The following is a 57,671-nucleotide window of genomic DNA, read 5'->3' as shown; positions in this document are numbered from 1 at the left end:
TTCTTTTCACGCAATAAAACATCTAGATTAACCAGTAAGTTTAAATCGACCCGTTGTAAATTCATAAAGCTCTCTAATAATCTATATTTGTTTAATCCAATGAATAAGAATTAAGTGATTCGATAAAAGGTTTGACCAAGGGATTACTAGCAACCAGATAAATTTGATTGACATCCATTAAAGGTGTAAAGTCAAATCATAATTTATAATTTACGTCTTATTTAAGTGTCTATTTCTATGCCCTAAATGACCTTCTATCCGTTATTACCATTGTACTATAATTTAAATAAATACCCAAGATAACCGTCATAAACTAGATAAATTCTAGTAATGTAGTTATAGTGTTTACCAAGTTCTAAGGGCATAGTGATTTAATACTATTATTTAAATAATCTATATTTTCGTTAAACTTCGATATAAAGATTTACTTTAGAAACAAACATTTACAAGTTTTACAATTATATTCCGAGATTTGCTGATAATTTATTAGTATCAATCTCGTATTTGAAAGTGAGTTAAATAAAACGGTCTTATTTACTAGTTAAAATATAGCTTGTAGTAAGCAGTATTTATTTCACCTAATCCATCCCCAATCAGGAGACAATTGATGTCAACTTATAAATCAGCTATTGACCATATCCGTGAAATCAAAGCAAAGCATGGCAACTGGCAGAACATCAGCGAATCTGATGCTGCACGTATGATGGTTCAAAACCGTTTCAAAACTGGTCTTGATATCGCTAAATACACTGCTGCTATCATGCGTAAAGATATGGAAGAGTATGATGCAGACACCTCTAAGTACACTCAGTCTCTAGGTGCATGGCATGGTTTTGTTGCTCAACAAACAATGTATGCTAAGAAAAAATACTTTGGTACTACTTCAAAAACTTACATCTACCTTTCAGGTTGGATGGTAGCGGCACTACGCTCTGAGCTAGGTCCTTTACCTGACCAATCAATGCACGAAAAAACAACTGTACCTGCTCTTATCGAAGAAATCTACACTTTCTTACGTCAAGCAGATGCTAAAGTATTAAATGACTACTTCCGCGAGCTTAACGCTGCTAAAGAAGCGGGTCAAGATACTTCAGAAATCGAAGCTAAAATCGAAAACTTTGATTCACATGTTGTGCCAATCATCGCTGACATTGACGCAGGTTTCGGTAACGAAGAAGCAACTTACTTGCTAACTAAAGCAATGATCGAGGCTGGTGCTTGTGCTATCCAAATCGAAAACCAAGTATCTGATGCAAAACAGTGTGGTCACCAAGCGGGTAAAGTAACGGTTCCTCATGAAGACTTCATCTCTAAGCTTAACGCTATCCGTTATGCATTCTTAGAGCTAGGCGTTGACGATGGTGTTATCGTTGCACGTACTGACTCTGAAGGCGCATCATTAACTCAGAAGATCCCAGTATCTGAAGAGCCAGGCGATCTTGCTTCTCAGTACATCGACTTCATTGACGTTGAAGAAATCGACATCGCTGATGCAAAAGAGAACGATGTATTATTGAAACGTGACGGTAAATTAGTTCGCCCAGTTCGTCTAGCAAACGGTCTATATCAGTTCCGTGAAGGTACTAACATTGACCGTGTTGTACTTGACTGTGTTACAGCTCTTCAAAACGGTGCAGACTTACTATGGATTGAAACACCAACGCCAGACGTTGAACATATCAAAATGATGGTTGACCGTATTAAAGAGCAAGAGCCTAAAGCAAAGCTTGTATACAACAACAGCCCATCGTTCAACTGGACGCTTAACTTCCGTAAGCAAGTTATCGCTAAATGGGAAGAAGAAGGCAAAGACATCTCAGCATACGATAAGAACAACTTGATGAGTGCTGATTATGACGGTACTGAACTTGATGCTGCTGCTGACCAAGCTGCGAAGGACTTCCAGAAAGATGCGTCTCGTGAAGCCGGTGTATTCCATCACTTAATCACGCTACCTACTTACCACACAACTGCTCTTAGCGTTCATGAACTTGCTAAAGGCTACTTCGGTGAAGACGGTATGCTTGCTTATGCAGCTGGCGTACAACGTAAAGAGATCCGTGAAGGTATCGCTTGCGTTAAGCACCAAGCAATGGCTGGTTCAGACTTAGGTGATGATCACAAAGAGATTTTCTCTGGTGATAATGCACTTAAAGCTGGCGGCGAGAAAAACACAATGAACCAGTTCTAAGAACTCTTTATAAAAGACTCTTAGTTCTTCATTGAACAAAAAGTCGCTCTAACTTCGGTTAGAGCGACTTTTTTATGTTTAATATTATTAACTTTTAATGACTCTATATTCTAAAGTTAGAGAAGTCTAAAATGTTTATAAGACATCGAGTGTAAGTACGACAAGTGAAGGTTTAGCAAGGTTAACGTCGCAATCGTTTAGTAGTTGGCTGACTATAAATAAGCTTAGCCCTCTATTGAAGATTTATAAGACTATAAGAGAAAACTTAGGACAAATGGTCAGTTCTAAAGATTAAAGCTATTGTGAGGTATGATTATCAGAACCCTTATCATCCTTGTAAAACTTAATCATAGCCCTTCTAAACACGTGGTAGAGACCATAAGCAACTAATAATATCAGCCATAGCCACCACAGCATTATAATACCCAGCACCACCGATTTGATAATCTCCCACCCTGCCACAAACGACTGTTTAGCTTGTTGTGCAAAGGTCGGCTGATCAGCCTGAATGAGACTTTCAAGATTAGGGGTAATCTGTTTATAGACGCTGTTAGGCTGCGAGAAATTTAACTCCAAAACACTATATTTGACTTTATCAGCAATTGCCATGCGCTCAAGCTGTGCATATTGTTCACGCTGACGTGCAGAATAAGTGGCCGAAATAGCATCTACATTACCCGCCTGCTCTTTCTCATTATCGCTATTGAGTCGCTCTTTATTGAGCTCACTTGCCATCTCACCATTTAGCTCTGCCGATAGCTTCTCGCGATACAAGTCTAGCGTGACATCTTGAGCACTAAATTGCTGCTGATTTAAAAACTTCACCTGTTTTTGTACTTGACGTAAAAAGTCGCTGACCTTCGAGCTTGGCACACGCACAATCATATTAGCATGGCGCGCATAGGTAATCAGTGTAATATCTTTATCACCTTGCACAAAAGTCTGTCTGTCTATTTGATTATTGGCAATGCTACTTTGAGCAACGTATCCGCCTTGTTGCATAGTCAAGGTTTCAATGGTATTCCTAGTTTTGACCACATCATCGACTTCAAAATCTGCAGAGGCTGAAATCATCAGCTGCTTGCCAGCAATTCGGATATCTGCCGCTTCACTGCCTAATTGTGCCTCAGTATCACTCCCTAAATTTTCTACCGATAGATTCTCTTCGTTTAATTGAGCAGCATCTAAAGAATCCCCACTAGAGCCTGCTTCCTGAGTGACTTCATAACTATCCTCTGATGCGTAATCCTCTTTTTCTGCTTGACTACACCCACTCAACAGGACAATGCTGGCAAGAACAACCGAGGTTAGTGCTGCTTTAGTTGCCTGCTTATAAAGAGACGGTGCAAAATACAGATTATTATGTTGATTACTATCAATAAGAGCATCTGAAGCTAAAGATTTATTATGAGTCATGGCAAAAATTTACAACCTATAAAGAGCAAAGAAGAGAGATTAATTATGATTTTCACACAATCAGCCTTTAATGATGTTTAAGCCTATCTTAATATAGTATCAGCTTAGCGTATTGTCATTCCATTGGTAAGGCATTTTTTCATATTTATTTTAATTATTCATTGAAATTAACTTAATAACAGTGCACTGTCATCAATATGTCATGTTAATTCGCTTGTTATTGTTAATCACTTATCCTAGGATATTGACTAATTGTATAGACCATTCATTTTACGGTCTATTTTAGTGTTTATAACGACAATAATCCCTTACGCCCCACTCTTTATTGAAGACTCAAGGATACGCCATGCAAGAGATAGAACTGAAATTTTTAGTGCCTGACTACAAAGTTGATGCCCTAATGCGTCAGGCAAAAATTAAATCATCGATTACCTCACAGCTAGCCGCTCATTACTTCGATACGCCAACCAATGCTCTTGCCAATTCAGGTATGGCATTACGTATCCGTAAAGAAGGCGATATTTGGGTGCAAACTTTAAAGTCGAATGGCGATGGTATGGCCTCTCGTGGCGAGCAAAATAACAAATTAGACGATGATCAAATTGCGACCGCCTTAGAGCAAGACAACCTATATCCTGATTTATCACTCTATGAGGATACGAAGACAGCCAAAGCCATTAATAAGCTGACGGCTAATAAAGAAGATGAAGAAGGTAATGCCTTAACCCGCCAATATGTGACCGATATTGAGCGCACCACCCGTCTTATCAAAAAAGACAGTAACGTCATTGAGGTAGCGTACGATGAAGGTAAAGTGGTTCATGGTGAAGATAGCCAAATCACTCAACCGATTCATGAAATTGAGTTTGAATTAGTAGAGGGCGAGGTCAGCTATCTATTTGAAATCGCTAAGACTTGGTGTAAACGCTATCAGCTTTGCATATCGACCGTGACTAAAGCAGAGCGCGGCGGCTTATTACTAGAAGACAAAGAGTTTGCCGATGCCACCAAAGCAGACCTAAAACAATTATCTGTCAATGACAAGATGAGCCAGCCTCAATTTATCCGTGCTGTGGTACATAACTGCATGATTCAAATTCTACCTAATGCCAGCGCCATCGCTGCCGGTAGTCAAGATGGAACTCATGTGCATCAGTTACGTGTTGGCATTCGCCGCTTACGTACCGCATTGAAGTTCTTCGGCGATTTCTCATCAGAGATTAACCCAGAATGGATGCCTATCTTAAAGCAAACTTTTAGCTTATTAGGTGAGTTCCGAGATAGAGAACTGCTACAAACGAAGACTCAACCTATGCTCGAAGCGGTTGGAGCTCCCTTTGTGGATTGGTCAAGCGAACGTGAAAATTTAGCGGTGATGCCAATTGATGCCGTACGCGCCAATGATTTCCAGCTAACTTTGTTAGAGCTTATTGAATATACGATGAGCCGTGCAAAAGACGACAAAGTTAGCAATAAAACCTCTGCTAAAGAAGCCACTACGGTTATCTTGAAAAAACTATATAAGAAGATTAGTAAAGCTAGCAATCACTTTGCTGAATTAACCATTGATGAGCAGCATGATGTACGTAAACGTTTAAAGAGCTTACGTTATGTGTCTGAGTTTGTGCGCCCTATGTATAAAAAGAAGCAGACCAAAGCTTTCTTAAAATACTTAGAGCCTGCCCAAGAAGTGTTGGGTGAATACAATGATAATATCGTTGGGCATATCTTCTATGCAGAAAAAGCGCTAAAAGACCCTAATGCTTGGTTTGCGGTTGGCTACTTTACCGCACAAGAGGCACATGCCAGTCAGGAATGTGCAGAATGCCTGAAAGAAGTCAGCGCTGCGCCTGTATTTTGGTAGTCAGTAAGCTCTAATCTAAAAAGCCACTTATTGTCCTTGTAACAGAAGTTATTTAAACAAAAAATGATAAGTGGCCTGTAGACTATTCGGCAATAATATGAACAGACGTGCCCTCTGCTACCTGTTCATATAACCAGATGATATCGCTGTTACGCATACGCACGCAGCCATGAGAGTACGGCGTACCCATTGGTTCTGTATCTGGCGTACCATGGATGTAAATATAGCGCCGATAAGTATCACAGCACCCCTGCTCGTTTGAACCCAGATTAATGCCCGGCTCGCACCCTTTTAGCCAAAGTATACGACTTAATATCCAATCTCTGTCTGGGTTATCCTCTGCAAGCTTTTGACTATAGACCTCCCCTGTTGGCATTCGCCCAACAAATACACTGCCCTCAACCTCATTACCACCTATTTTATCTGCGATAATATGATGACCTAATGGTGTGCACCCTGTACCCTCCAAGCTACCAATGCCATTTTTGGCAGTAGACACACTAAAAGTGCAAATAAGATTGTCCTGATTAAGACTAGATAACTCTAACCTAGAGCCGGTTAGCTCACGACTGGCTACTTGCTTATCCACTGCTTGTGATTGACAATTTAGTAACATAGATTGGGCTGAATCAATGACATAAAGAGATAACGTCTGATCAGCAATATTGACCACAATAAACTTATTCACTCGACTATCTAAAGATTGAGAGGATTGTTGCAACATGGACATAAATGAATCACCTTAGTTAACTATGGAATATATAAATCCTACTTATTACCAATAATATAGATGCATTAGGGTTGTATATAGAGTTAATCGCCCTTATGATATCTTCAAATCCTGCAAACTAGTAGACTTTATGACAGCTCTTTTACCAACTCGCGTGTCAATTTATGACTTTCTTTTTGAGGATACTCAGCCTATCGATGCTGTGGTAGCGGACTTTGGTAATATCTCCCTGCCACAAGCTAGAATCCTAATTGAAAATGGCATTCAAGCCATAACCAGTGCGCTCCTTGCTTATAATCAAGTAGAGGGACCTAATGCCGTAATCAAAAAATTACTGTGCCGCAGCCAGATAAAAGAGTTGCGCAAACATAATGCGTTCAACTCAAAAACCATGAAGACGGCCATGCAGCACGGCCAAAGCATGTCTGAAACCTTATTTGTCACCACTGACATTCAAAAAGCTGTGTGTCAGCGTCTCGCTCAGTTGGCAAGCTTGCCGACCAATAAGGTTCGTCCTTTGCTTGGTGCACTGACCTTATTGTGCTTACGTGAATTGGCTATTTTAGTTGATTTTGCTCATTTAGATGCCAATGAGATAGACCAGTGGCTGCATCAGCAATCTCAGTTTTTAAGACTATCACGTGACCCTCAAAGCCGTGTTAATGACAATGAGTCCTGTAATAGTAGTATATACAAGGCACCTGACTTTGATATGCGGTGGCACGACTTAACACGCTGCAAGTTACCTGCAGTGAAAGTCCCTAGCGAGTCTGTACAAATGCCGCACTATGCCAAAGTTATCGGACGTGTGCCTAATAGTGATATGATTGAGCCTAGCATGGTGGACAGCGATCAGCTAATTGTCGATAAGGCCAATAATAGTGACGTTCTTACTTTTTGTTCTATTGACGATGTGACCTTGCCTTATCAGCGCTGGTTACTACAGTTAGCCAAGATTTCAGATATTTATCTAAGCCGCAACCGTCTAAAAATTGCGCCTGAACCTGTTCAGCCGCCATCAAGACCATTGGTAAGCTTTGGGTTTATGGACAATAATCCTGAGACAAAAATAGCGCCTAAGTCTAAGACAAGTTCGACAACTATGAAACCAACAACCCAGCCTTTCTGGAAAAACCCAGTGCTTATCTTATTGGTTGTGGTCATCGGTACGCTGTCGTTAATGGCTGTGGGTAAATACCATTATAAGAAAGCCCATAGTATTGAATCTCCTACACAATCGACCCAGATGGTAGCGACTTCTAATGCGACAGAGGCTAATGTGCATTAGGATAATTCTAACTACCCTTACTGTCAGGTAGTCTAGATGAATTAGACTATGATTTAGTATGGATTAGCCAATTAACATAGATTAAACAACTCAATATAAAAAAGCGGGTGTAATGGACAAAATTCAGGCTAAAAACGAGCGGTTAGTCTCTAATGGACAAAATTCAGGCTAACCTGCAGAGTATGTCATTAAAAAGTTGTTAATAAACTTAAGCTTACGTTGTTTATTGAGCCCATTATGACTGCTTAATTGGCGTTTTAACTCGCTAAACAAACCTTCTAGAGAATTAGTTGTATTTGGAATGTTTAAGTCATCTAATTTTCTAGAAGTGAATAACCAATCACTATTTACTCGCAAGCTTCTATAAGCACTTCTAAGACGCTTATGGGTGTACCAAGTCTTACCAGTATCTATATTGGTACTACGCTCATTTAAGTAGTCCTCATGAGTCAAATACCAACTATCTAGAGCTTGAATGAACGTTGTCTTATCATAATCCTTTATATTTAAAGCTAGCTGTCTAAGTGCAATACTTGCGATATTTTGAGGCCTACGAGTTAAGTATCGAGTGATGATCTGTAGTTGATGAAACTGGCACATTTGTATCGGTATATCTTTAAACAAAGCATTAAGACCTCGTCTTCCATCGCAAGTAATGCTAGTGATATCAATGCCTTGTGATTTTATATGCTCTATTCCCAGTTTATACAGAGCGTTGGTCTCATAGTGAATAATACGGTGGTGTAATACCGCTTTGCTTGTATAGTCGAGAAATACCATTAAGCCAAATGTTCTACCAAAGTAGGTCGTGTCCATCACTATGTTGGCACGAGTAGGTAGCTTATTAAGTGACTTTATCTCAATTGTATCTAGTCGCCTTTGTATGGTCTTTATGCTACAGCCATACTTATGAGCAAGTTGTTTATAAGTCTGTTTACCTTGAGTATATTCTTGCCACAAAGTTGTATTATTGAGCCGCCTGCCACCTAAAAACTGCCGATTACAAACAAGGCATTTGTACTGCTGTTTCCCTGATTTATAACCATTCTTTTTCGTGTGTTTTTCACCACAAAAAGGGCAGTTTTTTGATTCATGGCTTTCAATCCTTGCAAATACTTATAGTATATAGCTTTAAAGGGGGTCTCAGCCTGAATTTTGTCCATTACACCAAAAAGCGCAAATCCTAGGATTTGCGCTTTTTTATACTTAAAGAGTTATATAGGCCGCACTTATAACTGATCGATGGCTATTTGAGTTAAGACTCGACCACGTGCTGTACGTAGCACGTAACCTTGTTGAATAAGATAGGGTTCAATCACATCCTCTAATGTCCCTCTATCCTCTGCCATAGCAGCAGCAATAGCCTCAACGCCTGCAGGTCCACCATCAAAACGGGCATGTAGCATCTCAAGATAACGACGGTCTAAATGATCAAGTCCTCGTCTATCGACTGCCAGCATATCTAGCGCACTGTCGGCAATATCACCAGTGACCTCACCATTTGACTTCACCTCAGCATAATCGCGCACTCGGCGAAGTAAACGGTTGGCAATACGCGGCGTACCACGTGAGCGTCTGGCAACCTCTACCGCGCCCTCGGGCGTCATAACCACATTCATCAATCGCGCTGAACGGGTAACAATGGTTGTCAAATCCTCAATATTATAAAACTCTAAGCGCTGAACGATACCAAAGCGGTCCCTCAAAGGAGAGGTTAATAGACCTGCTCGAGTAGTTGCAGCTACCAAAGTGAAGTTGGGCAAGTCAAGCTTAATAGAACGTGCTGCCGGACCTTCACCAATCATAATATCAAGCTGGAAATCTTCCATTGCTGGATAAAGTATCTCTTCAATCACTGGGCTTAGGCGATGTATCTCGTCAATAAAGAGCACATCCCCTTCTTCAAGATTAGTCAGCATGGCTGCCAAATCCCCAGCTCGCTCAAGTACAGGCCCCGAGGTTGAGCGAAGGTTACCACCCATCTCGCGTGCAATAATATTTGCGAGTGTGGTTTTACCCAAACCTGGTGGCCCAAAGATTAACGTATGGTCTAACGACTCATTACGTCGGCGTGCCGCTTCGATAAAAACTTCCATCTGTTCACGCACCACAGGCTGACCAATATACTCAGCCAAGGTGGATGGACGGATATTAGAATCTACCGTATCATCGACACGCTCTAACGGGTTGATCAGTCTATTTTCCATAATCTATATCAGTTAATCTCTGCTGAGCGTCATCAAAATAAAAGCCATATACAAATAAAATTTACGCTTAAGACCATTCTAATATCTCACAAAATGTGCGTCATCAGATTGATCTATAGCGTAAATCTTATCATTTAAGAGTATTGAAAGAGTCTTTAATTACTAAATTAACCTATCGAAAAATAAGTTCAGTTAACAGTTAAGCCAATAACCTCTCTAAACTAAGCAGCTGCATGGAAGTATTTTTTAAGAACTTCTAGACAACGTGTAATCTTCGCAGGTTGCTGCTCACGGTCTAATGTCACTGCATAAAGAATAAAGTGTGGTAATGAATATTCTGGAATAACTTCCACTAATTCACCTGCTTCTAATTCTTTTTGTACATCGAGCGACATCACACGAACCAAGCCATGACCTTCTTTAGCTAATCTAGTTGCTAAGAATACGTTGTTGGTCTGGATACGCGATGAAATCTTAACACGGTTTTTCTTACCGGTTTCAACATGAGAGAACTCTAGAGAATTAGGGTCCTTCATCAAATCGATACCGATTAACTGATGCTTCGCTAAGTCTCTAGGTTTGGTGATTTTTTCATACTGTCTTAGATAATGTGGAGACGCCACTAGCATCTGCTTCACTTCAGCAAGCGGATAAGTCGCTACTGAACTGTCTTTGATATTTGGGCTCATACGGATAGCAATATCCGCGCGCTCATCAATCATATCGATGTAATGGTTGTCTGCTAAGAAATAGATGCTTAAATCATCATGAGCTGCCATCCACGTCGATAGAGCTGGAAGAATATGATTAACACCTAGCTCAGGCGTAGTTGCAATACGCAAACTACCCGCAAGCTCGTCACGTAATTGGTTTACTTTAATACGGCCTTGGTCTGCTGCAGTTACAACATCTTTTGCCGCTTCGTAAAAGCTTGCCCCAGCTTCTGTTAAGCTTAACTTACGAGTCGATCTGTGCAATAGCACAACACCTAAATCTTTTTCAAGCGATCGAATCTGTTGACTCACCGCACTTGTAGTAATACCTAGTTGTCTGGCTGCGCCACTGAAAGAACCATGGCCCACAACACTGGCAAAGACTGCCATTCCTCTTAAATTGTCTAACATTATTCAACTACCTGACTGTTTATATAAGGTGCGTAGTATACCTTATTTAAACTGACAATTGTTGAGAAAGTGCAAACTTTTGTGCACTTTTGTTGTACTCTGAGTGTAAATATTAATCACACATATCTAAACAATACCACATTCTTATGTCAAGATTTCCTAAACTAAAAAAATATTGTTGTGTGGATACATCTATTTTGTATCTAATAGCTTAAGATTGGTAATCTGACCCTTAAATTGTTGCACTAATTTTTGCATTACTGGACTTTGTAAAATCAGCTTTTCTGCCGTAGTTTTGGCTTTTATTTCACGAGATTTTTGCCGATTCTGTGGTAATAAGTCAGAACTTTCGGTATTGAGTGACTTATCAATGGCAATAGATACCTCAGCATCGAACTGCTCAGCCAGATAACTGGCCAAATGTCTAAAGATACCTTGCATGTTTTTGGTGTCGAAAGCGACTTTAAATTCGCTGCGTCCATTAATCTCACCGGTCATCAACCCTTGTCGGGCCATAGCAAGCTGGTCCTGCCCAAGCCACCCTGACGCACGTGCCGTCTGCAACCAGTAATCCCATTTATCTGGTGTCCACTCCCCTGTCATCTCAACAGGCTGACATTTTAATAAGACTCTAGGATCATTGACTTCCAGATGAAGCGCTTGTTGACTGTCTTCTTCAGCCGCTACTTCTGCAATCGATGCAGTCTTCGTCTCTGGCTGTAAATCAAATGTGTCAGATGCACCTTGCTCATGCTCGGCAATAACAGAGGCTTCTTCAATTGAGGATTGCAGCCTAGAATCATTATCCGTCTGCTGCGGTGACTGTGGCGAATCTTCTGTCGTTTGCGCAGTAGCAGATTCTGGTGGCATTACCTGTGCTGGTGGCTGCAATAATTCAGACTCAGGCATCGGTACTGATTCAGCTAAAGCCTGTGTTTGCTGATTATTATGATTAACAACAGCTTCAGAACCTTGATTTTGATGTGATGCCTCTAAATTACTCGATAGCTCAAGATTTTGCTCAGGGGTTGGTTCATTTTCAAATGCTTTATTATCATTAATATCCATCGTGTCTATATTTTGTGGATTTATGCTATCAGCATCTAGATTCTCATTATTAATAGAAGGCTCAACTGCTGTATTTGAATCGGAATTATCGAGTGCTTCTGCATCTTGAGGTGCACTATCATATGTAGCCGATGCATAATGAACCTGAGTAGGCTGTTGAGCTACCTGGCTTTGTGCTACAGGTACTTCATTCGTCGCTAATGGTCTGAACGCTAGTAATCTTAACAGGCACATTTCTAAAGCTTGCAGCGGTGTGTTTGCCAGTTTAATCTGCTCACGGCCTTGTATCACAATCTGATAATACAGCTGCAATACATCTGGCGTAATAATACGCGCAAGCTCCCCTATTTGCTGCGCCTGTTTGTCATTTACATTTAGTGATACATTTGGTAGCAGCTGCTGCATGGCAATTTGATGCAGTAGTTCAGCCAGACCATCAAACATACTGCCAGCATCTACCAATTGCGAACGCATTTGTTCAATATGTGCAGAGACCGACTCGGTATTGCCTTGATAAATATCCAACAATAAACTAATTAAATCAGCACTATCGATAAGACCCAGCATATCATTAACGGTCTCATCGGTTAATCCACCTTGGCCAAAAGCAATCGCTTGATCGGTCAACGACAAAGCATCACGCACTGATCCTTTAGCTGCATTGGCTAGTTGCCATAATGCCGGCTGCGTATAGTCCACACCTTCTTGGGTTAACAAATTCGCCAAATGCTCTGTGATGGCTTGCTGCGGCAAGGGGCGTAATACAAACTGTAAGCAGCGACTAATAATAGTAATCGGCAGCTTTTGAGGATCGGTCGTGGCTAATAAGAATTTAACGTGTTCTGGTGGCTCTTCTAACGTCTTTAGTAAGGCGTTAAAGCTGTGCGTCGATAACATGTGCACTTCATCAATTAGATAGACTTTGTATCGACCCTGCGTCGGCGCATAAGGCACATTATCAATCAGCTCTCGCGTGTCCTCTACTTTGGTTCGAGAAGCCGCATCAATTTCAATTAAATCAATAAAGCGGCCTTGATCAATGGCCACACAGCTATTACATACCCCGCACGGTGTGCTGGTAATCCCAGTTTCGCAGTTTAAGCACTTAGATAAAATACGCGCAATTGTGGTTTTACCGACACCACGGGTTCCGGTAAATAAATAAGCATGGTGCAATCGGTTATGGTCGATAGCATTAATGAGCGCCTTAGACACATGCGTTTGTCCAACTAGCTCATGAAAGTTTTTGGGGCGGTACTTTCGTGCTAAAACTTGATACTGCTGAGACATAATGGACAACCAAACCTATATAATTAACATGCAAATTTTAAATACGCGCAATTGCTTTGCGCTAATAATGACCGGCTATTAAGCGTTACCGGCCAGTGTTTGCGCCTGTTGATAATAGTGTCTTTCTACATCTGACATCTCTGAACCTGACTGATGGAAAATATCCATCTGTACCGTCACATTACCCTTGCCATCATGTTGCGACATATCAAAGCCTAAAATAAAGTACTCTGACATAGCAGGTTCTTGTAACTGTGCATTGATGTCCATTAACATACTGCTGTAGTTTTGCTCAATGGCACTACGTGAATACTCTGCATCAGCATCAAGCCCGTACACAACGATCACATAGTGAATACCAAAGTCGTTATAAGAATGCTGATGACTTAAATAACCCTGACGACACTCTTCATTTGAGCGTTTCTCATAAGCCACCATCTCCTCCATAATACTCATGCGCGTATACATGGATTCATTGACCAATAGCTTAACTTGATTAACAGGAATGGTATCTTCCGCTTGATGACGACGCTTGGTTGCGCCATTTAAAAGCTTCTGGAACATAGACGCATAACGCTGTAAATCTTGTACTATCTTGGCTTTGCTTGCTAACGCTGCCTCACCTTGTGACTCAGGGTGAGTCAGATTTATCAAACGACTTTCTACTTTGGCTAATAAGCCAATCTCCACGAGCTGCTCTTGAACCGCTACTGCCCGTGCAAAGAACTCAGGACTACCCAAGAACTCATTTGCCAGTTCAAGCTCGCTATTGAAATCTTGGTAATCTACCAACTTAGGCAAGTGATAATCGAAGAAACTGAGGGTATCGCTTGGGGTTTGCATCAGATTAACAATCTGATAGAAGCTATTTAAGCTAAATAGCTGTAACACCTTGCTTTGATCATCCAAATCAAGCACACAATCTTCTTGGAAGAATACGCTACCATATTCGTGCTCAATCTGAAAACTTTGATCACCGGTGTGTACATGTAGTGAGGTCAGACCTAAATAATGCACTTTATCTAATTCATCATCGGCTTCTACATCTAACAGCGCTAAGCGGTCGCGAATTTGTTGGAAACGCTTGGTAATATGAGTCGCTGCTTTTTGCTTAAGCTTAGCAAGCTCTTTTTTAGGTAGCTCTTTGCTATCCACAAATAAGTCTTCTTGTTGCACCAAGACATACAAACGTTGAGCTCCAATATTAAAGGCATAATCAAACAGACCGGCACCAACAAAGTCATCTTGCATCTGCATATAGACTGAGAAAAAGGTGCGGTGAAACATACCCGTCCAATCAAATTCCACTGACTTTTTTGGTGCCACTTTAGGCTGAGGTTTCGCCTCAGGCTTTGGCTTACTACCGCCTTCAGACAGTGGGCTAATCAATGGTCGTGTACTTGAGGGTTTGGCACTAGAGGCTGCTGTGCTATCAGAGTTGTTTGTGCTTTTTTGGGTCTTCACTGTGACCGTCTCTTGAGTATCTGCTGCTTGTACCTGGACTTGGTCATTTGCTTCAGCAGGCGCATCTGTTTCTGAGGCAGCATAATGCTTAGTGCCTTTATTTAGAGAAACACTTTTTATCTTTTGGGCAGAGTAATTTGCCATAACATCCCTTTACTTAATTATGAACATGAGATAGATAGTTAACGATTATTACTATACCGTTTTTTTGGTAGCGTTGCACTGATGTCAATGCGTTTATTGCATTCTTTAATTAAGCCTGTTATCAAAATAATGCGAATTGACTTAACCAATCAACGATTGGTAACTTTTATCTGAACTAAAAAATATAGGACTGCATACGAGAAGCAGTCCTATACTGTTAATTAACCAAAACCACCATTAGAATTTTAATAATAAATCATTAAAACTCAAAGCAGATTATGCAAGTATTACTGGTTTTTCATACGCATATGCGGGAATAAAATCACATCGCGAATGCTGGCAGCATCAGTAAACAGCATTACTAAACGGTCGATACCAATACCCTCACCCGCTGTTGGCGGTAGGCCATACGATAAGGCTTCGATATAGTCTGCATCAAAATGCATTGCTTCATCATCACCAGCGTCTTTTTCAGCCACTTGGTTCTGGAAACGCTCTGCTTGGTCCGCTGGGTCATTAAGCTCACTAAAACCGTTAGCAATTTCACGGCCACCGATGAATAGTTCAAAGCGATCAGTAATTTCTGGATTCTCATCGTTACGGCGAGCCAGTGGTGAGGTTTCCGCTGGGTACTCGGTAATAAAGGTTGGCTGACGCAGTTTATGCTCAGCGGTTTCTTCGAAGATAATGGTTTGCAGTTTACCGATACCAAAGCCTTCTTTAACCTGCTGCTTTAAGACATTTTGCGCATAATTAGCTAAGTAGTCTCTGTCGTCTACTTTGCTCATATCAAAGTCATCAGCATATTTTGCAATCGCATCTTTCATGCTTAAACGCTCAAACGGTGCTTTCAAGCTGATACTCTCACCTTGATAGGTCAGCTCAGTGCTGCCTAGAATCTCATTTGCTAACTCATTGAATAGACGCTCGGTCAAATCCATCAAGTCCTTATAATCAGCATAGGCTTGATAGAACTCAATCATGGTAAATTCAGGGTTGTGACGGGTTGAAACGCCTTCGTTACGGAAGCTGCGGTTAATTTCAAACACACGCTCAAAGCCGCCTACTACCAAGCGTTTTAGATAAAGCTCTGGGGCAATACGTAAATAAAGCGGCATATCTAATGCGTTATGGTGCGTGATAAACGGACGTGCCACTGCACCACCTGGAATTGGATGCATCATTGGCGTCTCTACTTCCATAAAGCGCTCGTTTAGCATGAATTTACGGATACCACTAACCACTTGACTGCGAATCATAAAGGTATCGCGGCTTGATTCATTGGTCATTAAATCTAGATGGCGATTACGATAACGCGCTTCGGTATCTGCTAGGCCATGGAATTTGTTTGGCATTGGGCGCAGTGATTTGGTCAGTAAAGTAATTTCTTCGATATGAACGTACAAATCACCTTTACCTGAGCGGCCAATGAAACCTGAAACACCGACGATGTCACCTAAATCCAGTGACTTAATCAGTGCTTTTGTATCGTCCGTTAACTCTTTACGGGCAACATATAACTGAATACGGCCCGTCATATCTTGGATAACCATAAATGAGCCACGGTTCAACATTACACGGCCCGCAACATTGACTTGAGTTTTATCACCGTTGGCTGCTTTTTCTTCAATCTCTTGCTTACTAATGCCTTCAAATTGCTTCTGTAAATCATCTGCATAATCGGTACGTTTAAACTTATTAGGATAAGCTACCTTGCCAGAAGCTGTGATTTCATCAAGCTTAGACTGACGCTGAGCGATAAGTTCATTGGCATCTTGGTTGTGATCTTGCTCATTATTTGCAGATTGCTTAGACATTATGTATTCCAAATTTATCTAAAGAGTGAGTTTCAGTCATTCAAAAATGACAGGTTATTATTTATAAAGTCATTTAAAAAGGGTATCAAGCTATGGGGGTTAAATAGTAGAAACTATTAACTGTCACCGCCGCCCACACTCGCCATTAAGTCAGCTTGGTGCTCACGGGTTAGCGCATCTAATAGCTCATCTAAATCACCTTCCATAATTGCATCTAACTTATATAAGGTTAAGTTAATACGATGATCAGTCATGCGCCCTTGCGGGAAGTTATAAGTACGAATACGCTCACTGCGGTCACCACTACCTACCAAGTCACGACGTAATGCATCCGCAGTGTCTACTTGCTCTTGCACCTTGGCTTGCTGGATACGTGCAATTAGCATTTGCATCGCTTTGGCACGGTTTTTGTGTTGGCTTCGCTCTTGCTGACATTCAGCGACTACGCCCGTTGGGATGTGGGTCAAACGTACTGCAGAGTCGGTGGTGTTAACATGCTGACCACCGGCGCCACTTGAGCGGAAAGTATCCATACGGATATCAGCTGGGTTTAAATCAACGGTATCATCAATTTTAACTTCTGGCATGACAGCAACCGTACAGGCTGAGGTATGCACGCGGCCTTGGCTTTCGGTATCTGGTACACGCTGTACACGGTGTGCGCCTGACTCAAACTTTAAGCGGCCGTAAACATCATTACCAGAGACACGGCTAATGATTTCTTTATAACCGCCATGCTCGCCCTCGTTAGCTGACAAGACTTCAATCGTCCAACCTTGCGCTGATGCATAACGCTCATACATACGGAATAAATCGCCTGAGAAAATCGCCGCTTCATCACCGCCAGTACCGGCACGAATCTCTAAGAAGGCAGGTACTTTGTCATTCGGATCTTTTGGCAACATCATGACGTTCAGATCTTCTTCCATCGCTTCGATGTCTGTTGTCGCTGTGTCAATCTCGTCCTGCATCATGGCCTTCATATCAGGATCCGATGCCTCTTTTAGCATCTCTTCAGCATCTTTTTTATCTTTTTCTGCCTGACTGTAGCGCTGCCACAAGGCTGTGATTTCAGATAAATCGCTGTGCTCCATTGAGAGCTCACGGAATTTGTTATTGTCACTGATAACATCAGGGTCAGATAATAAGGCAGTCACTTCTTCGAAGCGATCTACCATTTGATCAAGGCGTTCTCTTAACGAGTCTTTCATAAGTCATCTTTTATTTAGTGATGTGTTGTTTGGGGATACGTCATTCACGTATTGGGGTTAACTTTATCAACCCAATTGTATTCATATTGCCCTTTAATGAGGGCGATAGCACTATTCTACAAGCGTCAATCACACCGTCTAATTGAGCACTGGCCAATAATAAGCAGCCATAGACACTTAAACTATCAAAGCTTAACGATGTGCTAGCCAGCATTAGCGTCTGTTATTTAATACAATAATAATGTGTGTGAAAACAAAGTCGGTAATTATACCAAATTTTGCATAAAATACCGACATTCCTGTTAACTGGCACTAAATTATATGCAAACGGTTATCTAAATCTCTATTTTCTATCATAGCGACAAAACCCTCAGATAACCGCCTTTATCAATATCGGCTACTATACTTTTCGAAGCAGCACAGAACCAATCGAATAACCGGCACCAAACGAGCACATCACACCTAAATCGCCTGATTGTAATTGGTCTTTATAACGGTGGAAAACAATCACCGGGCTTGCTGAACTGGTATTGCCAAATTCATCGATAACCGTTGGTGTGATTGAAGAGTCGGCCTGCTTGCCAACCACACTACGCAAAATAAGGTTGATCATATTAATGTTAGCTTGATGCAGCCACATCATTTTGACCTCATCTGAGCCAAGATTGTTTTCTTCTAGATGCTCACTGATAATCTCAGAGACTTTTGGGCATACTTCACGGAATACCTTGCGTCCATTTTGCAAAAACAGCTTATCGGTAACCGGTTCTTCTAGGTCATAATACAGCTCTGCTTCTGCTGCTAAATATTCGCTCTTATCTAAAAATCCATATTCGTTTTTGATATTGATTGAAAATTGAGTAAATAGTTTACTGTCAATAATCTCATAGCCTTTAGGTGTCTCAGAGGCTTCAATAATAGATGCTGTCGCTACATCACCAAAGATAAAGTGGCTATCACGATTGCGCCAGTTAAGATGCGCGGTGGTAATCTCTACATTGACTACCGCAATTTTGCTACCAAGGCCTGCTTTGATAGAGCCGATCGCTTGGGAGATACCAAAGGTTGCCGCACTACAGGCCACATTCATGTCATAGGCAAAGCCGCCGACCATACCAATAGCGTCTTGAATCTCAATTGATAACGCAGGATACGCACGTGGCAAGTTAGAACACGCCACAATCACCCCATCCAAATCTGCACCGCTTAATCCGGCTTCATCAAGTGCTTGTTGCAGGGCATCAACACCCATCTCAGCCATCACAGATAGCTCTTCGCCCAAAACGCGGGCAGGTATCACGGGTGCCATGATTTCTGGGTCTAAAATACCTTTTTTGTCCATTACATAGCGTGATTTAATGCCAGAAACCTTTTCGATAAACTCGCTCGATGATTTCTCTAAGGCACTACGCTCACCACTGGCAATCTCATCAGCATACTTACTATTATAATTATCTACGTACTGGTTAAACGACTCAACAAGCTCATCATTACTGATGCTGTATGGCGGAATATATAATCCTGTCCCTGTAATATAAGTTTTCATACTGCTTCCTATTTTCTTAGCGCGTTAATGTTTAGCGTATTGAATAGACATGGCGGATATCTCAGCATAATCGATTAGGAACACCCTAAACTCAGTACATAAATATGCTACATTGCCTATTTGTTTGTCTATGAACTCAAGCATAATATTATGCCTGTTTTGCAGCTGTATTCCTAATCCTGTGTGTTTTAAATTCTTAATGACGCCTTACGCATTTTACCAAAGGACATCCTCTTACTACCTATGACCGATTCTAACACGCCTCAAAACAGCCTAATTGACCCCAAGATATTGGCGAATCAAAGTCTTAAGCAGTTAACCTTACCTTCGGTATTTAAGGTGCTTATTTTGGGTGCTGAGAGTACAGGTAAGACTACTTTATGCAAAGATTTGGCCGCGCATTTTGATACCACTTGGGCAGGTGAATATATGCGCCCCTATTTGCAGCAAAAATGGGATGACACTCAGACTTCTTGTGAATGGCAGGACTTAATGCCGATAGCATATGGCCAAGTGGCTCATGAAAACACTCAAACCGAGCGCGCCAATCGCTACCTGTTTTGCGACACGTCATTGTTTGAAATCATGGTGTATTCGTATTGGTATTACAATACCTGTCCTGAGCCGCTTGAGACAGCGGCGCTTACCCATCATTATGATTTAATTTTGCTCACTGAGGTTGATGTGCCCTGGGAGCCTGATGATTTGCGCGATGCACCGCACCAGCGTCATGAAATTAGCCAAACGTTTGCTGATACACTCATCAAATACAATAAACCGTTTAGGCGTATCGGTGGTAATCGTCAGCAGCGGGTACAACAAGTGGCTCAGTGGCTTCACGAGCTCAACCCTTAAAACCACTACGAGCCTTTGAAGACATTGTTAATCGTTCTATAAAACATAAACCAGTTCTCATATCGATTACTGGCTTATCTCTTTACGGACTATAAAACTAAACTATGATATTTAACGAGTCATAGCTATCCACATCAATTTGCTCTAAAACATAATCGATGTCTTTATCGCCGCGACCTGACAGATTCACTAAAATGCTCTGGTCCGGAGTCATAGTCTTAGCCGCTTTCATTGCATAAGCCACTGCATGTGACGACTCTAGTGCAGGAATAATCCCTTCTAGGCGAGACAGCGCCATAAATGCATCCAAACATTCCTTGTCGGTAACCGCTTCATAAGTCGCTAGATTTGCATCTTTTAAGAATGAATGCTGCGGACCAACGCCAGGATAATCTAGTCCTGATGCAATCGAATGCACGGGAGCCGGCTCGCCATTTTCATCAAGTAGTACGTAGCATTTGAAGCCTTGTATTTCGCCTTTAACCCCTTTACTCATCGTAGCCGCATGATTTGGGGTATCTAGTCCCTCACCGGCTGGCTCGACACCTACTTTCTCGACCCCGTCATCACCCATAAAGCCGCTAAACATGCCCATCGCATTTGAGCCACCACCCACACAAGCCACCACTTTGTTAGGTAAATAACCAGTAGCACTTAAAAACTGCTCGCGCGCTTCGTGACCAATCACCGATTGAAAGTAGCTGACCATTTCAGGATAGGGCGCCGGACCCACAACAGAACCAATCGCAAACATACTGTTTTCGATATCCGCTAAATAGGCTTCAAAGGCACTATCGACTGCTTCTTTTAGCGTGCCGGCTCCACGTGATACCGGTACCAATTTTGCGCCTAAGATTTTCATACGGCTGACATTGGGATGCTCTTTTTTGATATCGACCACCCCCATATGAATTTCACACTCTACGCCCATTAGCGCTGCGGCGGTTGCCAATGCAACGCCATGTTGACCCGCTCCCGTTTCAGCGATGACTTTGGTTTTGCCCAGTTTTTTGGCCAGTAATACTTCACCTAAGCAGTGATTAATTTTATGGGCGCCGGTATGATTTAAATCTTCACGCTTTAGATAAATCTGCGCGCCGCCGCAATGCTGTGACAAACGCTTGGCGTGATAGACAGGGCTTGGACGTCCAACATACGTCTCGCGTAAACGCTTCATTTCGGTAATAAAGTCATCGTTTTTAATGATTTCGCGAAAGCCCACCTCTAACTCATCGAGGGCTTTGGCTAATTCTGGATGACCTATTTTGCCGCCGAACTCACCATATAAGCCCTGCTCGTTTGGCATGGTTGATTGATGCAGACCGTAGCCTGACCCTGCTATTTCACCTTGATGTCTTGCTGTCGTCATAATTCCACCCTTTTATTCACTTGGCCTTAGGTCAATTTTTGTGAGCGCGCTGCTCATCTGGATGCTACTTTAACTATACGTTGTTTTAAAAATAAGTTGTTTTTATGTTCTAGTACAGTGATACATATCTTAGAATAAGTCATTTGGTAGGTCAAGCGTTTTAATTTTCCAACGCATCGATTAACCTTAATTACTTTAGCTACCTTTATTAATTTAGCTAATGGGTACATTTACTGAACTAATATAAATTTGATACTCTAAAAGGGTATCGCTACGCATAAAACGTCTGCCCTATTAATACAACAAAACAACATTTAGCCACATTAGCTTCGCCATACTATTGACTTAAGTTTTTTAAACTGAAGGCTAATTCGGTAAATTATTTACCTAAAATATGACTTAAAATCCATATCGAATCGTTCAATAAAATAAGAACACCTTAAATAAAAAAGGATATTAACTATTATGCCAAACTCTATAAAAAGCTATGTTGATGACTATCAAATCAATGAGCTATCTGATGTGACTAACCTATTTGATTTTGAAGTGTTGGCAAAAAAGCACATGTCAGATAATGCCTTTGCTTATGTCTCAACAGGCGCAGGCGAAGAGTTAACTTTCCATGGCAATCATAATGCGTTTGAGCGTATCAAGCTTAACCCAAAGGTCTTAAATGATGCGCATGAACTGGATACCAGTGTGACCTTATTTGGGGACAAAATGGATTACCCTATTATGGTCGACCCTTTTGCCTTTCAAAAACTAATGCATTCAGAAGGTGAGATTGCAACGGTAAGAGGCGCTGGCAAAGCCAATACAGCCTGTGCGATTAGCTCCTTTACCACCACATCGCTTGAAGAGATTCAAAAAGCAGCTACCACGCCTATTTGGTTTCAGTTGTATATTCAAGACGACTTAGACTTTGCCAAAAAGGTGCTTAAACAGGCCGAAGACAATGGCTGCCGTGCAGTTTGTATTACCCTAGACTCGGTCGCTGATGCCGTACGTAATAATGAGAAAAAGGCAGGTGGGTTCTCGTTACCAAAAGATTTAACTACTCCATATAAGATTGGCAGACCTGTGCCAGTGACTTGGAAAGTAGTAGCCGATATGATTGAATTTACTAAACTACCAGTTTTAATCAAAGGCGTGGTCAGTGCTGAGGATGCGCAGCGTGCAATAGATATCGGTGCAAAAGGCATTATCGTCTCTAACCATGGCGGCCGTAAGTTAGATGGTGCACCGCCTACGATTGAAGCTCTACCACGTGTGGTCAAACAAGTTGATGGTCGTATACCTGTGCTTATAGACGGCGGAATCAGACGCGGTACCGATGTGTTAAAAGCCATTGCTCTAGGCGCTGATGCGGTACTACTTGGTAAACCAATCGCTCAGGCATTGGGCGCCGCCGGTGCTGAAGGTGTCACCAAAGCCTTAAACATACTTCAAACAGAGTTTGAATCTGCTATGAAACTGACCGGTCGCGATACCCTTGCCAGCATCGATCCTTCTGTTCTTTGGAAAGAGCCAACAGACAGTGACTTTCATACACTGTAGGTTTTTATACAAAATAGCCTTGTTTATATAAAACCCCTAATATGAACGGAACCCCCTACGTTATGTCAAACTTGCGGAGCTCAGTTCATAATAGGGGCTTTTTTATGTGTTATCGAAAATCAACTACTTAATCGGTATTTCAGCATTCATGTGAAATATAGCGATTGGGCGACTTTTGCCAATGACAAATCGCCGCTTCCACCTGCTGATACCCCACATCCAGATAATCTGCTAATCCAATAGCATGATTGTCTAACTGGGTATTATTTAACATGCCGAACAATAATTTAGCACCCCGTTTTGGACCACTGGCTTCAGCGATATAACAGCTATCAGGTTCAACATCTGCCAATCCCAATTTGCCAAGTAAACATAGATACTCAAAGGTTGATAATCGTCCGAAGCGATAGATATTTTGGCGGATGATTGAATACATGGTTTGAAAGTAAGCTTGCCTATCCATATCATTTTTACTTGGCTTAAATAAAGCCCTATGCCCGCCTTGCTCATTTATAAAATCAATATAGCTACTAAATACCGCTGGTAACTGAGCTAACGACTCGTAAGCCCTATGATGACCAAATTTTGGTTTTGGGTGGTGAGTGGCTAGTGCCTCCGAAACGGCTTGCAAGCACTCACCTACTAATGAAACCTGCTCAGTTATAAATTGCCATATCAGCTTTGATGCAGTTAGCCCGATACCCCCATAAAGTAAGCGCATAAACGCCCAATCGGTTTCTGCACTGTCATTGGTATAAATTAGTAAGAAACTTAGCCAACATGCCTCGTCATAGTCGCTATCTTTTAACAAGATAATCGCTTTAATAGGGTCAAAGTCGATTGATTGTGGGTCGCAACAGGTTTGCGGCAGTTGCTGATTAAATAAAGCCTCAATCTGCTGCTCTTGTTTAATGCTGTCTAATAACTGTAAGGCCAGTATTTCATAACTAATAGCTGGTAGCGTGTCCGCTAAATGGTGCGTACGCAAATACTGGCGGATATCATCAGCAAGCGTGATCGATTGTTCCGTTATTTGTGAGTGCATAGGCTAACCTTTTATCGGAATAACAATAAATAAAAATATTTTTTACAATATTATCCACCAATTTTATTATAGGCGTGAATGATATATTTTGTACCTCCATGCATACAATATTTTGTGAAACCTTATAGGCAACATAGTACTTCTTTCAGTACTTTATATACCCTTAATAATGATTAAATAGCTGAACATCTTACTTACGCGCATTCACCTTCGCCCACATCCGCTCAAGACGCTTCTGTGATACAGCTTGACGGGTCTTCATCGGCTGCGCAAACAGCTGAATACGAAACTCTTCAACCAGCCAACGATACTCACTGATGCTTTCATCATCTGCTCGACCACCGAGACGCTCCATGTGCACATCTAACTCATACACTGCATCCAAATCACCTTCTAGGTTATGTTCAAGGCGCTCAATGCGAATCTCTAATGCCTCTAAATAACGCGGATATTGCTGCCAATGCTCATAATCCATGCGGTACACAAAGTCAGACAAATGTAAGTCATCAAGCTGATCTTCTATATCATCAATCGACTCGCCAAAGATTTCACGGTCCAGCATTAATAAACTACGGCGAATACGCTGCCAACGTGCATACACATCTCGTAGCAGTTTAAGCACCGTTTGCCCTTCTAATAAAAACTGTGCCAATACCGCTTTAGATGTCTTCTCAAAGTCTGTTTCATCCAGTGGTAATTGCGCGGCAAGCTTTTGTGCAACCTCATCAGCATTATCTGGTAGCAGCTCGTCATGATCTTTAAATCGTGGCGCGTGTGCTTCCATTGCGGCATCTAACGTGGCATCGATAACAATGGTTTTTAACTTCTCCATATCGCCTAAAGGTGCGAAGGCAAGCTTGAAGGTTTTATCAATCTGACTGGTCAGCTGTTTTTGTTTTGCGCCTAATTGCAATCTGATGAGCGTTAATACCCCTTTGCGATGCGCTTTTAGTGCAGCAGTCACATCGGTAAACTGATGCGTGGTCACCGCTTCACCGGCTTCGTCCGCGACCAGGGCAGAAAACTCTTTCATCACCACGCCAGCGCTGTGACGATTTTTGCTGAATTTAAAATGCTCAGGAAAATCAGTATGCACGCCTTGACTGTCCGCACTAGAGCTGACTGATTGGCTAGTCTCACTAGCATGACGCTGTTGTAAGGCCTTTAAATCACGTCCCTTTTCAATGACTCGTTTTTTGTCATCAACCACGCAAATTTGTGGCTGCAAATAGCGGTCAATAGAAGACGGATTAAAATCATTTGGCGTCACCCCAAGCACACCGCGACGTTGCAGCGCTTGGCATAACTGATTGAGCAGACCCACTTGATGGTTTTTTTCTAACTCATCATAAAGACTCTCAGCCGTATCTGGAATCGGTACAATTTTGCGGCGAATGTCTTTTGGCAAAGACTTTAACAATTGCAGTACCAACTCATAGCGCCAACCAGGCACCCCCCACAGTAGCTCAACAGCATCAAGCTGAGGGAGTGCGGCTAGTGGCACACGAATGGTGACCCCGTCATCTTCAGACGCCGGATCAAAGACATATTTTAAAGGCAGTTTTAAGTCGCCTAGTTGCCAAATTTCAGGAAATTCACCCGTAGTTGGCGCTGTTTCTTTGAGCACATCTTCATCGGTAAAGAACAAGAATCTAGGATCTTCTTTTTCGATCTCAGCACGCCAATCTTCAAACGCTTTGCGACTGGCAATATGCTCAGGCACTTTACGCTCATAAAACTGATATAAATCTTCTTCATCAACCAGCAAATCACGGCGGCGCAGCTTGTCTTCGATACGCTCAACATCCGCGATTTTATCCAAGTTATGCTGCAAAAATGGCGCTTGACGACCTAGATTACCGGTTACTAAACCATCACGGATGAAGATTTCACGGGATTCTTCTAGGTTAATCTGCTCATAGTTAGTCAGCTGCTTGGCGACCACAATCAGACCAAACAAACTGATTTGCGCGTAGGCCCTTACTCGGCCAGTCTTTTTCGACCAATGCGGCTCGAAGTAATGATATTTAAGCAAATTGCCTGCCGCAGAGATAATCCACTCGGGCTCAATTTTAGCCACAGTACGCATAAACACTTGCGAGGTTTCGACAATCTCAAATGCCATCACCCAAGGTGGCACTTGCTTAAATACAGTACTTGCTGGGAAAATTTTGGCTTTTTGTTGTTGCGCCGCTAGATACTCACCTCGCTGATCGGTTTTGTGTGCAATGACAGACAGCAAGCCAGTTAATAACGCTCGATGTAAATTAGCGTATTTTACCGCACGCACTTCTTCATCAATCTCATCATTTTCGCCAGAGACTAGATTGTCGGCAATATTTTTGGCAACTTTAATATTTTGCTTAAGCGCAGGCGTATTTTTCGAGCCTTTTTTACCAGCTTTAGTATTAGAGTGTTTGGCATTCGCCTGTTCGATTGCTTGTGGTTTGTTTTGCTTTTGAGTGCCAGAATCACTGAGCAGTTTTAAATCCACGACCATCTGTTCAAGCTGACGATAGGTCTTCTCCCACTCACGCAGACGCGGAAAGCTCAAATAATGCTTTTTGGCGAATGCTTTACGTTGACTGTTGGTTAGCTTGTTTCTACCGCCCTCGTACAGTGCTTTCCATAGGCTTAAATAGAACAGAAAGTCAGAGTCTTCTTGACGGAATATGGCATGTTTTTGATCGGCTTGAGCACGTTTTTCAGCAGGACGCTCACGCGGATCTTGCACCGCAAGCGCTGCCACAATAATCAGCATCTCAAGCATACAATCAAAGTCACTACCGGCCACCAACATACGCGCCAGTCTTGGGTCAATTGGCATACGTGCCATATTTTGACCAACACGAGTCAGCTTCACATCATTAAGCGTTTGCTTGGCAATTGGCTTTTTGCTGTCTGGCTGTTTTGACGCAAGCGCACCCAATTCATCAAGCAGCTTACGGCCATCTTTGACTAGACGGCTATCAGGTGGCTCAATAAAATCAAAATTCTCAACCGTACCCAAACGCAGGCTTGCCATTTGCAAAATAACTGAGGCTAAATTGGTACGTAGGATTTCAGGTTCGGTATATTCTGGGCGACTGGCAAAGTCTTCTTCCGAATACAGACGAATACAAACACCGGGGGCTACACGGCCACAGCGACCTTTACGCTGATTGGCAGCCGCTTGTGAGATGGCTTCAATCGGTAAACGCTGCACGCGTGAGCGATATGAATATCGTGAAATACGGGCAAAGCCCAAATCAATCACATAGCGGATACCCGGTACCGTTAATGCGGTTTCTGCCACGTTGGTGGCAATCACGATACGACGGCCTCGACCAGATGGCTTAAAGATGCGCTGCTGCTCAGCATAAGACTGCCTTGCAAATAGTGGCAGCACCTCAGTATGACGCGGCCCGTGTGCAATCAGCACTTCTTGCATTTCCCGGATTTCAGCTTCAGTTGCGGCAAATATCAGAATATCGGCATGTTCAGGATGCCCTTTTGCTACAGCATCATCGAAGCACTCTTCTACTGCAGCGACCACAGCGCGTGGCAAGTTATCCTCAAAATCATCATAACTGTCGTCGTCTGAGCTACTCACCGGTGTATCGGTTAACGGACGATAACGCACTTCTACTGGATAACCACGGCCTTCCACATCAATAACCGGTGCTGGCACCATTTTCTTTTTGGCTTTGTCGTATTGGGCAAAGTATTCACTAAAACGACCCGTATCTAGCGTCGCTGAAGTAATAATCACTTTTAAATCTGGACGCTTAGGCAATAGCTGCTTTAAATAGCCCATAATAAAGTCGATATTCAGGCTACGCTCATGCGCCTCATCAATAATAATCGTATCGTAACGGGTTAAGAATCGGTCATGACCAAGCTCGGCAAGCAAGATACCATCGGTCATTAGTTTCACCACGGACTTTGCGGTACCTTGCTCGTTAAAACGAATCTTAAAGCTGACGGTATCACCAAGCTGCTCTTCAAGCTCTTCAGCAATACGGTTTGCCACACTACGCGCTGCGAGTCGTCTTGGCTGCGTATGTCCAATTTGACCAGTAATACCCCGTCCTGCCATCATCGCAAGCTTAGGTAGCTGCGTGGTTTTACCCGAACCGGTCTCACCTGCGACGATAACCACTTGATGGTCAATAATGGCCTGAACGATATCTTCAGCTCGTTTACTAACCGGCAAATCATGATTAAGTCGTGCCGGCATATTAGATGGAATACTATCCATACGCTCTTTGACCACTTGCTGCGAGCGCTGCTTTACTTTATCGAATTTGGCTTTCTTTTCTGCCAATACTTTTTCAGGGGTGTTTTTATTAGGTCGCTTCAGCTCTCTTTCTAAACGACTTAGAAAGTGGCGGTCTTTGGCAAGTACAGGTAGCTCATGCTGTCGGTCGTCTTGTTGCTTATTGGGTTGCATACTAGACGCAGAAGTTTCAGATGTCATAACAGCGTTATCATTGGTATGGTTTGAGGGTTTTGTATTTGAATGAGGATTACTTGAAGATAGGCTTGATGAATTATTTTCTGGCATTGGCTTAGGCTATTTATTATAAAGGAGGTTTTGTTTATTGATGAGGGTGATAAGGCGATAAATCAAGGATTATGAAGGATATAGTCATCGAGCCGACGTAGAAGTTATACCTTTCTCTATAAAATAACCTATCCATTTAAGACTCGGTCAAGCTCACTAACCCTACTACTTGTAGAGTTTGCACTCGCTTTCCTTGATAGGTTAATTTCTAGATTTGGTATAACCTATCATCGATAAACTCGATCAAGCTCACTAAACCTACTGCTAGCAACATTTAATTTATTGCGTTAGGACTTGCCTTCCAAGTTTGGATAATTTCTATATTTGGAATCAAATGTATGGCGACTGGATATCATGCAAGAGTGCGTCATCAAGGCATATCGTTCACTTTACGTCTGTTATGTATACAGGATTTTGTCGCTGTAGGTCATATAATATAAGTCTTGTAGCAAATGCTTAGCCCCGATTGTAGCGGATATACTGCTTAGCGAGACGAGTTGCAGTGGCTTGATTTGACGCGGCGCACGAAGTAAGCGACTCGTCAACTCTTAGCCAATGCCTCACATCGATAAGTAGATAGTAGCGAAAGCGGGAATGGCTCCATAAACCCTAACTACTTTTAATAATCTACTTTTATGTATTAAATATTAAATCCCTAAACTCTTTAGCTTCTTAATATTTAAATAACCGACATAGTCTTTATCTTCACTGACTTGCCGGCCATGACTCTCATCGCTATCAATCGGTGAAATAACAATTTTGCCTGAAGTCTTACTATAAGAAAGCAGACCGTTGGCATCCTATATCTCATTAACATCTACCTGCATTTTGTCATCGATATGCGAGGCGCCATTGATGATAGTGTCTGGGTCATTTACATTAAACATTTTATAAAAAAAGCGACTCATCAGGTCGCTTTCATTTGAAATAAACTTATTGCTTTAAGTTAGCTTCGATTTGAAATCAAAACAGCTTTGACACGGCTCCTATTGTTCCTTGAGACTAGTGTTATACATTAAAACTAGAGTTTAAGACGCTTGTCTTGCTCTATTCGAGTCATTACTTCTGGTAATGTATCACCTGCAGCCTGTAGTAATGATTTTGTTGCCGTGCTAACCAATCCTGATACCGCAGAATGAGCTGCATTAGCGAAACCTAGCTTTTCAGCTAAGGTTGGTTTTTGACGTGACATCAGCGCATAGACTTGATGCTTATCCATTTGCTTTAACAAATACGCGTCAGAGGTGGTTAACTCATCAACCAAGCTTAAATGCAACGCATCTTCACCATACCAATGATCACCATTGGCAACTTTCTCTAAATCAAGCTGCGGGCGATAGGTGGTCACAAAATGCTTAAATAACTTATGCGTTTGCTCAAGCTCTTCGCGATATTTGGCACGGTCTTCATCATCATTTTCACCAAACATGGTTACCGTACGCTTATACTCGCCAGCCGTGAACATCTCGTAATCGATGTCATGCTTTTTAAGCCATTTATTAAAGTTCGGCATTTGTGAAACAACACCGATAGAGCCGATAACCGCAAACGGTGCAGCCAAGATTTTATCTGCGACACATGCCATCATGTAACCACCGCTGGCCGCAATTTTATCGACCACAATGGTCAAGGTTAATCCTGCGTCTTTTAGGCGCACCAACTGGGCAGCTGCTAGACCATAGCTGTGTACCATACCGCCGCCAGACTCCAAACGTACAACGACCTCATCACCCTCTCGAGCTGTACTAATGATGGTGCTAATCTCTTCACGTAAATGCTTAACAGCAGACGCTTTAATATCGCCATCGAAATCTAATACGAAAATGCGTTTTTGTTTAGATTTATTTTTGACTTTATCTTTTAAAGCTTGCTTAGCCTTTTTCGCTAAGGTCTTTCTAAATTGTTTGACCGCATTTTTGTCTTCTAACACTTCCATTAATTTGCTGCGGCGCTCATTTTGAGTCTTATTTAGATGTACAACTTTTAGTTCTACAGGGTTTTTGGCAGGGTGAAACAACATAAATAGTCCTTAGGGTCAATAAAACAATCAAAAAATCGTGTTGTGTTAATACGGCAATCATTGAAATAGGGTATTATTAATATGCGTTTGCATTTGTATAATTTCAAGGGTGCTTGGTTGTATCAATGCCTAAGATTAGGCATAATGTGCGTTTGATAAAAATTCTTTGAGAGAACTTTTTTAATTTTATAATTATTTTTTTAATAACCGATAGGTAGTGGACAGTTTATGATGCGTACCGAGTATTGTGGGGCAGTAACCGAAGCGTTGCTAGAACAAACCATCACTGTAACAGGATGGGTTCACCGTCGCCGTGACCATGGTGGTGTAATCTTTTTAGACATGCGTGACCGTGAAGGTATCTTACAGGTTGTCATCGATCCAGATACCCCAGAGGCATTTGCCACCGCTGATGCAGCACGTCCTGAATATGTATTAAAAATCACTGGCCGTGTGCGTAAACGTTATGAAGGCACTGAAAACCTAAATATGACCAGTGGTCAGGTTGAGCTTTTAGGTAAAGAAATCGAAGTCTTGGCTAAATCTGAAACGCCTCCGTTCCCATTGAACGATGAAAATACGACGGTAAACGAAGATTTACGCTTAAAGTATCGCTATTTAGATATGCGTCGTCCGCAAATGCAAGAGCGCATGATGTTCCGTGCTAAAGCGACCTCTACTATCCGTCGTTATTTAGACGATCACGGCTTCTTAGACGTAGAAACGCCTATCCTTACTCGTGCAACACCTGAAGGCGCACGTGATTATCTTGTACCATCACGTACGCGTCCTGGTAACTTCTTTGCATTACCTCAGTCGCCACAGCTATTTAAACAGCTATTAATGGTGTCTGGTTTTGATCGTTATTATCAAATCGCTAAATGTTTCCGTGATGAAGATTTACGTGCCGATCGTCAGCCAGAATTTACTCAGGTGGATATCGAAACGTCTTTCTTAGACGAAGAAGACATCATGGACATTAACGAAGGTCTAATCCAAGACTTATTCAAGAAAATGCTTGATGTTGATTTAGGTAAATTCCCACGCATGACTTACGCAGAAGCGATGCGTGACTATGCGTCAGATAAGCCTGACTTACGTATTCCATTAAAATTAGTCGACGTGGCTGATTTAATGCAGTCCGTTGAATTCAAAGTATTCGCTGGTCCTGCAAATGACCCTAAAGGCCGTGTTGCTGCGTTACGTGTACCAAACGGTGGTTCATTAACTCGTAAGCAGATCGATGAATACACCAAGTTTGTGGGCATTTATGGCGCGCGTGGTCTGGCTTATATCAAAGTAAATGATACCAGTAACATCAATAATGGCGTAGACAAAGACTCTGGTCTACAGTCACCAATCATCAAAAACATGAGCGATGACGTACTGGTTAGCCTAATTGAGCGTACTGGTGCAGAAAATGGCGACATCATCTTCTTCGGCGCAGATAAAGCCAAGGTTGTAAATGATGCGATGGGTGCACTACGTGTGAAAGTAGGTCTAGACATGAACATGGAGACCTGTGAATGGGCACCTCTATGGGTTGTTGACTTTCCAATGTTCGAAGAAACAGACGATGGTAAGTGGACCTCAATGCACCACCCATTCACTAAGCCAAAAGGCTCAGTTGACGAGCTGAAAAATAGCCCTGAAACTGCCCTGTCAGTTGCTTATGACATGGTATTAAACGGTACTGAAATTGGCGGCGGTAGCTTACGTATTAACACCGTTGAGATGCAGCGTGCCGTATTTGACGCACTAGGTATCTCTGAAGAAGAAGCCAATGAGAAATTCAGCTTCTTACTAGATGCGCTTAAATTTGGTGCGCCTCCTCACGGCGGCTTAGCATTCGGTTTAGACCGTCTAATCATGTTAATGGTAGGCGCAAGCTCTATCCGTGACGTGATTGCGTTCCCGAAAACCAAGACTGCTGAGGACCCATTAACTCAGGCGCCTGCTGAGGTGGACAATCGCCAACTACGCGAGCTTGGCATTCGTATTCGTGAAAAGGCGCAACCTGAAAATAAAGAATAAAGACCGTTAACCCCTTTTCTCTTTATTCTCACTCTTAGCCTACTTAACATACAAGACAGCGGCCACCTAATTATTAAAGCTTGATAATCGGGTGGCCTCTTTCTTGTTACGAGTTGATTATTATGAATCCATTAAATGTTGTGAAGTTTGTGCCATTGTCTGCTATGCGGGCCGTGGCACTATTTGTCGCTCCTCTGACAAATCATCTACCTAATGTCTCTATCAAACGTAATATTGATACCAACTTGCGTCTGGCTTATCCTGAATTAGACAATCAAGAACGCCAGCAATTTTCTGCGAAAGTCATTCGCAACCAATTTTTAAGTGCCGTTGAATCTATTAAGTGCTGGGCGATGGCGCCAGAATGGAGTGTTGAACAAGTCAACACTGTTTACAATCAAGAAGTGCTCGAAAAAGCGTTAGAAAATCCCAACGGCCTGCTTGTGATTGTGCCTCATTTAGGCACGTGGGAGATTATGAATGCATGGTTCAATCAGTTCGACTCCCCCACCATTATGTACAAACCGGTCGAGAATAAATGGCAAAATAATTTTATTCTAAAAGGCCGTCAAAAACTTAAAGCCACCTTAGTGCCAACCGATGCCGTTGGTGTCAAAGCCATTTTTAAAACCTTAAAATCTGGTGGCTCTAGTATTGTTCTCCCTGATCATGTGCCCAATCGCTCAAGTGGCGTGAATGCGCCATTTTTCGGTGTTGATACCTTAACCAGTACCTTGGCGCCCAAACTTGCTAGCAAAACCAAATGTTCGATGGTTGGTCTGATTTGCCTACGCAGTGACAATGCACATCCATTAAATAGCGGCTTTGATATTCACTGCATCGCCCTTGATGACCCTGATCTCTTTGATAAAGACATCACTGTCGCCACCACCGCATTAAATAAAGCCATTGAAAACATGGTTAAAGAACATCCCACTCATTATATGTGGGGCTATAGACGCTTTAAAAACCACCCTCTACTAAGAAATCCTTACAAAGCAAATGCAGAGCAATTAAAGGCATTTATCGCCTCTGTGGTAGCAAATAAACAAGCGACTCCTGCTTAACGGCTATATATTGTTAACCTATTAGGCCTTGCGATGGTGTTGTCTTTAAAATCAGCGCTCGTCTTACCTGATAATCTGTTAGAATTTTAAGCATCCTTAATTTGGTTTGAGTAACTCATGACAAAGCTATCAACAGACCCAAGCACCCCCTTAGACGCAGAGACCCGCTATGTTATCTGTATGAAATGGGGTAACAAATACGGTCCAGAGTACGTCAATCGTTTGTATAACATGGTCAAGCGTCATCTCACCTTAGACTTCCAGATGATATGCTTAACCGATGATGAAACGGGCATTGATAGTAATGTGACTTGCTACCCGATTCCTGAATTGAATCTACCTGAAGGGTTACCTGAGCGTGGCTGGAAGAAACTAACTACCTTTAAGCCTGAGCTGTATGATTTAAAAGGTACTGCCCTATTCTTAGATATCGACATTGTTATTGTTGATAACATCGATGCCTTTTTTGAATATAAAGCCAAGCATGACGACAGCGTGGTGATTATTCGTGATTGGAAAAAACCGTGGCGTATGGTAGGTAATAGCTCAGTGTACCGCTTTAAAGTGGGTCAAAATACTTACCCTAATCTGCTGAGTAACTTTGAACAAAATTTTGCCAAGATTAGCTCTGAGGTGCGCCATGAGCAGGCCTACTTGTCCAATTATTTGCGTAAATACCATCATCTGGAATATTGGGATAAGTCTTGGTGCGTGAGCTTTAAGTATCAATGTATGGCGCCTAGTCCATTGAACTTTGTCAAAGCACCGCGCTTGCCTGAGGGCGCAAAAATTGTCATTTTCCATGGTGAAATTAATCCACCAGATGCCATTAAAGGTGGCGGCGGTAAATGGTATCGCCATGTCAAGCCCAGTCCTTGGCTTAAAGACTACTGGCAGTAAGAAACCAAATCTATAAAAAACAAGCCAAAAAATTAAAGCCCTATTATAAAAGTAGTTACAGCCTATAAAAGTATTCACAAACGGAGCAATCATGACACAAAATGACCAACAATTTGACCTAGTGCTCACTTGGGTAGATGGTGATGATCCCGTATTAAACAAAAAACGAGCGCCTTACTTAAAGCAAGACGACATTCCCTCAAATGCAATTAGCCCAACTCGCTTTAATAGCTTTAATGAAATCTATTACAACGTGGCTTCTATTTTAAAATATGTGCCTTTTTGTGGTCATATTTATATTGTGACTGATGGACAAAAACCAGCTTTTATAGACGATTTTGTCACCGAAGGGATTTGTGACAAAGACAAAATTCAAATTATTGACCACAAACAAATCTTTGCTGGCTATGAGCAGTATTTGCCCACCTTTAACAGCCTATCGATCGAGACCATGCTGTGGAACATCCCTGGGTTATTAGATCACTATATCAGCTTAGATGATGACTTCTTCTTTAATCAACCAGCAACTGTTGATGATTTTTTAGACAGTGATGGCAAGCTGATTATTCGTGGGCATTGGCGCAAAAAGATGGTATTAAAGACCAAGTTAAGATACCGCACCTTTTTGCATAAAACCCTAAATACCACCTTACAGCCAAAATACACCACTGCTCAAATGCTGGGGGCGGAGCAGGTTTATAAAGGCGATAAGTTCTTTGAAATTCATCACTATCCGCATATTGTCGATAAAAAAGCCTTGCAAGAGTATCTGCTGGCACACCCCAAACTATTGGCCGATCAAATCAAGCATAAATTTAGAGACATTTCCCAATTTGATCCGGTATCGCTGATGAATCACTTAAAAATCAACAGCAATCAAGCCACCTTGATGCCAAATCTTCAGTTAAACTATCTAAAAAATGACAGCAGTGTGCCCCAATTTTTAGACGACTTAACCGACACCTCGATTAAATACGGCTGTATCCAAAGCATGGATTTATTAGATCCTAAGCTGTTTACTCAGGTTAGTGATGCCATGAACAACAAGCTGGCCTCGCATCTGCCGTCAGCCCTGCTTGCAAAGGCTTAAGCCTATCCCTATATAGCTTATACAGCATTATTATTTCTATATAAACCGACTCGGTTAAGTACTTACTATGAAAACAGTCACCTATTTAATTAATCTTGACAGCAGTAATGAGCGCTTAAACACAGCCACCGAACAGCTTAATGCCGTTAACTGGCCATTTGAGCGTATCTCAGCCTATGACGGCCGTGGCAAACAGTTGTCAGAATTTGCAGATTATGATGACACCAAAGCCAGAAAAAATCTGGGTCGCAGTCTGTTAAACTCTGAGATTGGGTGTTATTTAAGTCACTACCAGTGTGCTGAAAGGTTTTTGACTACTGATGCAGATTACTTGATTGTGCTTGAGGATGATTTAAAAATCACGCCTGAGTTCAAACAGATCATGGATGCAACCCTCGCCTATTTGGATAGCCATCCTGAGCTTGACTGGTACTTGGTTAACTTGGCATCAAAAAAGAAAAAGTTGGCGCATGACATCACAACCTTAGAAGGTCATAGCCTCTGGCACGCCTTTTACTTCCCTATTCGTGGACTTGGATTAATCTGGTCACGCCAAGGGGCTGCTGAGTTTGTCGCAACTGGCAAGCCCATTAGTATGCCGGTCGATATCTTTTTTCAAAACTGGTTGAGCGCAAATAGCAAAGGTCTAGGAATCTGGCCAGCACCTGTCCGTCCATTAGGCATTGACAGTGATATTCTAGGCTCAGTGACAGAACAAAATATTGAGCGCAAGGACAGAGAAAAACGAGACGCCAGCTATAATGTCAAAAAACAACTGCGTATGTTAAAAAATAAAACTTCTGCACTAAAGCATCTGGCCAGCGCCAAAGCTAAACAACTAAGTAAGTAACTAAGTACGAACTAAGTCCATAAATACAAGCAAACAAACACGCAGACATGACAATAAATACAACAATAGATGACAACCCTAGCCGATTGGCTAATAGGATTTTTTATGAAAAATTATGTGATTAGCTTAAAATCAGCAAGCGAGCGCCGTGAGCATATCAACCGTGAGTTTGGTAAACATCAGGTTGACTTTGAGTTTTTTGATGCACTCACTCCAGACACCGCAAAGCAATATATCTTAAATAATAAATTGCCTTTTGAACTTGAGCCTGAGCACTTAACACCCGTTGAGTTAGCTTGTATGATGAGCCATATTGCAGTGTGGAAAAAAGCACTGGAAGATGGCGTCTCATACTTTACAGTATTTGAAGATGATGTGTATTTAGGTCAAGATGCCAGCTTTTATTTAAACAGCTCTGATTGGATTGACCCTAACTGGCATATTTTAAAAATTGAGACTGTAAACAATAAAGTAATATTAGACAACACAAAACAAATACCACTTGCCAAACAGCGAAAACTTGTTCCTTTAAAAAGCAAACATTTGGGCGCCGGTGCTTATACCCTATCACAACAAGGGGCACAGCAGCTACTAGCTTATGCCATGCAGCATACCATGTTACCTATTGATGAGACGGTCTTTAGAGACTTTATTGAGGCCGATCAAGAGCCTGTCTATCAAATGGTTCCGGCACTATGTATCCAAGATATTATTTTAAATGCAACTGCCGATAGCTTGCAGTTACCCAGTACGCTAGAGGCAGATCGTCGCAAAAGAATGCGCTCAGAAAAAAAAGGAGGCTTGGCTAAAATACGCCGTGAGGCAAATAGACTAGTAGAACAAACCAAGGATGCAATATTTGCGAAGCAGATACCTTTTCGGTAGGCTTCTCTTTGTTTTGATTTCCTTATTTATTTCACTTAACTTATTTATTTAACTTAAATAGATAAAGAACAATAAAACGAGATTCAAATGATTGCAGTAGAAAATCTTGACTTACTTGGTAAAGGAACACAAAAGCTGGTCTATGCCTATCCAGAAGATGATGGTAAGGTAATCAAAATTATGCGACCAGAAAATGCGACTGTTGATGGTGGACGTGCCACTCAACATCACTTACGTTCACACCGCCATCAAGGCATTTATCGTCAATTTCGTCGAGAGCTACTGCAATATCTACAATTATGCAAAAACCATTATAGTCAAAACCAATATATCTTTCCTATTGAAACCGTACATGGCTTTATTGGTACAAACCAGGGCTTAGGCTTGGTCACCGAAAAAATTATCAGCCCCACAGGTCAATCTTTAACTTTAGAGCATTTATTGATTGAAGGGTTGTACGGTGATGAACAGCAACAGGCATTGGCACGCTTTTTTAATGATTGTTGCGACTTTCATGTGGTGTTTGGTGAAATTAATATTGGTGGTATTATGTACACTGAACAGCGCCAAGGCAGACCAGAGTTTGTATTAGTCGATGGCATTGGTGAAAAATTACTTATTCCCTTTAGATCGATGAGCAAGTCCATTAACATCAAAAATATTAGAAAAGTTGAGCAAAGGATTTATCAAGATATCATTGAATATCAAACCAAACTAAAAAATCAAAATAAATAGTTTGTTTTAATAAATAAGATGATAGTCAGAATCCAAATCCATTCTAACTAATAATCTTTATCTAGCTAATAATCTTTAAGAGTTAACAATAGCTGATCAATAGATACGGAAATAAACAACCTATTTATTTTTAATTTTTTTAATCGTTTGCGTCAATAATAAATTACTAGCTTTTAACGGCTTTTGTTTAAATAGCGCTTTATATCTTTCTATTTTTTCTCTACCACTACTATTTTCTATGCGTCTGCGTGCATTAGACCACAGTACTCGCTCCATCGCCTTAGTGTAATGCTTAGAATCTTGAAAGCAATTTAGCACATCAATACGCCCTTGCATCATTTTCTCAAGATTTGCTGAGAAGTTACCCTCATGGCGTCGATAGCAACCTAAGACCTCATCCATATAATAAATTTGGCTAATTTGGCTAATTTTCAACCACATATACCAATCTTCAAGCGCTATCGACGGATCATAACCCCCGACCTCTTTTACAATATCTAACCTTAGCATTTGGGTAGCTGCAGGAAAATCATATTTATTCATAATAATCTGTTTGAAGCTATAAATTCCAGGCTCTCTTAAAGTAACTTCAAACGTTTCATCACTATCATCAATTAGCTTTGCACCAGCAAACACCGCACTAACTTCTGGATGTGCTTCTAAAAACTCAACTTGGGTAGCCGTCTTATGTGGCAAAACCATATCATCAGAGGCTAACGTTGCAAAATACTCACCCTGACACCACTCTATTGCCTCATTTAAAGTTGCGCTCAACCCTTTGTTCGGACGGCATCTGAACTCAAAGCGAGTAAATCTCTGTGCGCACGCCTGTTGCATCTGCTTAATCTTGGCAACAGAGTCATCTTGAGAACCATCATCAATAATAATTAATTCTATATTTTGATAGCTTTGATCTATGACACTTTGAATGCTATCTTGCACAAAGTCTTGATGGTTATAACAAGGAATGACGACTGAAACTAATGGATTGGTCATATTACTACCTAAGTTTAATACCGTTAAAGTTTATAGATTTATTATTATGCAAATACCACAGCTGTCTTACGCTTAGTTAAGCTTAAAAAAAGTCAAAAATTACATATCGTATCCAACTTAATTACTTCATTTGTTCATATAGTTCTATGACTTCATTTAAATCTAACTGATAAGCAGAATGTATATCGTCACTTTCTGTTTTGTACTGCAAAAAGCGCATATCAACGCCTAACAAATTGGCTAAAGAACAATAGGTATCAAAGTATTGTAATTGACTGGGCAACCAACTTATCGCTTTCATACCTTTACTGGCAAATATTAAATTTGACCATGACGCACCTGTTGGCCCAACGATAAAGTCTGCATTTTGAAACAGCTGAATCTGCTCACTTAGGCTAAGCTGATCTGGATAAACTCCGACAAAACCTTCTTTTTTAAAAAAACTAAATACTTCTTGTTGATTATAACGTCTATTATTGTAGCGACTAACTGAGTCTTCATTACGTAAAACAAAGATCTTATTATACTTTATATCTAGCTGATTGAGACTATTACCTATATTGCCTGTAACTGGTGTAGTGGTTAGCTTATCTGCTGCACACCTGAGTAACTGTCGATAAGCATCTATATTGCTACAATTAAAAATTGTTGTTGTTTGATAGCCATCCACTCCTTTTCGCTGATGATAAAGAGTTTGATTAAAGGTATTTATGAACAACAAGTTTTCAGCAAAAAGTATATCATTTGCATCAACATAAACTATCTCTGCTGATGGAAGGTGTTTACTACACTGGGTTAATAACCATTGATAATTATCAATTTTTTGCACACACTTATGAACTACAATCGTATCTATACCCTTTTCCTGTAACATTTCGTTAGTTATCAATAATAACTTAGGTACTAACTCTATCATCCAATGATAAAAATTAAATGACCCATTACCACCTAAGAAAAAAGCTGAATCAAATTTCCTAACTTGCGATTTTTTAATATTTTTAATATATGCAAACCGTGTATCATGACGCACTACTAACCCTGCTTTATAATTTGCATCTTCACAAGATATATAAGGGAACTCTTCTATAAAAACATACTTTAAATCTTCAGTAACAAAGTTAGCTCCTTCTATATTGCAATAAACATCTTTCAGTTGATACAGCTTTATAGCAACTTCTGGATATGTCAGCTGCTGATTACAAGCATTACTATATTTTGGACTGGTTGATACATTCTCAAGTCCACACTCTTCCAAAATAGTAAAGGTCTGCAAATCCGCCAATGACTTTTTTTGCAACCTTTTATATTTTAGCTTAAATTTAACTGCTTTTAGTTGATTGGATATAAGCTGCCTACCAAGTTCTAACCTATCTTTCACTATGTGTCCCTTTTATTGAAACCCATTCACAGGCTTACTCATAAATACACTATTACGGTTGATACGCATTGCATAGCTCAATGACTTTTTCAACATCACTCATCGCAAGCACAGGACTCATCGGCAAACTTAATACCTGCTGATGAATGGACTCAGTAAGTGGATAGCTTAAGTGATTCCACTCAGCATAGGCCTGCTGTTTGTGCGGCGCAATCGGATAATGAATCAAAGTTTGTACCCCATTATCAGCCAAATACTGTTGTAACTTATCGCGTGTCTCACAGCGAACCACGAACAAATGCCACACATGAGACTCACCATAAACAGCTGGCAAGGTAATGGCAGGATTGTCGATGCCATCTAAATACGCCTTCGCTACCTGACGTCTGTGCGTTATTTCATCGTCTAAATGATTCAATTTGACACTGAGCATGGCAGCTTGTATTTCATCTAGGCGGCTATTGCTACCCTGAAAAATATTTTTATATTTCTCATGTGATCCATAGTTGCGTAACGCACACAAAGTCTCAGCCAACTCATCGTCATTGGTAGTCACTGCACCCGCATCACCCAATGCGCCTAGGTTTTTGCCCGGATAAAAGCTAAAGCCTGCAGCATCGCCAAGATTCCCTGCCCTGATGCCATCAATACTGGCACCATGTGCTTGGGCGGCATCTTCTAATACCAACAAATCATGCTGCTTAGCAATCTTTATAATCTGAGTCATATCCGCCAGCTGTCCATACAGATGTACTGGCAAAATGGCTTTTGTTTTATCAGTAATGGCTGCTTGCGTATTTTTTGGGCACAAATTATAAGTAACAGGATCTGGCTCAACTAAAACTGGCGTCAACTGATTGCTGCTAATGGCCAAAATACTGGCAATATAAGTGTTGGCAGGGACAATCACTTCATCACCTTGTTGCAGTTTGCCTAATAGCATCCAAGCTTTTAAAGTTAGAGACAACGCCTCTAAACCATTGGCAACACCTATACAGTGCTTAGCGCCACAATATTGAGCAAAGTTTTGTTCAAAAGTTTCAAGCTCGTTACCAGTGATATACCAACCTGAATCAATAACACGGGTGGCTGCCTCAATAAGTGCGTCTCTATACTGCTTGTTTACTGCTTTTAAATCTAAAAAGGGAATCATTTTATATACCTAATAATTTTTGCTGGATTACCGACAACTACTGCGTAAGCGGGTACATCTTTGGTAACTACTGCCCCTGCACCGACCATAGCGTATTCTCCTACCGTTATACCTGGTAGAAGGGTGGCATTTGCACCAATGCTTGCCCCTTTTTTTAACGTAATTCCTGCCAGCTGTTCGGGATATTGTTTAGAACGAGGCATCATATCATTGGTCAAAGTGGCATTAGGACCCAAAAACACATTATCCTCGATACGTGTACCTGACCACACATACACACCTGATTTTAATGTGACATTATTACCAATAACAACGTCATCTTCTACAAAGGTATGAGCACAAATATTGCAGTTTCTACCAATTACTGCACCTTGCAAAATAACTGCAAACTGCCAAACTCGTGTCTGCTCACCAATCTGTGTCGAAGCCACATCTGCCAAATGATGGATAAAACTCATTGACTCACACTCTTCAAAAACTCATCATAATCACGAATATAATCCGCTTCATCATAGTGTTCACTGGCCAAGACTAATAACACACAATCGTCACTAAAATCATGCATTTCACGCCAAACCATATCACCAATTAACAAGCCCTTACTCGGTGAGTCTAGCCAGACCTCTTCTTTGGTATGACCGTCATCTAAGAGCATTCGACACTTTCCAGATACGCAAACTGCAAGCTGCTGCAACTGATGATGCGCATGAAAACCACGCGCCACGCCAGCTTTAGTGTCAAATATATAATAGACACGCTTGATCGCAAAGGGGATGGTATCTGAGGCTTCCACTGCCACTAAAGACCCTCTATCATCTCCGAGAGTCGGTAAATCTACCAGTCTGATTAAACTCATAACTTACCTTCCACAAGTGCTAATAGATATTGACCATAGCTATTTTTATTTAGCTTTTTCCCTTGCTCAAGTACCTGCTCTTTGGTTAACCAACCATTGTTATAGGCAATCTCCTCTAAGCAAGCAACCTTGTAGCCTTGACGCTTCTCAATGGTCTCGACAAACATACCTGCTTCCAGTAGGCTTTCATGAGTCCCTGTATCTAGCCAAGCAAAGCCTCGACCAAGCAGCTCAACATTTAAGTCACCACGCTGCAAATACATCTGGTTAATGCTGGTAATTTCCAGCTCACCACGCTCTGAAGGCTGTACCTGCTTCGCCATCTCAACCACATCGTTGTCATAGAAATAAAGACCGGTCACCGCAAAGTTGGATTTAGGATGAGTCGGCTTTTCTTCTAATGAGATAGCACGTTGATTGTCATCAAATTCAACCACGCCAAAACGCTCAGGATCTTTGACCTGATAACCAAACACGGTTGCGCCACTACGACGTGCTGCCGCAGCTTTTAACATCGGCGTAAAGCCTTGACCGTAAAAAATATTGTCACCCAGCACCAAGCACACGTTGCTATCACCAATAAAATCTTCACCGATAACAAAGGCTTGTGCCAAACCGTCCGGACTAGGCTGAACTGCATAAGAGATATGCACGCCAAGCTGATTACCATCACCTAATAGACGCTTAAAGCCATCGATATCTTCTGGGGTACTAATGACGAGAATATCTTGGATACTCGACAACATTAATACGGACAGAGGATAATAAATCATCGGCTTATCATAAATGGGCAGCAACTGCTTAGACACGCCTTTGGTAATGGGATATAAGCGTGTTCCTGAGCCACCTGCAAGAATGATTCCTTTGGTATTCATTTGTTTGCTCATTATGGCTGTACTCCCAATCTTTCACGTTGATAACTGCCGTCTTGGACACGGCGGCACCAAGTTAAATTATCTAGATACCATTGTACTGTTTTACGGATACCCGTTGCAAAAGTCTCCTCTGGTGTCCAACCAAGCTCTTGTTGTATCTTCGAGGCATCAATGGCATAGCGTAAATCGTGACCAGGACGGTCTTTGACGAAGGTAATTAACAACTCATACGGCTGACCATTGGCTTGAGGTTGCAGCTCATCGAGGATTTGACAGATGGTTTTTACCACCTCTATATTCTGCTTCTCGTTGTGACCACCTATATTGTAAGTCTCGCCGATTGCGCCTTCGCTAATCACTGTATACAACGCACGAGCATGATCTTCAACATACAGCCAATCACGAATTTGAGTACCTTCACCATATACTGGCAGCGGCTTACCTTCCAAGGCATTTAAAATAACCAAGGGAATCAGTTTTTCTGGAAAATGATAGGGTCCGTAATTATTCGAGCAATTGGTAATCAGCACTGGCAAGCCATATGTGCGATGCCAAGCTCTCACCAAATGGTCTGAGCTGGCTTTGGACGCCGAATAAGGTGAACTTGGTGCGTAAGGTGTGGTTTCAGTGAATAAATCTGTTGTGTGCTCTAAGTCACCATAGACTTCATCGGTAGACACATGGTGAAATTTAAAGCCTGCTTTTTTATCAGCCTCTAGTCCTTGCCAGTATTGACGTGCTACCTCTAATAAGGTGTAGGTACCGACTATATTGGTATGAATAAACTCGGCAGGTCCATCAATTGAACGGTCTACATGTGACTCAGCAGCCAAGTGCATGATAACGTCTGGTTTAAAGGTTTTAAACGCATGTTCCACCGATTGCTTATCACAGATATCTATTTTCTGAAAGCTGTACCTAGGGCTATTTTCAATTGATTGTAGCGACTCTAAATTTCCCGCATAGGTAAGCTTGTCAACGTTAAGTACCTCATCTTGGGTGTTATCAATAATATGGCGCACCACAGCAGAACCGATAAAGCCTGCACCGCCGGTCACTAATATTTTCATAATCTATAATCTTTTTTGTGTTTGCTGTTTAGTGTTTAGTGTTTAGTGTTTAGTGTTTAGTGTTTAAAATTTAACGCTAAGTAGTTAAAGTTAGGTATTTAAAGTGTATATGAAATCAATCTATTATTTTATACATAAAAAATATTTTTTATAGATAAAAACTGTTATTAATATTGTGGACTCGACAGAAATCTATACAAATAAAAAAGCAAAGGCCATACCTTTGCTTTTCTTATTAACACACTTTATTGACACATTTTATTGACTGAGCTTGTTAACTTGCTTTCTTGACTCAACTACTTAAGCTTTTTGAGTTGTCATATAAATAACAGCTCATTCGTCATGGCTGTTATTCGTCAATAAAAGTTAACCAATCTTTATACTGCTCATTACGCCCATGCACCACATCAAAATAGAGCGTTTGCAGCTTCTCAGTAATCTCTCCACGGCCACCATTACCAATCTCACGGTCATCATATTCACGAATCGGTGTGACTTCGGCTGCTGTACCGGTCATAAATACTTCATCTGCCAAATAAAACTCATCACGAGTAATACGGCGCTCGGTGACTTTAATTCCTAAGTCTTCTGCAAATTGAATAATCGTACGACGGGTAATACCATCTAATGCACCGCCGCCCAAGTCTGGTGTATGTAGCTCACCATTTTTAACTAAAAATAAGTTTTCACCAGAGCCTTGGCATACATAACCTTGTGGATCCATCAAGATGGCTTCATCATAGCCATTACGAGTCACCTCCTGATTGGCCATAATCGATACGGGATAATTGCTGGCTGCTTTGGCTTTACACATGGTCACGTTGGTCATGTGATGGGTATACGAAGAGGTTTTAACACGGATACCTTTTTCAATACCCTCTTCCCCAAGATATGCACCCCATTTCCAAGCCGCTACCATCGCATTGATACTGTTATCGCGTGACGATAAACCTAACTTCTCTGCACCTACCCAAATTAGTGGACGAATGTAGGCAGAGTCAAAGCCATTTTGCTTAACCACATCTTTTTGGGCTTGGTCTAAAGCCGCTTTATCATAAGGCACTTTCATTTGAAAAATCTTGGCTGAGCCTAATAGACGCTCGGTATGGTCGTCTAATCTAAATATAGCCGTACGACCGTCATCTGTTTGATACGCACGCACGCCCTCAAAGACAGCCATACCATAATGCAAGCTATGGGTTAATACGTGTACCTTTGCATCGGGTTGATTAATCATGTCACCGTTTAACCAGAGTTTTCCGTCAGTCGTTGCCATATTCATAAAGTTTATTCCATATTTTCAAATTCAATAAAACTAAAAACAATTTTTTTAGCAAAAAATAAAGTATAGCATTGCTGACTAATTTGACTGTCAAATTTTAGTTTAATCAAACATATTTTTTGGTTATAACCCATTTCTAGTTATAGCCAAGCTTCAGTTATGGCTTAGTCAGCACCTTAGCAAACCACTTACTAAAGACGCAATAAAGAACAGTCAAATAAGGATGGTCGCTATGCAATAATCTCATTCCATTTAGAGATAACGTATTCGCGGCAATCTATCCAAATTGACTCATCAACAACCACATTTTCATTTGCCAAAGCCAATTGATGCATTGCAGCTCTCAATAATAAATAAGACTGAGTCAAACCTTCACAAGTCTCTCTATCCCAAACGCCATGCTCCGCTAAACTTTCAAAAATTCTAACATTATCGCTCCACTGCACCAAATCCGGATAGTCATGAGCGTGAGCAAGTACACCGTACTGCGCCATAAATTCGATATCAACAATACCGCCTGCGTCTTGTTTCAGATGGAACTTGCCTTGCTCTTGCATCTGTTTGTCACTGCCTAAATGATCTTTCATCTTGGCGCGCATCTCAATCACATTCTTCTTAAGCTCATTCAAATCACGGCTTTGGGTCAATACTTGCTTACGAATATGGTTAAAGGCATTCATGACACGATTATCGCCGCATATCGCACGCGCTCTAACCAGTGCTTGATGCTCCCACACCCATGCTTTCTCTAGTTGATAACGCTCAAATGAGCGGCTAGAGACCACCATCATGCCTGCATTACCAGACGGTCTAAGGCGCATATCAATCTCATAAGCACGGCCATCGCGCGTTTGGGTATTAAGGTAAGTCATCAGCTTCTGAGCTAAACGAGCCGTAAATTTCATTCCACTTACTGGCTTATTACCCGTGGTCATCGCCTGCTCATTAATTTGATGAATAAATACCAAATCAAGGTCGGAGGTATACGACATTTCAATACCCCCAAGCTTGCCATAGCCAATAATTGCAAAGCCGCTATGCGCTTCAGTTACTGACTCGCCTTGCTGATTAATAGGATAGCCATGACGTTTCACTAATTCTGCAAAGGCGCGCTCTAAAGCAAATTCGAGCACCACCTCTGCCACATAGGTCAGCGAGTCCGAGACTTTCATAATCGGGCGTTCTGCTAGGACATCACTGGCTGCCACCGCCAATACTTGATTGTTTTTAAACAGCCTGAGCACGTTTAAGAGCATTTCTTCATCGTCAGGCTCAACACGTAATAAGCGCTGACGCAGAATGTCGCGCAGCTCGTCTTTATCCGGCAAATAACGATAGCGCTGCTGCAAGAACGAGTCTAACAACACAGGATAACGGATTAACTCGCCAGCAATCCAAGGACTTGCAGAGAGCATCGGGATTAGATTAACCGTGGCATCTGGGTTTTCTGCAAGCATCACCAAATAAATAGACCGGCGTGAGATGGCTTCTAGCAAATCAATCAAACGAGGCAAAGCAATATTTGCCAGTCCCTGCTTAGCTTCATGGGTTAAAAGCGCATGTACCAACACAGGATAGGCAGCATCCAAACGCTCTCTGGCCTCCTCAGATAAATTTGCCACCATCTTACTGTCCCAAAACTGTTGCAGCTTTTGGGCATTCTCTTCGTTTAAAATATCTTCAAGACAGCTGATTTCGTTACCATCATAGTCGACAGTACTGGTCGGTGTCTGACGCTCAGTCACCATACGATCAAACGGTACATGTACATTACGGCGATGCTCGTTTAAGCGTTGTAGGAAAGACTGCCAATTCTCAAAGCCCAAGGTAATGGCTAGATTATGCTGACATTCAGGATTGCTCGGTAATCGCTGCGTCTGTTGATCATTCACCGCTTGAATCGCATGCTCCACTCGGCGGAAGAATCGATAAGCCGCTTCTAAATTACGGTAAGTTTCATCATCCAAGAAGTCAAAGTCATTGAGCACTTGCATTGCTTGCAAACAGGATTTCACTTCAAGTTGACTATGCCGCCCGCCATAAATAAGCTGAAACGCTTGTACCACAAATTCAATATCACGAATACCACCGGCACCTAATTTGACATTGTCTAAATCCTCACGCTGTGCGACCTGATTTTGAATCAAGGATTTCATTTCACGCAAAGCGGCAAAGGCACTGTAATCGACATAGTATCTAAAGACAAAAGGCTTAATAATATCTTCTAAATTATCAGCAAATACTTCATCGACCTCATTGACCACACGCGCTTTTAACCATGCAAAACGCTCCCAAGCTCGTCCATGCGCAGAAAAATACTTATCGAGCGCAGACAGATGAATGGCAAGATCACTACCCTCACCCCATGGTCTAAGACGCATATCAACACGGAACACAAAGCCTTCTGCGGTATTACTATCCAATATTTTGATAATGCCTTGACCTAGGCGAATCATAAACCGCTTGTTATCAATGCACTTGGTACCTGTTGATTTATCGCCATCTGTCTCACCGCGGTGACGATGCACAAAAATCAAATCAATATCACTAGACAAGTTCAGCTCTTGTGCGCCAAGTTTACCCATAGCAAATATCGCCATATCATCAAACTGACGCTCGCCTTTGGTATCGATATAGGTGGGACGACCGTAGCGTGCAACCAGCTGTTGCCAAACATAGTCTTTAGTAAAGATAATGCAAGTATCCGCAAAATCAGACAATTCAAGCGTCAACTGCTCAAGAGAGATAATACCCAGCGCATCTTCCCAAATCCAGCGCATCATAAGCAGCTCACGCAAGCGACGTAAACCTCGCATCACGCCGGCTTCATCAGCACGCTCAAGCCCGCCATCTAAACCATCATCTAACGTATAGTCATCTATCAAATCACTAATCTGCTGACGCGTTAAGCTCTCCCCTAAGGGATAACTGGTCAGAAAGTTCTGGCAAACAGCGGGTTTGTTTTCCCATATTTGATAGGCAAAAGGGCTAGCGATTTTAAGGGTTTGAATATGCTCTGTCGTTAATTGACTGGGGGTTAAGGGTAGCGTGGACTGAGCTAAATGATTGGCGAGACTGTTATCAGAAGGCATGGTAGGGAACGGCTCCTTGAAAGTGCTAGTGTGCTATAAGCCTACCACATAAAAAGAGGTTATAAGATGACTCTTCGTGTTAAATTTTTATATTGTTATGCTAAGAATAATGCTGGCTTAAGTTACAGCGTGAGCCATAACGGCAAGCTGCTTTCTATACCTGATTGTAGACTTGGCGCCCAAAAAGATAGGCCATAACCGATACCTGCACCAATCAAGACATCCGTTGGATAATGTAGACCTAACACCATACGTGATAACGCAACTAAGATGGCAAACGGCAACATTAAGGGTAATAACTCTGGGAAGTATCCGCCTAATGTGGCCGTGAATAACACCGCTTGCAGTGTATGCCCAGATGGGAAGCTAAACACATCTAGCGGACGCTCGCCTAATACAATTACTTGATGCACTTGATAAGGTCTTGGGCGTACAGTTTTGACTTTTAATAGCTTATAAATAACCAGTCCGACCATACTCACAATCAAGGTAGTTATGAGGGGCAAGATGGCTGAAGTACCATAGAATATTAAGGCGGTGGCAAGCATGATATACCAGAACCAGCCATCACCCAATCGACTGATGGTTTTGAAGAATAAAGCGACCACATAGTTGGTTGAATAGCGATTAATATGGATACATAAGTTGGTATCCCAAGAGATGAACTGGTTGACATAAACTGCCACAACTGGGTTGCGTGAAAACAGGGTGAATATAGGGCTAGGTGCAACTGCTGGCTCTATTATTTTACGACTCGTAGCTGGCTTAGTTTTAACAGATTTCAAAACGTATCCCCTTATTTATGATGGTTAAAATCAACCGGTTTGTGCGTTTGATTAAATCATCTTGTGTGCAGTACTCATTTAAATTAATCGTCAAATTTACATCTCATTAATTGCTTATCACCTCTATTTATCGCTCAGTTCAATGACTATTTTAACTATACTCTTATTTAATCAAACTCTAGCTAAACGGTTGATTATATTTAATTTTATAAAATACTTACGTAAAAATTTATGTCATATCATTCTTAGTATTTATATCATGGTTAGTAACTGGTGCTCATTTTTTTGGTGTCAGCAACCGCATGATTGAACATGGTAAGCATCTGCTTTGCCGGACGTTGCCATGAAAATCCAGATACGCACTGTGCGGCATTAGCACCTTGCTCTTTTAACTGCTGCATCTTTGGCAGTGCCGCCACTTGGTTAATAAAGGCCTTCTTATCTCCCATAGCGACCAGACCGCCGCGACTTGACGTAACCAACATACCGGCTGCGGCATCATCAAAGGCATAAACGGGTAAACCGCTTGCCATTGCTTCAACTACCACGTTACCGAAGGTCTCAACTTGACTGGCGAAAACAAACACATCACCGCTGGCGTAGTGTCTGGATAAATCCTCGCCTGTCTGGAGGCCTGCAAACACAATATCGTCACCACTATCAGCCGCTAAGGCTTCAAGGCGTGCTCTATCGGGTCCGTCACCGACAATGACTAACTTAACTGCGCGGTGAAGTTGATCGCGCTGTAAGGCTTTGAAGCTTTGGATAACTAAATCGACGCCTTTTTCAGGAGACAATCGGCTCACCATAATTAGCACTGTATGCTGCTTTTGCGCGCCCCACTGTGCTCTTAACTCTTCACTACGGTATTGCGGATTAAAGCGCTCCAAATCGATACCACGACCCACTTCGACCAAGCGTTTAAAACCAAGTTGATCTAAGTCTTTAAAGGTCTTATGGCTTGGCACGCAGGTCGCTTTAGAGACGTTATGGAACCATTTAAAATAAGCCATAATCGGCCCTGCTAATACGCCTAGACCAAAGTGTTTACTAAAGTCATGAAACTGGGTGTGATACCCTGTCGTTGCTGGTATCTTAAGACGTTTTGCCGCCAATAATGCTGTCAGACCCAAAGGCCCCTCTGTTGCGATATGCACCACATCCGGCTGCAAACGCTCAAGCTCTTTTTTGATGGTAAAATAGGCCGGCAAGCCAAATTGCAAATCAGGGTATTTGGGAATAGCAAGCCCTTTGACCTGAATATCATGGCTAATAAACTTTCTATTTACATGGTTTGTCAAAGCTGTATCACTGTGTTCAGCTACCTTATCCGGTGATACGCTATAGATATTCTCAGTTGAGGCGGATTTAGATCTAGGCTTGGGTCTCAGCAAGCTGATATCATGACCGGCTAAATGAAGCTGCTTCATTAATTGCTGTAAGCTCATTGCTACACCATTGACATCCGGTGCCCATGTTTCTGTGACCAATAGCACATGTAGCCCTTGCGAGGTATTTTGATGGGCTGTAGAGTTTGAGCTTACCGATGCGGTTTCTGGCATACTGGTTGCTGCGCTGACACTGTCCATAACTCGACGCTGTAATCCTGTATGACTGTCTGTGATAGCGTTATAAGTCATCGCCATATTACGTTTTACACTGTCTTTAACTTGGGTCACATTAACGTTTGCTGCTGATACGGTGTCCCTTAACATGTTGAACTCCATTTAATTATTTCTTCTATAATGTCACTGTACGTTAGTCATCTGACAGTTTTATGGCGTTTTAATCACAGTTTGATGACAGTCCTACCCTAATATCAGTACACCACCTATCCATCGATTTGAAATACGTGACAGACTTAAGAGAACTTAGTCCTTACGTGATAAAACGTTACTTTGCTTGAGAAATAAGCAACTGACCCTAATAATAGCGATAGATGATCATCAATCCCATTTGCCGCCATGTGATACCGCCTATGTCTACTTTATTACTGATTACTGCCGATCCTAGCCAGCCCATTGCGTGGCATGCGTATCGTTATGCCAAAGCATTTTTGCAGGCCAATACTGAGGAGCAAGCAAACGTGCAAAAGCTGAGCATCTTTTTTTATGCAGATGCCGCTCATACAGCCAACAAATTGCGCTGGCAAACCGCTGACAGATCTGATTTAACCAAAGCTTGGATAAACTTAAGTGAGCAATATAAACAAAGCTTACCGGTCTGCGTCAGCACAGCATTAACTCGCGGCGTGACCGATAGCGACAATGCTGCCCGCCATCAATTAGACAGCGATAACATTGCCTCAGGCTTTGAGTTAGTGGGCTTAGGAGAATTGGCAGAACAACTGGCCAATGCCAATAAAGTTATTCAGTTTTAGCGTTGCTATCTATTAAAAGCTGTCGTCTATTTAACATTAGAGTAGATAGGCTATTAGATACAAAAGGCCCAATATTTAATAAGGAATGTGTGTGTCTATACTGATTCGTTTAACCACCCCGTCCGAAACTGCGACTTATGAAGGCTGTGCACTGGCGTTGACCATGGCGACCTTTGGTAATAATGTACAGCTAATGCTTGGTAGTTCAGTGTTTGGCATATTAATGCAGCCAGATAGCCGCTTGCATGGCATGATTAAGTCACTAGACTTATATGATTTACCGCCGGCTTGGCTCCCTGATGATGTCTTTAGCAGTTGGATTTCAGGTATGGTACCTAAAGAGATTGCTCAGCAGATTGAGTTTATCCCTGAAGACTTTGACTCTCAGCAATTTGAGCACGTTTTTACCTTTTAACACGCCCTAGTCATTACCTTTCTCTATCTGCGATTAATAAGTTGACCAATTATGACCACCTTGTTTCAAATACATGCCAATATGACCAATCTAAAGTCTCTTTTGCAAGAGATGGCAACCTTATGGCACGCCGGTGATAGCGTTTTATTATTGGGAGAAACTGCGGCTTATTTAGACTGGTTTCATGCGTATGTCGATGACATTAACGCTAATGATGAAATAGAGGCAGAGATTCGCGAAATTGACGGCTTATTTGTCTTATCTGATGATATTCAGGTGTTAAATGATAGCGCGATAATTAACCTAAACTTAGGTCAGGTTAAACAGCTAACCGACAACGACTGGATAGCACTAACTGATAAAGTGGACCGAGTTATTACTCTAACCAGAACGGTTTAAATTTTTTGGCTTAGGCTATTTATGTCAGCGCATTTTTATTATCTTAACTTTCATTATCTTAAAAATTGATGAACCCTTTACCCTACCTTTAATAGAGCCTTTTTATGACCCACTCTAAAATTCATACTGAGGATAATCAGTCACCAAACGTTAATAATAGCGCTTCTTTGAATAACCTAGCACTTGATGAAGAAGGTCATCTGGTTGACCATACCGCATGGACACCTGAAATCGCTCAACAGCTTGCTAATACGCTTAATATCACCTTAACGGATACTCATTATGAAATCCTGACTCAAGTTCGCATGTTTCACCAAGAGTTTAATCACCCGCCTGCAACGCGGCCACTGATTAAATATTTGATGAGAACTCTGCCGAAGCATGACATTAGCAATCAGCAGTTACAGCAGCTGTTCAAGACTGGATTGGTTGCACGTCATGTAAATCGTATTGCCGGACTGCCTAAACCGCCTAATTGTTTATAATTAAATGCAAAAAATCCCGTCTATTTGGTAGACGGGCTTTTTATTATTATTTGAACTTAGGGCGTGTGGAACATTCGCAAATTAGCACTGCTGATAGCTAAAATTGTTTCAGACTAGGCGTAAACCGTAGTTAATGTCTAGACCTTGACTAGGTTTGCAACAACGTCTGAGGCGATTTTAGCATCAGCCCTGCGGGGCGGGACTCTTTTTTGCCAATATATTGCGAAATTGTCTAACTTAGAATGACTAAGCGTCAAAAATTTCACTGCATATTGACTAAAAAATAGTCGCCGCCAGTGCCATGGTCGAATGTTCCACACGCCCTAATAAAAACAGCTTAGCTACTTAAGCTATTCAGAATTATTTGGGATCATATGGCGTCAGCTCAGTGTACCCAGTACTGCGCCCCTCATCACCGAAGAACCCTTGTTGACGCCATACCTCATACAGGCAGATACCCACGCTATTGGCTAAATTAAGACTACGCGAATCGGGTAACATCGGTAATCTTAGCCAGTTATGTTCGCCAATGTCCGCTCTGATATTATCGGCCAACCCTGCTGTTTCTGAACCAAATACTAAAGCGATATTTTCAGGTATCCCTTCAGCATCCGTGTCACTAAAGTCATACTCATAAAAAGGATGGCTTAGCTTTGTGGTTAATGCCACCATCCGCTTGCATCCTGATTGTTGCAGTGCGTCTTTTGCTTGCTGCCAATCTTTATGTACCTTTATGTTGGCATATTCGTGATAATCCAATCCCGCACGCTTTAACTTTTTATCTTCCAAATCAAATCCAAGTGGCTCTACTAAATGCAGCTGAGCGCCGGTGTTGGCACATAGGCGAATAGCACTACCCGTATTATTTGGGATTCTTGGATTTACAAGTACGATGTGGATGGTCATTAACACTGCCCTTTAATGGTCTAATAAAGATTTAGAAAATAGCTATTAAGTTTACAATTCTATGACATTTTACAGTAAATTCATCACATTTCTATGTTGTTGTGTCTGTCACTATTGATATATTATGTTACTAAGGATGACGCCTATGTGTCTTACCTAATAATTGAATTTTCTGTTTCTATTTTGAGTTTTTATTTGCCGTTACGTATTGAAGTGACACTTAAATAATGAGCTTTAATAAATAGATAGCTCGTTGCATTCATAACGGGTTAAATTGATTATTGGTAAGCATTTTTATATTATTGCGACATTCTTAAATTTACCGTCATTATCTATTTTATTATTCTTTTTTCCTCACTATTAAGGACTAAATATGAAAAAGTTAGCTATCGCTTCTTTAACTGCTCTAGTTGTACTATCTGGTTGCAACACTTTCAAAGGTTTTGGTCAAGACGTTTCTAAAGCTGGTGACGGCGTTAGCAACGCAGCTGACAAAGTTGAAAAGAAAATCTAAGATACTTATTCTTAAGTTTTCTACCTTATTGCGTCTTAATTTGCAGGTATTGTTCCCTGTACTTATTTCATATTAAGTCTGCGATAAGCATAATAGAAGCTCACCTTACGGTGGGCTTTTATTTTAGCTAGGTTTTGGTGTCTTAAAGGCTTTGAGACACGTCATATACCCTGTTGATAGTTGCTAATGTTAATTTGGAATAGTGTCATAACTTGGCATCTAACCAAAACTTGGTATAATCAGCATGACATTGATAACCATTACAATATAACGCTCATACTAGAGCCCCTACTGGAGAAAAAGATGGCAGATTTTAACGTAATTTTAGATGCAGGCGATGTTGACGGTGGCGAGATTAACGTTGTTGTTGAAATCCCAACAGGAAGCAACCACAAGATTGAGTGGAACCGTGAATTAGCGGTGTTTGAACTAGACCGTGTTGAGCCCGCTATCTTTGCTAAACCATGTAACTATGGCTTCATTCCACAAACTCTTGATGAAGATGGTGATGAGCTTGATGCCCTAATCATCACTGAGCAGCCACTAACGACTGGTATTTTCTTAAAAGCCAAAGTTATCGGCGTAATGAAGTTTGTTGATGATAGCGAAGTAGATGATAAAATCGTTGTTGTTCCTGCAGACGACCGTAACAACGGCAATGCCTACAACAGCTTAGAAGACCTACCAAAACGTCTAATCGAACAGCTAGAGTTCCATTTCAGCCACTACAAAGACCTTAAGAAAGCAGGCACTACTGTTGTTCAGTCTTGGGGCGATGTTGCTGAAGCAAAAGAGGTTATCAAAGAAGCGATTCAGCGCTGGAAAGATAAATAAGCCCTTCTTTACTAGCTACCAATACTTACTATCATAAGATGATATGAGTATTGATATTAATAGCAGATAGTTTCACTAAAAGCACTTTGACACCAGTTGAAGTGCTTTTTTATTTGTCTATATTGTATCTATGCAGTGATAAAATAAAATGCAGTGATAAGATATAAGCCATTAAATGAATTATTTAAATCGGCAATTTAAAGTACTGTCCACTTCTATATAAGAGCTCATTTCTCATGTCTACAAAACTACCCAAACACATCGCTCAAATGGTTGAAAAAAATAACTTGGTATTAGCGATTAAAACACTAGCGCAAGAACAAGATATCAGTATGGGTGAGGCCAAAGTCATCATAGATGAACATGAGGAAAAGTTAAAAAACAAACAGCAACAAAAGGTAGAGGCTATCGCGGCAAAGCAGGACAAAAGAAAACCGGTTAAAGAAGCCAACGCAGCGCCTTCCTCGAATACCAATATGGAGAACCTTAATGCTGGATTGGATCAGCATTTACAACAAATTGGCTATAAAAAACCCTTAATGCCGTATTGGGCAAAAAGGGTATTAATTATATTAATCGTGACGATTGCGCTAAGCTTACTGTTTTGGCGCATGATGCCTTAACTCTTTATCTCTCATTTAAGATTAAGCCACTTCATTTAAATTTTAGCGCCTTATCTATTGCTGCGACTTAAGCTGGGCATAGCCTGCTAAACGCTTTTGCTCAGCTTCATTAAACAGCTGCTGCTCTAGCTCTTTAATTTGAGCTTGCTGAGTGGCTTTATTGTTGGTTGTCGTCATAATACGCTGCTTGGCACTTCGATACTGCTCAAAACGGCTATCAAAGTCTTTATTCTTCTGATCCACTTCAGCTAAACGCTCGGCAGCTGGAATTCCGACCAATTCTGCACGCATTGCAAACAACTCTGAATCACTGGCACCACTTTGCTTTAAGCGCTCTGTACGCGTCATTAGCGTTTCCATATTTTCTTTTTGTAACACACGCTCTTTGATTGTCGGGTCTGATAAACGGCTGACATAATCTAACCGAGCTTGTCTTTTTTGCTCCTCGGTCATGTTATCATTCTTAGCAATCTCTATCATCGCCACGTTATAATCGTGCAATTGATCGTCTGTCTCAAAAAAAGCCTGTACCGTCTCAGGATTAAATAACTGGTTACGGATACTTTTGACCTCAAATTGACGCTGACGTATAGTATTTAGATCAAGCTCGCCCGCTTGAGTTGCCTGCAATTGCAAATTACCGTAGCGCTCTTGAACGGCACTCAATTGCTGCAAGTATGTTTTGTATTGATGATATAAAGCAACCGCTGTACTCGCAGCAGGCTCTGGCGTGTGGCTTTTGATATAAGTCTCTACCCGAGCGTCAATGGTTTGCGCTGACTCCTCACCCATAGCCGATAAAAAATAATCAAACAGGCGGCGTAATCCACGCGTCGGCACTAAGTTTTTATTGCCATCGATAATAATCTCACCATCGACATCAGTACCTTGTAACGAGCGTGGTAAATTCTCTACACCAGTAACAAACGTTCCAGATTGACCAGATCCATTATTATTTGCGGTCTGCGTATCATCGTTAGCCATAAGCTCTGGCATATCATATTGCTGATTCTGAGAAGCAGTGGCTTCCTCTTTGACCTCTATCTCTTTATCACTGCTTAACCAGCGATAGAGCATAACTACCATAATAATTAGCAGTATTGCCAATAGTATTCGCTTTATCGTTTGACCCGTTTTCATATACTGTTCTCAATTATTCTAATATTTGTAACTCTTTTATTTATAAATTCTCTATCTATAGGTTATCTATTAATTACTGCTAAAACCCTTGCTTTTTAAGTCTATTAACTTGACTTCGATACACAGAGATTGGGTCTACCTCATCTTCTGCGACCAAGCCTAATACCTGATTGAT

48 protein-coding genes (2 of these 48 running past the window's edge) are annotated in these 57,671 nt (G+C 41.5%); 19 read left to right on the top strand and 29 right to left on the bottom strand.

From position 1 onward, the window contains the following. Positions 1-65, bottom strand: the start of a protein-coding gene (locus AC2SLO_RS06650; protein WP_486541401.1) for a LysR family transcriptional regulator. 925 nt of this gene lie to the left of the window's left edge; only the first 65 of its 990 coding nucleotides appear in the window; it begins with the start codon at positions 63-65; the stop codon falls past the left edge of the window. Positions 66-607: 542 nt separating this feature from the next. Between AC2SLO_RS06650 and AC2SLO_RS06645 the strand changes: the two genes are divergently transcribed. Further along, positions 608-2,191: an isocitrate lyase gene (locus AC2SLO_RS06645; protein WP_486541403.1), complete on the top strand. Its 1,584-nt coding sequence runs from the start codon at positions 608-610 to the stop codon at positions 2,189-2,191. 297 nt (positions 2,192-2,488) lie between these two features. Here AC2SLO_RS06645 and AC2SLO_RS06640 read toward each other — a convergent pair whose 3' ends face one another. After that, on the bottom strand, positions 2,489-3,607 hold the full coding sequence (locus AC2SLO_RS06640; protein ID WP_486541405.1) for a DUF4349 domain-containing protein: 1,119 nt from the start codon (positions 3,605-3,607) through the stop codon (positions 2,489-2,491). Between the two features lie 346 nt (positions 3,608-3,953). Here AC2SLO_RS06640 and AC2SLO_RS06635 point away from each other — a divergent pair, with 346 nt between their 5' ends. Further along, on the top strand, positions 3,954-5,471 hold the full coding sequence (locus tag AC2SLO_RS06635) for a CYTH and CHAD domain-containing protein (RefSeq protein WP_486541407.1): 1,518 nt from the start codon (positions 3,954-3,956) through the stop codon (positions 5,469-5,471). An 82-nt stretch (positions 5,472-5,553) separates the two neighbouring features. Here AC2SLO_RS06635 and AC2SLO_RS06630 read toward each other — a convergent pair whose 3' ends face one another. Next, positions 5,554-6,087, bottom strand: a complete 534-nt coding sequence (locus tag AC2SLO_RS06630) for a L,D-transpeptidase family protein (RefSeq protein WP_486541425.1) — start codon at positions 6,085-6,087, stop codon at positions 5,554-5,556. A 244-nt stretch (positions 6,088-6,331) separates the two neighbouring features. On the opposite strand from AC2SLO_RS06630, the gene AC2SLO_RS06625 reads away from it, so the two are divergent. Further along, entirely contained in the window at positions 6,332-7,489 is a 1,158-nt protein-coding gene (locus AC2SLO_RS06625) for a hypothetical protein (RefSeq protein ID WP_486541409.1), read from the top strand. A gap of 168 nt (positions 7,490-7,657) precedes the next feature. Here AC2SLO_RS06625 and AC2SLO_RS06620 read toward each other — a convergent pair whose 3' ends face one another. The 8 genes from AC2SLO_RS06620 to AC2SLO_RS06585 all read right to left on the bottom strand — a co-directional run bounded on the left by AC2SLO_RS06620 (position 7,658) and on the right by AC2SLO_RS06585 (position 19,360). After that, positions 7,658-8,593, bottom strand: coding sequence for an IS256 family transposase, variant Zn-binding type (locus AC2SLO_RS06620; RefSeq protein WP_495637099.1), 936 nt, complete (start codon positions 8,591-8,593; stop codon positions 7,658-7,660). A 125-nt stretch (positions 8,594-8,718) separates the two neighbouring features. Further along, entirely contained in the window at positions 8,719-9,696 is a 978-nt protein-coding gene (ruvB, locus tag AC2SLO_RS06615; protein WP_486543638.1) for a Holliday junction branch migration DNA helicase RuvB, read from the bottom strand. Between the two features lie 221 nt (positions 9,697-9,917). Further along, on the bottom strand, positions 9,918-10,820 hold the full coding sequence (locus AC2SLO_RS06610) for a LysR family transcriptional regulator (protein WP_486543637.1): 903 nt from the start codon (positions 10,818-10,820) through the stop codon (positions 9,918-9,920). A 192-nt stretch (positions 10,821-11,012) separates the two neighbouring features. Continuing rightward, on the bottom strand, positions 11,013-13,178 hold the full coding sequence (gene dnaX / locus AC2SLO_RS06605; protein ID WP_486543636.1) for a DNA polymerase III subunit gamma/tau: 2,166 nt from the start codon (positions 13,176-13,178) through the stop codon (positions 11,013-11,015). Between the two features lie 78 nt (positions 13,179-13,256). Next, positions 13,257-14,786, bottom strand: coding sequence for a hypothetical protein (locus tag AC2SLO_RS06600; protein WP_486543635.1), 1,530 nt, complete (start codon positions 14,784-14,786; stop codon positions 13,257-13,259). A 287-nt stretch (positions 14,787-15,073) separates the two neighbouring features. Beyond that, positions 15,074-16,603, bottom strand: a complete 1,530-nt coding sequence (gene lysS, locus AC2SLO_RS06595; RefSeq protein ID WP_486543634.1) for a lysine--tRNA ligase — start codon at positions 16,601-16,603, stop codon at positions 15,074-15,076. A 116-nt stretch (positions 16,604-16,719) separates the two neighbouring features. Next, a complete protein-coding gene (prfA, locus tag AC2SLO_RS06590) occupies positions 16,720-17,814 on the bottom strand; it encodes a peptide chain release factor 1 (RefSeq protein ID WP_486543633.1) in 1,095 nt (364 codons plus the stop codon). A gap of 400 nt (positions 17,815-18,214) precedes the next feature. After that, positions 18,215-19,360, bottom strand: a complete 1,146-nt coding sequence (locus AC2SLO_RS06585) for a beta-ketoacyl-ACP synthase III (protein WP_486543632.1) — start codon at positions 19,358-19,360, stop codon at positions 18,215-18,217. 243 nt (positions 19,361-19,603) lie between these two features. Here AC2SLO_RS06585 and AC2SLO_RS06580 point away from each other — a divergent pair, with 243 nt between their 5' ends. After that, entirely contained in the window at positions 19,604-20,215 is a 612-nt protein-coding gene (locus AC2SLO_RS06580; protein ID WP_486543631.1) for an AAA family ATPase, read from the top strand. A 97-nt stretch (positions 20,216-20,312) separates the two neighbouring features. Here AC2SLO_RS06580 and trpB read toward each other — a convergent pair whose 3' ends face one another. Next, positions 20,313-21,521, bottom strand: a complete 1,209-nt coding sequence (trpB, locus tag AC2SLO_RS06575; RefSeq protein ID WP_486543642.1) for a tryptophan synthase subunit beta — start codon at positions 21,519-21,521, stop codon at positions 20,313-20,315. A gap of 528 nt (positions 21,522-22,049) precedes the next feature. Between trpB and AC2SLO_RS06570 the strand changes: the two genes are divergently transcribed. Next, positions 22,050-23,141, top strand: a complete 1,092-nt coding sequence (locus AC2SLO_RS06570) for an alpha-hydroxy acid oxidase (protein ID WP_486543630.1) — start codon at positions 22,050-22,052, stop codon at positions 23,139-23,141. A 139-nt stretch (positions 23,142-23,280) separates the two neighbouring features. Here the strand turns inward: AC2SLO_RS06570 and AC2SLO_RS06565 are convergent, their stop codons facing one another. The 3 genes from AC2SLO_RS06565 to sohB all read right to left on the bottom strand — a co-directional run bounded on the left by AC2SLO_RS06565 (position 23,281) and on the right by sohB (position 30,752). Then, positions 23,281-24,186, bottom strand: a complete 906-nt coding sequence (locus AC2SLO_RS06565; protein WP_486543629.1) for an alpha-glutamyl/putrescinyl thymine pyrophosphorylase clade 3 protein — start codon at positions 24,184-24,186, stop codon at positions 23,281-23,283. A gap of 190 nt (positions 24,187-24,376) precedes the next feature. After that, entirely contained in the window at positions 24,377-28,618 is a 4,242-nt protein-coding gene (hrpA, locus tag AC2SLO_RS06560) for an ATP-dependent RNA helicase HrpA (protein WP_486543641.1), read from the bottom strand. A gap of 1,135 nt (positions 28,619-29,753) precedes the next feature. Next, complete coding sequence (gene sohB, locus AC2SLO_RS06555; RefSeq protein WP_486543628.1) at positions 29,754-30,752, bottom strand: protease SohB; 999 nt, start codon at positions 30,750-30,752, stop codon at positions 29,754-29,756. Between the two features lie 228 nt (positions 30,753-30,980). Between sohB and aspS the strand changes: the two genes are divergently transcribed. The 7 genes from aspS (at position 30,981) to AC2SLO_RS06520 (ending at position 38,313) form a co-directional block, all read left to right on the top strand. After that, positions 30,981-32,786, top strand: a complete 1,806-nt coding sequence (aspS, locus tag AC2SLO_RS06550) for an aspartate--tRNA ligase (protein WP_486543627.1) — start codon at positions 30,981-30,983, stop codon at positions 32,784-32,786. Between the two features lie 122 nt (positions 32,787-32,908). Further along, on the top strand, positions 32,909-33,853 hold the full coding sequence (locus AC2SLO_RS06545) for a lysophospholipid acyltransferase family protein (RefSeq protein ID WP_486543626.1): 945 nt from the start codon (positions 32,909-32,911) through the stop codon (positions 33,851-33,853). A 117-nt stretch (positions 33,854-33,970) separates the two neighbouring features. Continuing rightward, positions 33,971-34,753 carry a glycosyltransferase gene (locus tag AC2SLO_RS06540; protein WP_486543625.1) on the top strand — a complete coding sequence of 261 codons (783 nt, stop codon included), beginning with the start codon at positions 33,971-33,973 and terminating at the stop codon, positions 34,751-34,753. 91 nt (positions 34,754-34,844) lie between these two features. Further along, positions 34,845-35,843, top strand: coding sequence for a stealth family protein (locus AC2SLO_RS06535; protein WP_486543624.1), 999 nt, complete (start codon positions 34,845-34,847; stop codon positions 35,841-35,843). 67 nt (positions 35,844-35,910) lie between these two features. After that, on the top strand, positions 35,911-36,693 hold the full coding sequence (locus AC2SLO_RS06530) for a glycosyltransferase family 25 protein (RefSeq protein WP_486543623.1): 783 nt from the start codon (positions 35,911-35,913) through the stop codon (positions 36,691-36,693). Between the two features lie 105 nt (positions 36,694-36,798). Beyond that, the gene (locus AC2SLO_RS06525; protein ID WP_486543622.1) at positions 36,799-37,578 is read left to right on the top strand and encodes a glycosyltransferase family 25 protein; all 780 of its coding nucleotides are present in this window, start codon (positions 36,799-36,801) and stop codon (positions 37,576-37,578) included. 87 nt (positions 37,579-37,665) lie between these two features. Further along, positions 37,666-38,313 carry a YrbL family protein gene (locus tag AC2SLO_RS06520; protein WP_486543621.1) on the top strand — a complete coding sequence of 216 codons (648 nt, stop codon included), beginning with the start codon at positions 37,666-37,668 and terminating at the stop codon, positions 38,311-38,313. Positions 38,314-38,433: 120 nt separating this feature from the next. Here AC2SLO_RS06520 and AC2SLO_RS06515 read toward each other — a convergent pair whose 3' ends face one another. The 11 genes from AC2SLO_RS06515 to AC2SLO_RS06465 all read right to left on the bottom strand — a co-directional run bounded on the left by AC2SLO_RS06515 (position 38,434) and on the right by AC2SLO_RS06465 (position 51,515). Continuing rightward, positions 38,434-39,309 (bottom strand): glycosyltransferase family 2 protein, encoded by an 876-nt coding sequence (locus AC2SLO_RS06515; RefSeq protein ID WP_486543620.1) that lies wholly within the window; start codon positions 39,307-39,309, stop codon positions 38,434-38,436. A 121-nt stretch (positions 39,310-39,430) separates the two neighbouring features. Further along, on the bottom strand, positions 39,431-40,687 hold the full coding sequence (locus AC2SLO_RS06510; RefSeq protein WP_486543619.1) for a glycosyltransferase family 61 protein: 1,257 nt from the start codon (positions 40,685-40,687) through the stop codon (positions 39,431-39,433). A 52-nt stretch (positions 40,688-40,739) separates the two neighbouring features. Further along, positions 40,740-41,840 carry a DegT/DnrJ/EryC1/StrS family aminotransferase gene (locus AC2SLO_RS06505; RefSeq protein WP_486543618.1) on the bottom strand — a complete coding sequence of 367 codons (1,101 nt, stop codon included), beginning with the start codon at positions 41,838-41,840 and terminating at the stop codon, positions 40,740-40,742. Continuing rightward, positions 41,837-42,298, bottom strand: a complete 462-nt coding sequence (locus tag AC2SLO_RS06500; protein WP_486543617.1) for an acyltransferase — start codon at positions 42,296-42,298, stop codon at positions 41,837-41,839. The genes AC2SLO_RS06505 and AC2SLO_RS06500 overlap by 4 nt, the downstream gene beginning before the upstream one ends. Next, positions 42,295-42,696: a sugar 3,4-ketoisomerase gene (locus tag AC2SLO_RS06495; protein ID WP_486543616.1), complete on the bottom strand. Its 402-nt coding sequence runs from the start codon at positions 42,694-42,696 to the stop codon at positions 42,295-42,297. Before AC2SLO_RS06495 ends, AC2SLO_RS06500 begins: the two co-directional genes overlap by 4 nt. Further along, the gene (rfbA, locus tag AC2SLO_RS06490; protein WP_486543615.1) at positions 42,693-43,571 is read right to left on the bottom strand and encodes a glucose-1-phosphate thymidylyltransferase RfbA; all 879 of its coding nucleotides are present in this window, start codon (positions 43,569-43,571) and stop codon (positions 42,693-42,695) included. The genes AC2SLO_RS06495 and rfbA overlap by 4 nt, the downstream gene beginning before the upstream one ends. 11 nt (positions 43,572-43,582) lie before the next feature. Continuing rightward, a complete protein-coding gene (rfbB, locus tag AC2SLO_RS06485; RefSeq protein ID WP_486543614.1) occupies positions 43,583-44,641 on the bottom strand; it encodes a dTDP-glucose 4,6-dehydratase in 1,059 nt (352 codons plus the stop codon). 349 nt (positions 44,642-44,990) lie between these two features. Beyond that, entirely contained in the window at positions 44,991-45,923 is a 933-nt protein-coding gene (locus AC2SLO_RS06480; protein WP_486543613.1) for a branched-chain amino acid transaminase, read from the bottom strand. A gap of 230 nt (positions 45,924-46,153) precedes the next feature. After that, positions 46,154-49,015, bottom strand: coding sequence for a bifunctional [glutamate--ammonia ligase]-adenylyl-L-tyrosine phosphorylase/[glutamate--ammonia-ligase] adenylyltransferase (glnE, locus tag AC2SLO_RS06475; RefSeq protein WP_486543612.1), 2,862 nt, complete (start codon positions 49,013-49,015; stop codon positions 46,154-46,156). Between the two features lie 122 nt (positions 49,016-49,137). After that, positions 49,138-49,731 carry a phosphatase PAP2 family protein gene (locus AC2SLO_RS06470; protein WP_486543640.1) on the bottom strand — a complete coding sequence of 198 codons (594 nt, stop codon included), beginning with the start codon at positions 49,729-49,731 and terminating at the stop codon, positions 49,138-49,140. Positions 49,732-50,063: 332 nt separating this feature from the next. After that, entirely contained in the window at positions 50,064-51,515 is a 1,452-nt protein-coding gene (locus AC2SLO_RS06465; RefSeq protein WP_486543611.1) for a glycosyltransferase family 4 protein, read from the bottom strand. 263 nt (positions 51,516-51,778) lie between these two features. Between AC2SLO_RS06465 and tusD the strand changes: the two genes are divergently transcribed. The 4 genes from tusD (at position 51,779) to AC2SLO_RS06445 (ending at position 53,479) form a co-directional block, all read left to right on the top strand. After that, positions 51,779-52,180, top strand: coding sequence for a sulfurtransferase complex subunit TusD (gene tusD / locus AC2SLO_RS06460; protein ID WP_486543610.1), 402 nt, complete (start codon positions 51,779-51,781; stop codon positions 52,178-52,180). A gap of 85 nt (positions 52,181-52,265) precedes the next feature. Next, positions 52,266-52,595 (top strand): hypothetical protein, encoded by a 330-nt coding sequence (locus AC2SLO_RS06455; RefSeq protein WP_486543609.1) that lies wholly within the window; start codon positions 52,266-52,268, stop codon positions 52,593-52,595. A 51-nt stretch (positions 52,596-52,646) separates the two neighbouring features. Then, positions 52,647-52,994: a hypothetical protein gene (locus AC2SLO_RS06450; RefSeq protein WP_486543608.1), complete on the top strand. Its 348-nt coding sequence runs from the start codon at positions 52,647-52,649 to the stop codon at positions 52,992-52,994. A 167-nt stretch (positions 52,995-53,161) separates the two neighbouring features. Then, on the top strand, positions 53,162-53,479 hold the full coding sequence (locus AC2SLO_RS06445) for a TusE/DsrC/DsvC family sulfur relay protein (protein WP_486543639.1): 318 nt from the start codon (positions 53,162-53,164) through the stop codon (positions 53,477-53,479). Between the two features lie 360 nt (positions 53,480-53,839). On the opposite strand, the gene AC2SLO_RS06440 is transcribed toward AC2SLO_RS06445, so the two are convergent. Beyond that, positions 53,840-54,385, bottom strand: coding sequence for a tRNA (cytidine(34)-2'-O)-methyltransferase (locus AC2SLO_RS06440; RefSeq protein WP_486543607.1), 546 nt, complete (start codon positions 54,383-54,385; stop codon positions 53,840-53,842). A 373-nt stretch (positions 54,386-54,758) separates the two neighbouring features. On the opposite strand from AC2SLO_RS06440, the gene AC2SLO_RS06435 reads away from it, so the two are divergent. The 3 genes from AC2SLO_RS06435 (at position 54,759) to AC2SLO_RS06425 (ending at position 56,356) form a co-directional block, all read left to right on the top strand. Then, a complete protein-coding gene (locus AC2SLO_RS06435; RefSeq protein ID WP_486543606.1) occupies positions 54,759-54,899 on the top strand; it encodes an entericidin A/B family lipoprotein in 141 nt (46 codons plus the stop codon). 303 nt (positions 54,900-55,202) lie between these two features. Further along, entirely contained in the window at positions 55,203-55,733 is a 531-nt protein-coding gene (locus AC2SLO_RS06430; protein WP_486543605.1) for an inorganic diphosphatase, read from the top strand. 236 nt (positions 55,734-55,969) lie between these two features. Beyond that, the gene (locus AC2SLO_RS06425) at positions 55,970-56,356 is read left to right on the top strand and encodes a hypothetical protein (protein ID WP_486543604.1); all 387 of its coding nucleotides are present in this window, start codon (positions 55,970-55,972) and stop codon (positions 56,354-56,356) included. 54 nt (positions 56,357-56,410) lie between these two features. Here AC2SLO_RS06425 and AC2SLO_RS06420 read toward each other — a convergent pair whose 3' ends face one another. Both AC2SLO_RS06420 and AC2SLO_RS06415 read right to left on the bottom strand, forming a co-directional pair. Then, complete coding sequence (locus AC2SLO_RS06420) at positions 56,411-57,496, bottom strand: lipase secretion chaperone (protein WP_486543603.1); 1,086 nt, start codon at positions 57,494-57,496, stop codon at positions 56,411-56,413. Positions 57,497-57,575: 79 nt separating this feature from the next. Continuing rightward, a protein-coding gene (locus tag AC2SLO_RS06415; protein ID WP_486543602.1) for an esterase/lipase family protein crosses the window boundary here: on the bottom strand, positions 57,576-57,671 show its 3' end. Its footprint extends 1,056 nt past the window's final position; the window shows 96 of its 1,152 coding nt (coding positions 1,057-1,152); its start codon lies beyond the right edge, outside the window; it ends in the stop codon at positions 57,576-57,578.

Source organism: Psychrobacter sp. CX14 (assembly GCF_057396205.2).
Note: the sequence above shows the minus strand (reverse complement) of the source record. Positions and strands in the feature narration are given on the sequence as shown.

What these genes read in the sequence shown, in the direction of transcription:
- AC2SLO_RS06645 (WP_486541403.1), top strand. Translation starts at nt 608, where the DNA reads ATGTCAACTTATAAATCAGCTATTGACCATATCCGTGAAATCAAAGCA.
- AC2SLO_RS06640 (WP_486541405.1), bottom strand. Translation starts at nt 3,607, where the DNA reads ATGACTCATAATAAATCTTTAGCTTCAGATGCTCTTATTGATAGTAAT.
- AC2SLO_RS06635 (WP_486541407.1), top strand. Translation starts at nt 3,954, where the DNA reads ATGCAAGAGATAGAACTGAAATTTTTAGTGCCTGACTACAAAGTTGAT.
- AC2SLO_RS06630 (WP_486541425.1), bottom strand. Translation starts at nt 6,087, where the DNA reads ATGTTACTAAATTGTCAATCACAAGCAGTGGATAAGCAAGTAGCCAGT.
- AC2SLO_RS06625 (WP_486541409.1), top strand. Translation starts at nt 6,332, where the DNA reads ATGACAGCTCTTTTACCAACTCGCGTGTCAATTTATGACTTTCTTTTT.
- ruvB (WP_486543638.1), bottom strand. Translation starts at nt 9,696, where the DNA reads ATGGAAAATAGACTGATCAACCCGTTAGAGCGTGTCGATGATACGGTA.
- AC2SLO_RS06610 (WP_486543637.1), bottom strand. Translation starts at nt 10,820, where the DNA reads ATGTTAGACAATTTAAGAGGAATGGCAGTCTTTGCCAGTGTTGTGGGC.
- dnaX (WP_486543636.1), bottom strand. Translation starts at nt 13,178, where the DNA reads ATGTCTCAGCAGTATCAAGTTTTAGCACGAAAGTACCGCCCCAAAAAC.
- AC2SLO_RS06600 (WP_486543635.1), bottom strand. Translation starts at nt 14,786, where the DNA reads ATGGCAAATTACTCTGCCCAAAAGATAAAAAGTGTTTCTCTAAATAAA.
- lysS (WP_486543634.1), bottom strand. Translation starts at nt 16,603, where the DNA reads ATGTCTAAGCAATCTGCAAATAATGAGCAAGATCACAACCAAGATGCC.
- prfA (WP_486543633.1), bottom strand. Translation starts at nt 17,814, where the DNA reads ATGAAAGACTCGTTAAGAGAACGCCTTGATCAAATGGTAGATCGCTTC.
- AC2SLO_RS06585 (WP_486543632.1), bottom strand. Translation starts at nt 19,360, where the DNA reads ATGAAAACTTATATTACAGGGACAGGATTATATATTCCGCCATACAGC.
- AC2SLO_RS06580 (WP_486543631.1), top strand. Translation starts at nt 19,604, where the DNA reads ATGACCGATTCTAACACGCCTCAAAACAGCCTAATTGACCCCAAGATA.
- trpB (WP_486543642.1), bottom strand. Translation starts at nt 21,521, where the DNA reads ATGCCAAACGAGCAGGGCTTATATGGTGAGTTCGGCGGCAAAATAGGT.
- AC2SLO_RS06570 (WP_486543630.1), top strand. Translation starts at nt 22,050, where the DNA reads ATGCCAAACTCTATAAAAAGCTATGTTGATGACTATCAAATCAATGAG.
- AC2SLO_RS06565 (WP_486543629.1), bottom strand. Translation starts at nt 24,186, where the DNA reads ATGCACTCACAAATAACGGAACAATCGATCACGCTTGCTGATGATATC.
- hrpA (WP_486543641.1), bottom strand. Translation starts at nt 28,618, where the DNA reads ATGCAACCCAATAAGCAACAAGACGACCGACAGCATGAGCTACCTGTA.
- sohB (WP_486543628.1), bottom strand. Translation starts at nt 30,752, where the DNA reads ATGTTGTTTCACCCTGCCAAAAACCCTGTAGAACTAAAAGTTGTACAT.
- aspS (WP_486543627.1), top strand. Translation starts at nt 30,981, where the DNA reads ATGATGCGTACCGAGTATTGTGGGGCAGTAACCGAAGCGTTGCTAGAA.
- AC2SLO_RS06545 (WP_486543626.1), top strand. Translation starts at nt 32,909, where the DNA reads ATGAATCCATTAAATGTTGTGAAGTTTGTGCCATTGTCTGCTATGCGG.
- AC2SLO_RS06540 (WP_486543625.1), top strand. Translation starts at nt 33,971, where the DNA reads ATGACAAAGCTATCAACAGACCCAAGCACCCCCTTAGACGCAGAGACC.
- AC2SLO_RS06535 (WP_486543624.1), top strand. Translation starts at nt 34,845, where the DNA reads ATGACACAAAATGACCAACAATTTGACCTAGTGCTCACTTGGGTAGAT.
- AC2SLO_RS06530 (WP_486543623.1), top strand. Translation starts at nt 35,911, where the DNA reads ATGAAAACAGTCACCTATTTAATTAATCTTGACAGCAGTAATGAGCGC.
- AC2SLO_RS06525 (WP_486543622.1), top strand. Translation starts at nt 36,799, where the DNA reads ATGAAAAATTATGTGATTAGCTTAAAATCAGCAAGCGAGCGCCGTGAG.
- AC2SLO_RS06520 (WP_486543621.1), top strand. Translation starts at nt 37,666, where the DNA reads ATGATTGCAGTAGAAAATCTTGACTTACTTGGTAAAGGAACACAAAAG.
- AC2SLO_RS06515 (WP_486543620.1), bottom strand. Translation starts at nt 39,309, where the DNA reads ATGACCAATCCATTAGTTTCAGTCGTCATTCCTTGTTATAACCATCAA.
- AC2SLO_RS06505 (WP_486543618.1), bottom strand. Translation starts at nt 41,840, where the DNA reads ATGATTCCCTTTTTAGATTTAAAAGCAGTAAACAAGCAGTATAGAGAC.
- AC2SLO_RS06500 (WP_486543617.1), bottom strand. Translation starts at nt 42,298, where the DNA reads ATGAGTTTTATCCATCATTTGGCAGATGTGGCTTCGACACAGATTGGT.
- AC2SLO_RS06495 (WP_486543616.1), bottom strand. Translation starts at nt 42,696, where the DNA reads ATGAGTTTAATCAGACTGGTAGATTTACCGACTCTCGGAGATGATAGA.
- rfbA (WP_486543615.1), bottom strand. Translation starts at nt 43,571, where the DNA reads ATGAATACCAAAGGAATCATTCTTGCAGGTGGCTCAGGAACACGCTTA.
- rfbB (WP_486543614.1), bottom strand. Translation starts at nt 44,641, where the DNA reads ATGAAAATATTAGTGACCGGCGGTGCAGGCTTTATCGGTTCTGCTGTG.
- AC2SLO_RS06480 (WP_486543613.1), bottom strand. Translation starts at nt 45,923, where the DNA reads ATGAATATGGCAACGACTGACGGAAAACTCTGGTTAAACGGTGACATG.
- glnE (WP_486543612.1), bottom strand. Translation starts at nt 49,015, where the DNA reads ATGCCTTCTGATAACAGTCTCGCCAATCATTTAGCTCAGTCCACGCTA.
- AC2SLO_RS06465 (WP_486543611.1), bottom strand. Translation starts at nt 51,515, where the DNA reads ATGTTAAGGGACACCGTATCAGCAGCAAACGTTAATGTGACCCAAGTT.
- tusD (WP_486543610.1), top strand. Translation starts at nt 51,779, where the DNA reads ATGTCTACTTTATTACTGATTACTGCCGATCCTAGCCAGCCCATTGCG.
- AC2SLO_RS06455 (WP_486543609.1), top strand. Translation starts at nt 52,266, where the DNA reads ATGTGTGTGTCTATACTGATTCGTTTAACCACCCCGTCCGAAACTGCG.
- AC2SLO_RS06450 (WP_486543608.1), top strand. Translation starts at nt 52,647, where the DNA reads ATGACCACCTTGTTTCAAATACATGCCAATATGACCAATCTAAAGTCT.
- AC2SLO_RS06440 (WP_486543607.1), bottom strand. Translation starts at nt 54,385, where the DNA reads ATGACCATCCACATCGTACTTGTAAATCCAAGAATCCCAAATAATACG.
- AC2SLO_RS06435 (WP_486543606.1), top strand. Translation starts at nt 54,759, where the DNA reads ATGAAAAAGTTAGCTATCGCTTCTTTAACTGCTCTAGTTGTACTATCT.
- AC2SLO_RS06430 (WP_486543605.1), top strand. Translation starts at nt 55,203, where the DNA reads ATGGCAGATTTTAACGTAATTTTAGATGCAGGCGATGTTGACGGTGGC.
- AC2SLO_RS06425 (WP_486543604.1), top strand. Translation starts at nt 55,970, where the DNA reads ATGTCTACAAAACTACCCAAACACATCGCTCAAATGGTTGAAAAAAAT.
- AC2SLO_RS06420 (WP_486543603.1), bottom strand. Translation starts at nt 57,496, where the DNA reads ATGAAAACGGGTCAAACGATAAAGCGAATACTATTGGCAATACTGCTA.